This window comes from Rhizobium sp. WSM409 (genome assembly GCF_057653825.1).
The window spans coordinates 3,505,001-3,562,671 of the sequence record NZ_CM172794.1 but is presented as its reverse complement, the minus strand read 5'-3'; the positions used below and the strand labels follow the sequence as shown (position 1 = coordinate 3,562,671).

The window sequence follows — 57,671 nt, the reverse complement described above, 5'->3', positions numbered from 1 at the left end:
AGGTCAGTGACTTGCCAGCTTGGCTTCCGGTAGGGAGCGAGCCTCGGCAGCCGCAGCATCTCGGCGCGCAGTGAGCACTGAGACGGCATCCACGGAAATTTGCCGATGCCTCGGTGACAGCGCTGTCAACCTCCACACGCGGATGCTACACGGCGGCGTTTGCATTCAAAGGAAATATCATGAAAAAATTGGTGCGCCTGCTGCTGACGATCGCTCTCGCATCCGTCGTCTTTACCGGTTTCCGCTGGTATCGCTACATTACGAATACCGACAGCCCTTACGATGAAGTCGGCATCACGCTCAACAATGCCATGCCAGGCCCGATCAATGCCTGGGGCTGCGCCAAGCTCAAAACGACCTTTGGCACTTCCTTGCCACCGTACGGCTGCGCCGCCGAAAACGCGACGCAATGGAAGTAACGGCAGGATTCGCCGAGTGAAGCCGACCGACTTGATGGCGAAGGAAACCGACTTGGCGATTTGACGGGGCGGGGTTGTTGGCGTTGCGGCTGGCGGTCTTCGGCAATTCCGGGGCTGCCAGCCTTTGGCCGAGCTTCACTATATCGAGGAACTTGCCGCCAATCTCTCTCTTAACGTTTCTTCCTATTTATAGTTAAGCAGCTTTTAACGTTTCCAATTCATTATCCATACGAAGCGTACCAGATTGGCGGCGATTGAGCCTGCCGACGCAACGAGATTTTGGAGTGGGATCCATGAAAAGAAGCTTGTCCGGCATCTTCGCCGCATTGTTGATCGCGACAAACGCCTATTCCGCGGACCTCGCCCCTGCCGAGCCTATCCCGGAGCAGCCGCCTGAGGTGACGGTCACCGAAGCGACCGGCTGGTACCTGCGCGGCGATGTCGGCTATGCCTTCACCGATCTGCGCGGCGCCCGCTATTTCCAGGGCAGCAACGCCACGGAAGTCGATTTCGACGACGCCGACCTGGACGACGCATGGACAGTCGGCGGCGGTGTCGGTTATCAGATCAACAGCTATCTGCGCACCGATCTGACCTTCGACTATCTTACCCAGGCGGATTTCAAGGGCTCGACAGTCGGGCAGTGCGGCTTCCCGCTGGTGGATTGCACCTCGAGCGACCGCTCCTCGCTGACCGCCTATACGCTGCTCGCCAACGCCTATGTCGATCTCGGCACCTACGGCTACGTCACGCCTTATGTCGGCGCCGGTATCGGCGGTTCCTACGTCAAGTGGAAGAACCTGCGCAACGTCGCCTGCGCCGATGACGGCAGCTTCTGCGACGACCAGGTCACCCATGGCGGCAAGGGCAACTGGCGCTTCACTTACGCCCTGATGGCCGGCGCCTCAATCGACGTGACCTGCAACATCAAGGCCGATGTCGGCTACCGCTACCTGCATATCGATGGCGGCAACATGTTCGGCTATGCCGAAAATGGCGGCCCGGGCCGCGACAAGGGTCTCACCGCCCACGAAGCCCGAGTCGGCGCCCGCTATCTCTTCGGCGGCTGCGCCCAGGCGAGCTACGAACCGCCGCCGGAAATCCCGCTGCAGCAGCCGATCTACAAGTAAGTCCGATCTCACTTACATCAGAAGCCGCCCTCCACAGGGCGGCTTTTCGTATTGCGGCCCTACCGCCCTGCGTCAAAATATGTTCCCCCCGCGACACTTCGATCTTGACTATGACGCGCCGGATCCATACACACGGCGGCGGGACACCCTTCCCCAACGAAGGGCTTTCTATCTGAGAGGATAGCATCATGGCGAAGACCGCAAAGCCGGACATCCGTCCGCACAATACCCATTTTTCTTCTGGCCCCTGCTCGAAGCGCCCCGGTTGGTCGCTCGAAGCCCTTTCCGACGCGGCCCTTGGCCGTTCGCACCGCGCGAAGGTCGGCAAGGCCAAGCTCAAGCAGGCCATCGACCTTACCCGTGAAATTCTCGAAGTGCCGGCGGATTACCGAATCGGCATCGTTCCGGCATCCGACACCGGCGCCGTCGAAATGGCGCTCTGGTCGCTGCTCGGCGAACGCGGCGTCGATATGCTCGCCTGGGAAAGCTTCGGCGCCGGCTGGGTCACCGATGTCGTCAAGCAGCTGAAGCTCAAGGATGTGCGCAAGCTCGAAGCCGGTTACGGCGAGCTTCCCGATCTCTCCGCCGTCGATTTCGACCGTGATGTCGTCTTCACCTGGAACGGCACCACCTCGGGCGTGCGCGTGCCGAACGCCGATTTCATCCCTGATAACCGCAAGGGCCTGACGATCTGCGACGCCACCTCGGCCGCTTTCGCACAGGAACTCGATTTCGCCAAGCTCGACGTCGTCACCTTCTCCTGGCAGAAGGTTCTGGGCGGCGAGGGTGCCCACGGTGTCATCATTCTTTCGCCGCGCGCCGTCGAGCGTCTGGTCACCTACACCCCGGCCTGGCCGCTGCCGAAGATCTTCCGCATGACCTCGGGCGGCAAGCTGACGGAAGGCATCTTCCAGGGCGAGACGATCAACACGCCGTCGATGCTCTGCGTCGAAGACTATATCGATGCGCTTGTCTGGGCCAAGCAACTCGGCGGCCTCAAGGGGCTGATCGCGCGTGCCGATGCCAATGCCAAGGTCATCCACGATTTCGTTGCGGCAAACGACTGGATCGCCAATCTCGCCGTCAAGGCGGAGACGGCCTCCAACACCTCCGTCTGCCTGAAGATCGTCGACAAGGACATCGCAGCGCTTGACGACGACGGCCAGGCGAATTTCGCCAAGGGTCTGGTCGGCCTGCTGGAAAAGGAAGGTGTCGCCTATGACGTCGGCCATTACCGCGACGCGCCATCCGGCCTGCGCATCTGGGCCGGCGCCACGATCGAGGCATCCGACATGCAGAAGCTGATGCCCTGGCTTTCCTGGGCCTTCGAAACGCAGAAGGCGCAGTTGACCCAGGCTGCTGCCTGAGGCGATCGCATCCGGCTCCGCCACAGGGCGGAGCCCAGCATTCCCGATTTTATTCATCGCTGAACACTTTTGAAGGAGGCCCTCATGGCACCTCGCGTTCTCGTATCCGACGAATTGTCGGAAACCGCCGTCCAGATTTTTCGCGACCGCGGCGTCGAAGTCGATTTCGAACCGCAGCTCGGCAAGGACAAAGACCGTCTGCTCGAAGTCATCGGCAAGTATGATGGCCTGGCCATCCGCTCCGCCACCAAGGTGACGGAAAAGATCATCGAGGGGGCGACGAACCTCAAGGTCGTCGGCCGTGCCGGCATAGGCGTCGACAATGTCGATATCCCGGCCGCCTCGCGCCGCGGCATCATCGTCATGAACACGCCCTTCGGCAACTCGATCACTACGGCCGAACACGCGATCGCGCTGATGTTCGCCGTCGCCCGCCAGCTACCGGCAGCCGATACCTCGACGCAGGCCGGCAAGTGGGAGAAGTCGAAGTTCATGGGTGTCGAGATCACGGGCAAGACGCTCGGCGTCATCGGCGCCGGCAATATCGGCTCGATCGTCTGCGCCCGCGCCATCGGCCTGAAGATGCACGTCGTCGCCTACGATCCGTTCCTCTCCAAGGAGCGCGCCGAGGAGATGGGCGTCACCAAGGTCGAGCTGGAAGAGCTTTTCGCCCGCGCCGACTTCATCACGCTGCATGTGCCGATGACCGACAAGACGCGGGGCATCCTCAACAAGGAAGCGCTGGCAAAGACCAAGCCCGGCGTGCGCATCATCAACTGCGCCCGCGGCGGCCTGGTCGATGAGGCAGCGCTTGCCGAAGCGATCAAGTCCGGCCATGTCGCGGGTGCCGCCTTCGACGTGTTCGAGGTCGAGCCCGCCAAGGAAAGCCCGCTCTTCGGCCTGCCGAACGTCGTCTGCACGCCGCATCTCGGCGCCTCGACGACCGAGGCGCAGGAGAACGTCGCTTTGCAGGTGGCCGAACAGATGGCGGATTACCTCGTCAATGGTGCGGTTTCCAACGCCATCAACATGCCGTCGATCACGGCTGAGGAAGCGCCGATCCTGAAGCCCTTCATCCGTCTTGCCGACGTTCTCGGCGCCTTCGTCGGCCAAGTCACCGAAGAGCCGATCAAGGAAATCGAAATCCTCTATGACGGCATCACCGCCAACATGAACACCCGGGCGCTGACGAGCGCCGCGCTCGCCGGCCTCATCCGCCCGCAGGTCGCCGACGTCAACATGGTTTCGGCGCCGATCATGATCAAGGAAAAGGGCATCGTGCTTTCCGAGGTCAAGCGCGACAAGACAGGCGTCTTCGACGGCTATATCAAGCTGACGGTGACCACCGAAAGCATGACACGCTCGGTCGCCGGCACGGTGTTTTCGGACGGCAAGCCGCGCTTCATCCAGATCAAGGGTATCAACCTTGATGCCGATGTCGGCTCGCACATGATCTACATCACCAATACCGATGTTCCCGGCATGATCGGCTTCATCGGCACGACGCTTGGTGCTGCCGGCGTCAACATCGCCAACTTCCAGCTCGGCCGTGACAAGCAGGGCGGCGACGCCATCGCGCTGCTCTATGTCGATGGTAAGGTTGATGACGCCGTGCTTGCTGAGTTGACCGCCCACCAGGCGGTTCGCCAGGCAAAGCCGCTGACCTTCAATATCGACTGAGTTTCCTTCTCTGGATCTCGATCAAGGAAGAACGAAAAACCCGGCGCGGGAAACGGCGCCGGGTTTTTTCCGTGTCAGGAACCAATGAATTTAATGGTGCCGTCGTTTCCGGCGGAGGATTTTGCCGAAACGGGCGACATCGTCTTCAGCCTTCGTGCGGTGAAGGAAGGCGAGCCTGCTGCCGTCGAGACCCTGGAAGAATTCGTCCCAGGAAATCTCTTCCTGCGTTTCAGAGGAAAAATCGACGCGGACGGTTTCGCTGTCCGGTGCGTTCTTGATCCGGGCGGGATGGCCGCCGCGCTCCTCGATCCAGTGTCTGATCCTGCTGTAATCCGTCGTCGTGCCGAACCTGCCCATGAAACCCTCCTCAGCAATTCGATTGCGACTTCGATGCCCAAGAACGTACGATCGAGCGAATTGTTCCATGGTGCCTCAAATATTTTATCGAGGACCGAGATCGCGATGGCAAACCGCCGCTTTTGCACATTCTGAAGGCGAAAGCCTAAAGTTTAACCCTGAGTATGATTCTGATTTTATTCAACTTTTCCCAGTATATCCCTGTCATCGGCATCAACCGCACGCGAATTTCCATGGCCCCCTTGCAGAAGACCGAGCAGACCGAAGCACCGAATGACGACTTCCGGTCATTGTTTGCAACGCATCCGTCGCCGATGTGGGTCTATGATCCGGTATCGCTGCGCTTTCTCATCGTCAACGAAGCGGCGGCAGCACTTTACGGCTATGGCGCGGACGAGTACCGGCGCATGACGGTTCTGGATATCCGCCCTGAGCATGAGCGGGAACGGATGAGTGACGCCGTCAGCGGCCGTACCGACATGGAAAAGGCGGAACGCTGGGTTCACCTCAAGGCAAGCGGCGAGACCTTCGAAGTGCTGACCTATGGCCGAGAAGTGCGTTTCGAGGGCCGGGCCGCAATCCTGGCGATCGTGCAGGATCGCAGCGAGGTCAACGCCGCCAGACGCCAGATGAGCGATACGCGCTCGCTTCTCGACAGCATCGTCGACAACCTGCCGGTCGGCGTCTTCGTCAAGGACATGGAAGCGGACGGGCTTTACGTTCTCTTCAACGAGGCCTGCGGCGACATCGTCGGCATGAGGGCGGAACACGTGGTCGGCCGAACCGATCGGTCGCTGTTTCCCCCCAGTCAGACAGACGCCTTTCGCGAGCAGGACCGCCGGGCCTTCGAAGCCAATGCGGCGATCAGCTTCGAGGAGACGATGCAGCGCGCCGATGGCGTGCCGCGCATCCTGCGCACCGTCAAACGCGCCCTGCCGACGCCGGAGGGCCATGCGCCGCGTTATCTGCTCGGCATCTCGCAGGACGTGACGGAGGAGCGCGCCGTCGAGGCAAAGCTTGCCCATCTCGCCACGCGTGATCCGCTCACCGGCCTGCCGAACCGGGCGGCATTTTCCGAACATATCAACCAGCGGGCGGTCGAAGCGACCGCCGACAGCGCGATCGCGCTGCTCTATATCGACGTCGATCACTTCAAGCATATCAACGACAGCAAGGGACATGCCGCCGGCGACGCGCTGCTTTGTCAGGTGTCGGAGCGGCTGCTTCAGCTGGCGGGGGAGGGTGATCTCGTCGCCCGCCTCGGCGGCGACGAATTCGCCGTCGTACTGGAGCTCGACGAACCGGAGCGGGCAGGGCGTTTTGCGCAGCGGCTGCTGCAAACTCTTAGCCATGCCTTCGATCTCGACGGTGCCCGGGAGCATGTCACCTGTAGCGTCGGCATTGCCTTGGCGCCCGACCATGCCGGCGACGCGGATGTGCTGATGCGGCATGCGGATCTGGCGCTCTATGCCGCCAAGGAGAGCGGACGCTCGATTTACCGTTTCTACGAGACGGAGATGCGGCTTGCCGCCCAACGCCGGCACGTCATGACCGCCGAGCTGTGGGAAGCGCTGGAGAAGCGCCAGTTCGAGCTGCACTATCAGCCGATCGTGCAGCTCGACAATGACGGCATCGGCGGCTTCGAGGCGTTGATCCGCTGGCGCCATCCCGAGCGCGGGCTGGTGGCGCCGATGGAATTCATTCCGCTCGCCGAGGAAACCGGCCTTATCGTGCCGATCGGCGACTGGGTGATCCGGGAAGCCTGCCGCGCGGCGGGCGGCTGGCCCGTGCATCTGAGGATCGCCGTCAATCTCTCCGTCAGCCAGTTTCGGCATGCGAGCCTGCTTTCGACAGTGGTCGCGGCGCTCGACGAGACGGGTCTCACTGCCGACCGCCTTGAAATCGAAATCACCGAGTCCGTATTCTTGACTGATGCCGACCAAAGCTTGCCGCGGCTCCGCGCATTGAAGGCGCTCGGCGTCCGCATCGCCATCGATGATTTCGGCACCGGTTATTCGTCGCTGAGTTATCTCAGGTCCTTCCCCTTCGACAAGATCAAGCTCGACCGCAGTTTCGTTTCGGGCATCGAGACTGATGCCGGCAATCTCGCCATCGTGCGCGCCGTCGTCGGCATCGGCTCCGGCTTTAACGCGACGACGCTGGCCGAAGGGATCGAGACGGAAGAGCAGTTGCAGAAGCTGCGCGCGGAGGGCTTCAGTGAGGTGCAGGGTTATCTGCTCGGCCGGCCGATGCCGCAGCACGAGGCGGAGGCGCTGATCGACGGCCGTGCGCTGAAGGCCGCTTCGTCTCGCAGATAGAAGCGCTTAAGCGACAGCTGGGAGTGGCGTCCGAGGAAAGGCATGCCGCCGGATGCCATCAAGCATTCGTCATTTTGAGAAAGGCGGGCGAAGCCGCATAATTGTCGTGGGCTGGAAAGGAGGATGTTTTATGAAACGCTTTTCATTCTCGATGATCGGACTGGCGCTCGTAACCGCCATCATCGCCAATCCGGGCATTGCATTCGCCTGCAACAAGCTGATCGGCACCTGAGCCGCACCCCCGCTCGAGGGCGCGGCCTCGGCTGCGCCTTCTCTTCACGCGGGAATGCGAAATATTGCTGCCTGAATGCTGCCCCTTGCGCCCAAGGGCAATCCTTTCTATATCGGTGCCTCATCGAGAGACGGCGGCCGATCCCGCCGGAGATCAGCAATCCGCCGCAATTGCAGCGCAAGGGCGGATCGTGACCGCGCAGAATTGGCACCATCGTTGAACACACTGGATTTTGACAAGAAGCCGGAAGAGACCCGCGTCGTCGTCGCCATGTCGGGCGGCGTCGATTCATCCGTCGTCGCCGGCCTTCTCAAACAGCAGGGTTATGATGTGCTCGGCATTACGCTGCAGCTTTACGATCATGGCGCCGCCGTTCACCGTGCCGGCTCCTGCTGCGCCGGCCAGGATATCGACGATGCGCGCCGCGTCTGTGAAACGCTCGGCATCCCGCATTACGTGCTCGATTACGAAAAGCGTTTCCGCGAGACGGTGATCAACCCCTTCGCCGAAAGCTATGTGGCGGGCGAAACGCCGATCCCTTGCGTTTCCTGCAACCAGACCGTCAAATTCGCCGATCTTCTGGCGACCGCCAAGGAGCTTGGCGCCGATGCGCTGGCGACCGGCCACTATATCCGCTCGGGACGGAATCCTTCGCCGGACAATCCCGGCCGCCGCGCGCTTTTTCGCCCGGCCGATGCCGACCGCGACCAGAGCTATTTCCTCTTTGCCACGACACAGGAACAGATCGATTATCTCCGCTTTCCTCTGGGCGGTCTGCCGAAGGCCGAGACCCGCAGGCTCGCCGAAGAGATGGGCCTCGTCGTTGCCAAGAAGGCCGACAGCCAGGACATCTGCTTCGTGCCGCAGGGCAAATATTCCGACGTCATCACCAAGCTGAAGCCGAATGCGGCGCTTGCCGGTGAGATCGTCCATCTCGATGGCCGCGTGCTCGGTAGCCATGAAGGCATCCTGCACTTTACGATTGGCCAGCGTCGCGGCATCGGCATCGCCACCGGCGAGCCGCTCTACGTCGTCTTTCTCGACGCCCGCTCGCGCCGCGTCATCGTCGGGCCGAAAGAGGCGCTGGAAACGCACCGCGTCTACCTGCGTGATGTCAACTGGCTGGGCGACGAGACGCTTGCGGAAGCCGCCGCCGGCAAGGGCTTTGCCTGCTACGCCAAGGTCCGCTCGACACGGGCGCCGGCGCCCGCCGTCCTGCATATTGATGCAATAGGCACCTATGTCGACCTGACGGTCGGCGAGGCGGGTATCGCGCCCGGCCAGGCCTGCGCGCTTTATTCGGCGCCCGGCGACAACGCCCGCGTCTTCGGCGGCGGTTTCATCGAACGCTCCGAGCGTGAACCTTCGGCGGAAGCCTGCCTGAAGGCCCTTTTGGCCAGCCCCGTCGCCGCCTGAAACCCATAGGTAACGACGGCCGGCAAAGCCCACCGTTTTTCTCGATTCATGCGCTTGACACAAAGCCGAAGCGCACCTTATAAGCCGCTCATCCCACGAACCGGCATCGCTTCGCGAGCGGGTATCGTTGACCAGTGGCGGAGTAGCTCAGTAGGTCAGAGCAGAGGAATCATAATCCTTGTGTCGGGGGTTCAAATCCCTCCTCCGCTACCATCTTCTCATTGCAGAATTGGCGATTTTTCCGGCTCGATTTTGAGCTGGTCCCGACGACCGTGATAGCACATTGGTGGCAGCGCCAAACGTCGCGGCGAGGGGACAAAACCAGTTCGTCCCTGATCTGCGGCATTTCCGCCAACGCCGAGGACAGGCCTATCTGTAGAGCGTCAGGAGCAACAGAGGCATCTTCGTCGCCCAAAGGTGGGATGCGACAGCGATAATAATAGCCCATACGGCGAGCGAGAACATGACCGCCGCTAACCTCATCCCGACTGGCTGCATCATTTCCTCCATCCCAGCATAACCGTGCCTCCTCGCACGATCCAATGCTAGCAAGATCCAGGCCCGTCAGCTATCGCAAGAAATTGGTACCCAGATAGGCGCCGCAGAGCGCAGTCGGTGAAGGCGCACAGATTTCGGTGATGCGGCGCCCTTTCCCCATCCATCAAACGATGAAATGAAAGTTGTCGTATTGCGCGCCGTAATAATCCGGGCCGCTCGTTTCGTTGATGACGGGTTCGGTGTCGAGCACGAGAGAGTCGATTTCGCCGTAGGCGCTGAGATCGATCACTTGCGGGTCATGAATGCTGTCGGCGGTGACGTTGACCGTGACCAAGAATACGGTATCGCCGTCCAGCTTACCTTCGATCGTCAGAACGTTGTCATAGTCCGATGTGCCGTTTGCGACACTGAATTGCTCGATCTGAAAGTTGCCGCCATCGGCGGCTTGGATGGGTGTCCAGAACACGCCTCCTCCCAGATAGTGGTTGCCATCCGCTTCCTCCCGCACAGAAGCGTCGTCACCATCGTACCAGGCGCCCCAATCGAAGCCTTTGTAACCAGTTGGGAAGTCACTTTGGCCAACATCCTCGAAGTTGGCGAACACATCGTCGCGTTCCGGCAGATCTATTGCGATACTGAACGCGCCGACGTCGGTGGCGCCTTTGCCGTCTGATATCTTGAAGGTGAATTTTTCGACCAGCTCATCTCCCGGTCCGAGCGCTGCGACCACCGGGTTGGAGTGATCGAGCGCGTAGGTGTAGCTGCCGTCGGAGTAAACGGTGAGCGTACCATACTCTCCTTCGATCGTCGTGCTTGTGGCCGGGGATCCATTGGCCGGTTGCGGAATGCGCTGTCCATTCACGAAATTGAGGCGTACTGCATCTCCGTCGATATCGGTGGAACTGGTATTTTCGAGGATGTCACCGCTAATCGGGTCGTTGATATCGAAAACAGGCAAGTATACGTCACCTGCGACCGGCTTGTGGTTTGCCATTTCTACCTCCCGTGTGATGTTCAATTCGACTATGCAACCCTATCGGGTATCTGGCAACCGAAATTGATGCAGCGGTAGAGCAATTCCGCCCGTCAATCCAACAGATTTCGATCGGGTACACCTCAAGCATTCAAGTAAAGAAAGCGGCTCGGACGTCGATCCTGTTTATGAACCAGGATTTGCGTCTGGTCTTACGTTGCTGCCGCTTCATCGATCATGGTGTTTCTCGCCTTTTCAGGCGATCCATCAATTCGGCCAGCGGAAAACTTTCGGGCATGATAATAATGACCGCTCAATCATGACGTCGTCATGACGATATACTGCATGAATTGCTCGGCGCGCCAAGAGCAACCTTGAAGACGGAATGGGACCGATCAGCAGAGCCTGAGCTTCTGCCGACCATCCCATCAATGCAGGCCGCCGACCCCGAGCAGGCTTTCGACAGCCTCGTGATCCCTGGTGAGATTTTCCGGCGTTCCGGTCCAGGCCAGTCTGCCGCGTTCGAGAATGACGACTTGATCGGCGAAATCGAGCGCGCTCTGGATGCGCTGCTCGACCAGCAGGATGGTCATGTCTCCCGTCTTGGCGAGGTCGGTGAAGGCCGCCATCAGTTCCTCGCAGATAACGGGTGCCAGGCCCTCCAGCGGTTCGTCGAGCAGCAGGACGGAGGGGCGACCGAGAATGGTGCGAGCCGTGGAGAGCATCTGCTGCTCGCCGCCGGAAAGCTGGCTGCTGAGGTTGCGGCGGCGCTCCTTCAGGCGCGGGAACATCGAATAGGCTTCCTCCAGCGCCGTCTTCGGTCGCGCCTTCAAGCCGACGAAGAGATTTTCTTCGACCGTCAGCGTCGGGAAGACGCAGCGTGCCTGCGGCACATATCCGAGGCCTTTATGCGCGCGTGCAGCGCTCGGTGCCGTCGTGACATCCGAATCGCCGAGGCGGATGCTGCCCTCGTATCGCCTGGTCTGCCCGGCAAGCGTCGCGAGCAGCGTGGTCTTGCCCATGCCATTGCGGCCGAGCACGGCAAGCCGGGCGCCTGCCGGCACGGAGAAGGAAATGCCTTCGAGCACTCTCGTCGGCCCATATCCGGCCGACAGATTCTCGACCTCAAGCGACAGGGCTGGCATTGGCATAGCTCCCGAGATAGGCCTCGCGCACGCGCGCATCCTTGGTGACGTCTTCCGGCAGGCCATCGAAGATGATCGTGCCTGATGCAAGCACGATGACGCGTTTGGCAAAACGGAAGACGAGATCCATGTCGTGTTCGATCATCAGCACAGCGAGATCGGCGGGCAGATCGGCGAGCGCCTGCTCGATGCGGCCGGTATCGCTCTGCGGCACGCCGGCTGCCGGCTCGTCGAGCAACAGCACTTTCGGCTTCAGCGCCAGCGCCACGGCGATCTCGAGAAGTCGCTGCTGGCCATAGGCGATTTCGCTGACCTTGCGATGCATCAGGAAAGCCAGTCCGAGTTTTCCAAGGAGATCATCGACCTCGGCCATGACATCGGGCATGCGCAGGAAATTGCCGAACATGTGCCCGGTCTTTCCATCGCGCTGAAGGACGGCAAGTCCCACATGTTCGGCCGGCGTCATGTCCTGGAAGAGCCGCGTCACCTGAAAGGAGCGGACAAGGCCGCGTCTGACCCTGCCGATCGCATCGACCTTCGTCACCACCTCGCCGCCGAGACGAACCTCGCCGGAATCGGGCGATAGATTGCCGGTCACGAGGTTGACGAAGGTGGTCTTGCCGGCGCCGTTCGGGCCGATCAGCGCGATGCGATCGCCAGGCGACATCGTGAGCGAGACATTATTGGTGACGGCCAGGCCGCCGAAGGCTTTCTTGAGATTGGCGACTTCGAAGACCGGGCTCATCAGCGCTGCTCCCTGCGGCGGCCAACGAAGGCTGCGGCCGTGCCATAGAGACCTTTCGGCGCAAAGAGCACGACGGCGATCAGCAGCGCGCCGACCATGGTCAGCCAATGGAAGGGATTGGCGGCGGAGACATAGTCCTCGAAGAGCATGAAGATGAGAGTGCCGGAAAGTGCTCCGAAGAGAGAACCGGTGCCGCCGAGCACTAGCATGACCAGCGCTTCGGCCGACTGCGTGAAAGACAGGCTGTCGAGGCCGACGACCTGTGTCGAAATCGCGTTCAAGGCGCCGCCGACACCGGCAACGGCGCCGGAGATCGCGTACATCCTGATGAGAGCTGCCTTCGGCGAGGCGCCCATGGCGCGGATGCGCAGCGGGTCCTGCTTGATGGCGCGGCAGAGCATGCCGAAGGGCGAGCGAACCAGGACCCTCAGCAGCACGAAGACGATCAGCAGCAGCGCCATTCCGAAGAAGAAGGCGGTGTGACCGTAGAGATCGAATTCGAAGAGACCGAAGACCGGGTCCGGCGCGATGCCGGAAAGTCCGTCGCTGCCGCCTGTCCATGACGAGGCCTTGTTGGCGAATTCATGGAAGAGGTTGATCAGCGCAATCGACAGCACCAGCTGCGGCAGTCCATGCGCACGCAGGATGATGGCGCCGCAGAGCAACCCGGCAACCGCGCCACCGGCAATGCCGGCCAGCATCATCAACAGCGGGTCATTGATGCCGTAATGCGCCGACAGGATCCCGGCGGCATAGGCGCCGGAGCCGAAAAGTGCTGCATGGCCGAGCGTTGCGACGCCGCAATAACCGGTCACGAGATCGAGAGACAGGACGAGCAGCGCGATCGTGATCATCCGGGTCAAAAGTGCGAGATTATCGGGGAAGGCGAAATAGCCGATCGCGGCAACGGCTAAGATGACCGCTATTCCGATAAGATCGCGGCCGATAAACCCGCGCCGATGTTGGAAACCTTCGTTTTCGTTGTTCATGACAAGCGCCATCTTATTTCGCCCTTCCGGCAAGGCCGCGCGGGAAGACGCAGATGATTGCGATCACGGCGAGATAGAAGAAGAATTCGCCGAATTCAGGCATCAGATACCGTCCTGTGGTATCGATCGCGCCCAGCAGCAGACAGGCGATCAGTGCACCTGGAATGGAGCCCGCGCCGCCGACGGAGACGACGACCAGGAAGGTCACCATGTAGCGCAGCGCGTAATAGGGTTCGACGGGCAGGAGTTCGGCGCCGACCACGCCACCGAAGGCGGCAAGCCCGACGGCAACGGCAAAGCTCACCGCATAGATGATCTCGGTGCGCACACCGAGTGCCGCAGCCATTGCCGCATCATCGACGGAGGCGCGCAGCTTGACGCCGAAGCTGGTCCTGTCGATCGCAAACCAGAGGGCGAGCGCCACGACCAAGCCGCAGAGGATGACGAAAAGCCGGTGAACGGGAATGGTGCGGAAGCCGAGATCGGCTGACCCCTGCAGTGCACCGGCAAGCGGTATGGTCTTCAGCGTCGGCCCCATGACATAATTGGCGATGCCGATGACGCAGAAGGTGATGCCGATGGTCATCAGCACCTGGGTCAGTTCCGGCGCGCCATAGATCCGGCGGTAGAGAAAACGCTCGATCGGAATGGCGACGATGATGGTGATGACAACGGCGGCGATGACCGCCGCGGCATAACCAAGGCCAAGGTCGCGGGCGACATAGGAGGCGATATAGCCGCCGATCATCGCGAAAGCGCCATGGGCGAGGTTGACGACACGCATCAGCCCCATGGTCACCGAAAGGCCAATCGAGATCACGAACAGCACCATGCCATAGGCAAGAGCGTCGACGGCTATGCTGAAGACTGTCTGCATGGAAATACCTTGCTTCCAAGCGACGGGCTCGGCCTGATCGCAGGCCAAGCCCGTCACCTGTCTTGACACTCGATGTTACTTGACGGCCGCCAGGCCCGGATCGCCCTGCTTCTCGAAAGTCTGGATCTCCTTGTTGATGTAGGTCCCGTCATCGGCTTTCGTCACTTCGCGCAGATAGATGTTCTGCGTGATGTGACGGCTTTCCGGATCGATCGAAACCGGGCCGCGCGGGCTCGTCCAGGCAAGGCCCTTGACCGCATCGACGGCCTTCTCAGCATCCTGTTTGCCGCCCGTCGCCTCGATCATCTTGTAGATGACATACATGCCGTCATAGGCGCTGACTGAGGGGAAGGAAAGTTCGGCCTTGTTGCCGATCGCTTTGGTCGCCGCCTCGACGAAAGCCTTGTTCTCAGGAGAATCGTGCGACACGGCATAGTGGAAGGTCGTCTGGATGCCGAGTGCGGCATCGCCGAGCGCCGGCAGATCGGATTCCTGCGTCAGGTCACCCGGCGCGAAGAACTTGATGCCGGCAGCCTTCAGGCCATTGTCGTTGTAAGCCTTGACGAAGCCGAGCGTCGTCGGACCGGAGGGCAGGAAGGCGAACACGCCCTCCGCTCCGGAATCCATGATGCGCTGCATGATCGGGCTGAAGTCGTTGGTCGCAAGCGGCATGCGGATCGCCTCGACCACCTGGCCGCCGGCCTTTTCGAAGCCGGCCTTGAAAGCGTTCTCGGCGTCGATGCCGGGGCCGTAATCGCTGACGACGGAAATCACCTTCTTGACGCCGGCGTCGAAGGCGACCTTGGCAATCGGCGTCGAAGTTTGCCAGGTGGTAAACGAGGTGCGGACGACGAGCGGGCTCTTGGTGACGATCGCCGAGGTGGCGGCGTTCATGATGACCATCGGCACATTGCCCTGTTTCAGGATCGGCGTGACCGCCATGGCATCGGGCGTGAAGTAGAAGCCGGCAAGATACTGGACCTTTTCCTTGACGATCAGTTCCTGCGCCAGCGCCTTGGATTGGGCGGGGTCGGCCTGCGGCACGTCGCGATAGACGATCTCGACCGTATCGCTGCCGACCGTGTTGCCGTTGACCGCCATATAGGCGTCGATGCCGGCCTTGAAGTTCTTGCCCTGCAGCGCGAACGGACCGGAGAACGGGCCGATGACGCCGACCTTGATGGTGTCTGCATAGGCCGTGCCGCTGAGCACGACGGCCGCAACGGCGGCCAGAAATAGCTTCTTCATTCTCTCTCTCCCTTTTTGGCGCACTCCCGCGCCGTATTCGCTAGCCGCTCAAAATTGAGCGTTAGCTTGTCATGCGAAATGGTGATGTAAAATGAAATAAATGCCGTAATCCATGGCCAAACGATTATGAGTGTGGGATGCGGAACTATCCTCGTCTCAGAATGGCAATCCCACATAATTCTCCGCGAGCGCTGTCGAGGCGGCGCGGGAATGGGTGAGATAGTCGAGTTCCGCCTCCTGGATCTTCTGGTCGAAATCACCGGTATCCGGAAAACGATGCATCATCGTCGTCATCCACCAGGAAAACCGCACGGCTTTCCATACACGGGCGAGCGCCTTCTGCGAGTAAGCGTCGATGCCACTATTCGAGCCTTCACGGTAATGCTCGATCAGCCCGGAGAAAAGATAATGGACGTCGCTGGCGGCGAGGTTCAATCCCTTGGCGCCGGTCGGCGGGACGATATGGGCGGCGTCGCCGACCAGGAAAAGCCGGCCGAAACGCATCGGTTCGGCGACGAAGGAGCGCAGCGGCGCAATCGATTTCTCGAAGGACGGCGCGGTCGCCAATGCTTCGGCATGATGCGTCGGCAGCCGCCGTCTCAACTCGTCCCAGAAACGGTCGTCGCTCCAGTCCCCGATCTTCTCGTCGAGCGCACATTGGATGTAGTAGCGGCTGCGGGTGGCCGAGCGCATCGAACAAAGCGCAAAGCCCCTTGGATGGTTGGCGTAGATCAGCTCATGGCTGACAGGCGCCACGTCGGCAAGGACCCCCAGCCAGCCGAAGGGATAGACCTTCTCGAAACTCCTGATCGCCCGCTCCGGAACGGTCTTGCGGCTGGCGCCGTGAAACCCGTCGCAGCCGGCGATGAAGTCACAATCGATGCGCTTGGCAACGCCGTCTTTCACATAGGTGACGAAAGGAGAATGGCCGTCGAAGTCATGCGGCGCGACATCGACGGCATCGTAGATCGACGGGGAGCCGCTTTCTTCGCGCCGCTCCATGAGATCGCGCGTCACTTCGGTCTGTCCGTAGACGGTGACACGCCTGCCGCCGGTCAATTCGTGAAGGTCGATGCGATGGTCGCGTCCGTCGAAGGTCAGTGAGAAGCCGTCATGCGGCAGGCCTTCGGAATGCAGCCTCGCGCCTGATTTGGCCTGATCCAGCAGCCCGACGGTGCCTTCCTCCAGAACGCCGGCGCGAACCCGGCTGAGGATGTAATCCTTGTTCACACGATCGAGAATGACATTGTCGACGCCGGCTTCGGTCAGAAGCTGGCCGAGCAGCAGGCCGGATGGTCCCGAACCGATGATGGCGACCTGAGTTCGCAAATGCTTCCTCCCTGCATTTTTGCGTTTTGCCAGATTCTGCCTTGCCGCGCTTGCCGCAGCAATGGACATTCCAACCTAAAAATTGCACTAATCGAACATTGGATCGGGAGAATTCTCACGGAGCCCCATGAGCAAACATATCCCTACCTATGAACTCTACGGCGAAAAGACCGGGCGAGAGCCGGATTTTTGGGTGCATTGCGAAACTATTCGCTCCCGCAGCAGTTTGCATCAATGGGAGATTAGCCCGCATCGTCACGAGAGTTTCTTTCAGATATTGTACATCGAAAGCGGTTCGGGCGATGCGATCTTCGGCGAAAAGAGCCATGCCATCCTTCCGCCGGCGATCATCACCGTGCCGCCCGGGCTCAATCACGGCTTTCGTTTTTCACGCGATATCGACGGCCTGGTGATCACCCTGTTGAGATCCCATCTCAGCCATCCGCCCGGCGATCGAAGCCAGCTCGGCGAATGGCTGGCGGGGCCGCATCTGACGCCGCTCGATCCCGATCATGCCGAGGCCGTCTATGTGATGCAGACGTTGAAGCGGCTGGGCGACGAATTCGAAAATCGCCGCAGCGGCCGCAACGAGGCCTTGGCCGCCTATGTCGCCCTGGCGCTGCGGCTGACGGCGAGGATTTCCCATGAGGGGAATGCGCACGAACTTCCGCCCAACGAGAACGAGCGGCGGATGGACATGCTGAGCGAGCTCATTCAGCAACATTTCCGATCACACAAACCCGCGTCCTTCTACGCCAGGGAGCTTGGGCTTTCGCCGACGCATCTCACCCGCATCGTCCGGACGATGACCGGCAACACGCCGCATGAATTGATCGCCGGCAAACTCGTCGAAGAGGCGAAACGCCAACTGGTTTTTACACTGGGCAGCGTTCAGGAGATCGGATTTCGACTCGGCTTTGCCGACCCAGGCTATTTCTCGCGCTTCTTCGTTAAATACACCGGAGAAACGCCGCGGGTCTGGCGCATGAAGGAAAAAGTCCGGCTCGAACGTGCATAGGGTTCCGGCACTCCAGGTGCGACACGTTCGCGGACAGGCATCCGCGAGGACGCCCGGAGGGCATCGTCTTACCAGGCTTCGACGCCGTCTTCCGTGTTACGGGCGCGTTCGCCGGCGCGGGTCTCGTATGCGTCTCGTTGCTCAGCTGATTTGACGGCATCGTCTGAGCCATCGCGCTGGGCTTCGGGCGTCATGTAGAAGGCGAGCGCCTTTTCCAGCCGGGCGGCGGTAAGCGTGGCAGCGAAACTTTTCATGTCGTTTCCTCGGTCGACGGCCTTGAAGCTTGCCCGAGACACATAGCCTACGATGCGGTCTTGCAGGAACAGTGCGCCGAGGGTTTTCACCAACTTTAGACTTCGCTTGACCATCGCTTCCGCCGGATGATCTCCGCCGACCAGTTCCGTGCGATTCCGTTTGGTTTTCGCTTCACGCCATCGGCCATGTCCAGTTCCGTACCTCCGGCATGTCCTCACCATATTCGCGGACATAGTCGTGATGTTCCGCAAGCTTGCCACGGAAGGCGGCGAGCGCTTCTCCTGCTTTTTCCTTCAGGCCCGGCACGCGCTCGATCGCTTCGATGGCGAGGTGGAAGCGGTCGAGTTCGTTGAGGACGGTCATGTCGAAGGGTGTGGTCGTCGTGCCTTCCTCGATGAAGCCGCGGACGTGGAAGTTGCGGTGGTTGGTGCGTTTATAAGTCAGGCGGTGGATGAGATAGGGATAGCCGTGATAGGCGAAAATGACTGGCTTGTCGGCGGTGAAGATCGCATCGAATGCCTCGTCGGTCAGGCCGTGCGGATGCTGATCCCTGGATTGCAGTGCGAGGAGATCGACGACGTTGACGGCGCGGATCTTCAGTTCCGGAATTGCCTTACGCAGCAGGTCGACGGCAGCAAGCGTCTCCATGGTCGGCACGTCGCCGGCGCAGGCCATGACGAGATCAGGCAGGATGGTGTCGTCCTCGTTGCTCGCCCAGTGCCAGATGCCGATGCCGGCCTCGCAATGTTTCACCGCCTCGTCCATCGATAGCCATTGCGGCTCCGGCTGCTTGCCGGCGACGATGACATTGATGCGGTCATAGGTGCGCAGGCAATGGTCGCCGACCCAAAGCAGGGTGTTGGCATCCGGCGGCAGGTAGATGCGGACGATATCGGCCTTCTTGTTGGCGACGAGGTCGACGAAACCGGGGTCCTGATGGCTGAAGCCGTTGTGGTCCTGACGCCAGACATGCGAGGTCAGCAGGTAATTCAGCGACGAGATCGGCTTTCTCCACTCAAGTTCCCGCGTCACCTTCAGCCATTTGGCGTGCTGGTTGAACATGGAATCGATGATGTGGATGAAGGCCTCGTAGCAGGAGAACAGGCCGTGCCGGCCAGTCAGCAGGTAGCCTTCCAGCCAGCCCTGGCAAAGATGTTCGCTCAGCACCTCCATCACACGTCCATCCCGGGACAAGTGGACGTCGTAGGGTTCGATACCCTCCATCCAGACACGGTCGGTGACTTCGAAGACGCTGCCGAGGCGGTTCGATTCCGTCTCGTCGGGGCCGAAGATGCGGAAGTTGGCGGCATCGGCGTTGCGCTTCATCGTGTCGCGCAAGTAGTGACCGAGGATTTCCGTCGACTGCACCATGGCGCTACCGTGCTTGCCGATATCGACCGCATAGTCGCGGATATCGGGAACATCGAGTTCCTTGCGCAGCAAACCGCCATTGGCGTGCGGATTGGCGCCCATGCGGCGCTCGCCGACAGGGGCGAGCGCCCGCAGCTCGGGTTTCAGCCGGCCGTCGCTGCCGAACAGGTCTTTCGGATCATAGCTGCGCATCCAGTCCTCGAGGATCTTGCGATGCCCTTCATTCTCGCGGCAGTTGGAGACCGGCACCTGGTGGGCGCGCCAGAAGCCTTCGACCTTCTTGCCGTCGACTTCCTTCGGTCCTGTCCAGCCCTTCGGGCTGCGTAGCACGATCATCGGCCAGCGCGGGCAGATATCGGGCGCCTTGCCATTGCGGGCTTCCTCCTGGATTTCGCGAATGCGGTCGAAGACCCTGTCGAAGGTTGCGGCCATCTGCTGGTGCATATCGCGTGGCTCGTGACCCTCGACGAAGAAGGGCTCATAGCCGTAGCCTTCAAAGAGGCTCTGCAAATCCTCGTGACTGGCGCGGCCAAGAATGGTCGGATTGGCGATCTTGTAGCCGTTCAGATGCAGGATCGGCAGCACGGCGCCATCGCGGGCAGGGTTCAGAAACTTGTTGGAATGCCAGCTCGCAGCCAGTGGCCCGGTTTCGGCTTCGCCGTCGCCGATGACGCAGGCAACGATCAGATCGGGATTGTCGAAGGCGGCGCCATAGGCATGGACGAGGGCGTAACCGAGTTCGCCGCCCTCGTGGATCGAGCCCGGTGTCTCGGGTGCCGCGTGGCTCGGAATGCCGCCGGGGAAGGAGAATTGCCGGAAGAGCTTGCGCATGCCCTCTGCATCCTCGGAAATATCGGGATAGATCTCGCTGTAGATGCCTTCGAGATAGGTGTTGGCGACCATGCCCGGCCCGCCATGGCCGGGGCCGCACATATAGATGATGTCGAGATCGCGGGCGCGGATGAGACGGTTCAGATGTGCATAGATAAAGTTGAGGCCGGGTGTCGTGCCCCAATGGCCGAGCAGGCGGGGCTTGATGTGCTCTGGTTTCAGCGGCTCGCGCAACAGCGGATTGGTCAGCAGATAGATTTGGCCGATGGAGAGATAATTGGCGGCGCGCCAATAGCGGTCGATCAGGGTGAGTTCGGCATCGGTAAGGGCAGCGGTCGAGACATGCTTTTCCATGGGTTTCTCCCGTTCGAGAACGTCTTCAACGTCAATTCTACCGGCGGATGCCGGAATGCTGTTGATCTGGATCAGTCACTGCGAAGAACGGACAGCGCCTCCTCGGCGATGGTCTGTTCCTCATCGGTGGCGATGACATGGGCGGCGATGCGGCTTTCCCGCGTGCTGATGGTGAAATCATTGGCAGCATTGGCCTTTTCGTCGGTTGCAAGGCCAAGCCAGGACAGCCGCTTGGTCACACCTGCGCGGATCTCCGGTTGATGCTCGCCGATGCCGGCGGTGAAGACGATGGCGTCAAGGCCACCAAGCGTTGCCGCCATGCGGCCGATTTCGCCGGCAATGCGCAGCGTGAATAGCTCGATCGCCTGGCGCGCCTCCGGCCGGCTGTCCTTCAACAGCTCGCGCGTATCGGCAGTGATGCCGGAGACGCCGAGCAGGCCGCTGCGATGATAGAGCAGGTCTTCGATCTCCTCGAAGGACTGCTTCCTCTGACCGGCCAGATGCAGGATGACGCCGGGATCGAGCCAGCCCGGACGCGTCGCCATCGGGATGCCATCCAGCGTCGAAAAGCCCATGCTGCAATCGCGGCTGACGCCGTTATCCAATGCGCAGAGGCTGGCGCCGCTGCCGAGATGGGCGACGACCACCTTTGCCGGGTGCGGCGCCTTGCGGCGAAGCTCGCCGGCGATGAATTTGTAGGAGAGGCCGTGGAAGCCGTAGCGCTTGATGCCCTCGTCATGCAGCGCGCGGGGAATGGCGAAGCGGCGAACGAGATCGTCCTGCGTGGCATGGAAGGCGGTATCGAAGGAGGCGATATGGGCAAGATGCGGTTTCAGATGCTTGAGGGCGCGGATGAAACGCAGCGCCCGCGGCTGGTGCAAGGGCGCAAGCGGGGTCAGCGCATCGATGGCATCGATTGCGGCGGCGTCGAGCGCGATCGCTTTGGTAAACCGGTCGCCGCCATGGACGACGCGGTGGCCGGCGGCGCGCGCGGCGGTCATGTCGAAATGATCGGCGAGAAGCGCGAAGGTCTCATCGATGACGCCGTGCAGATCTTCGGTCACCGCGGCCTTCAACGGCATCTCGACTATCTGCGATGCTTTCGTCAGGCCGAGCGACAGCGGTTCGGCGCGGAAATCGATCACGCCCTTGCCGATGCGCCGCGCCTTGGGGCCGTCTATCGCGAAGATGCCGATCTTAACGGTCGAGGAGCCGGTGTTGAAGGTCAGCAGCAGGTCGGTCGATGACATGTCTTCCAAGACTCCGCGCGGGTGTGAGATGACCGAACTTAGCGTCGGATGTCCAGGCGGGAAGGATTTATTCGCTCGGGGCGCGCTTTTGTCATTGCGTAGACAACCATCGTCAGCCGCTTGGGATCGCAACGCGGCATCTATTATGGAGGCGACGGTACCAGGCGCATCACCGTCAATATCGCCCAGCATCAGTGGCTTACGGGCGGTTCAGTCGGGGCGTCATGAGAGCTTCACGCGGCGGATTTATTAACAAAAGGCAAATTTGCAAAACGGAATAAGGAACTATGCCATGGCCGATATTGCCCCCAGCCAGGTTCATAGCGACGCTTCCCACCCGCTCCACAGTTCGAATTCGGCCAACAAGTGGTTCTTGCCGCTGTTCGCGCTCGTTCTGGTCTGCGGCCTTGGATATGTCGCTTATGCACTCGGCCGCGACCTGACAACCGCAGTCGCCGTTCCCTGGATTCTCCTAGGCCTTGCACTGCTCATCGCGCTCGGCTTCGAGTTCGTCAACGGTTTCCATGATACGGCCAATGCCGTCGCCACGGTGATCTACACCCGTTCCATGCCGGCGGAATTCGCCGTTATCTGGTCCGGCTTCTTCAACTTCCTCGGCGTGCTGACCTCGAGCGGCGCCGTCGCCTTTGGTATTCTGGCGCTGCTGCCGGTGGAATTGATCCTGCAGGTCGGTTCCGGCTCCGGCCTTGCCATGGTCTTCGCGCTGCTGATTGCCGCGATCGTCTGGAATCTCGGCACCTGGTATCTCGGCCTGCCGTCGTCGAGTTCGCATACGCTGGTCGGCTCGATCATCGGCGTCGGCCTTGCCAACCAGTTCCTGGCGCCGGCAGGCACAGCGACCAGCGGTGTCGACTGGTCGCAAGCGACCAATATCGGCCTGTCGCTTTTGATCTCGCCGCTCATCGGCTTCGGTCTTTCCGCTGTCCTCCTGCTGGTCATGAAGCTTCTGGTGCGCAACAAGGCGCTCTACGCAGAGCCGAAGGGCAACCAGCCGCCGCCGCCCTGGATCCGTGCGATCCTGATCTTCACCTGCACCGGCGTCAGCTTCGCCCACGGCTCCAACGACGGGCAGAAGGGCATGGGCCTCATCATGCTGATCCTGATCGGCCTGGTGCCGACGGCTTTCGCGCTGAACCGCACGCCGGATGTCAACTATCTCGAAGCCTACAAGTCAGCATCAGCCCATGTGGAAACCGCACTCGGCAAATATGTGAAGCCGGGCGTTACGGTTGCGGACTACAAGGCCGAAGTCGGCAACGCCGTCAAGAACAAGACCTGGACGGATACGACGACGCCGGCCCTGCAGCAATATATCCACCAGACAAGTGCTGAAGTCGCCGGCTTCCCGACGCTCGAAGCGGTGCCGACCAATCTCGTCGGCAACGTCCGCAACGACATCTATCTGATCGGCGAGGCGCTGAAGTTGATCGACAAGCAGAAGCTGCTGCCGATGGATGCCGGCGACCTCAGCGCGGTGACGAGCTACCACAAGGCGGTCGACAACGCGACGAAGTTCATCCCGCTCTGGGTGAAAGTGGCGGTCGCGATCGCGCTCGGCCTCGGTACGATGGTGGGCTGGAAGCGCATCGTCGTCACCGTCGGCGAAAAGATCGGCAAGACGCATCTGACCTATGGTCAGGGCGCGGCAGCCGAAGTCGTGGCGATGGTCACTATCGCCTCGGCCGACCATCTCGGCCTGCCGGTCTCGACCACCCATGTGCTGTCATCAGGCGTTGCCGGCACTATGGCGGCCAACGGTTCCGGCCTGCAATGGTCGACCGTGCGTAACATGCTGATGGCCTGGGTGCTGACGCTGCCGGCCTCGATCGCGATCGCCTTCGTGCTGTTCGTGATCATGCGCCAGGTTTTTTAAAGCAAATTCCCGGCAAAGCGCGAAGCGGTTTTGCCGGGAATTGCGTCAAAACAAAAGGTAGAGCGTTCCGTCAGCCCGTCGAGGCCAATTTGGTATTGCGATCGCTGATGAAGATGCCCGCCTCGGCGGCGGGCATCGCCTTGCCGAAAAGATAGCCCTGGCCGATGTCGCAGCCAAGCTGCAGCAGGAAGGCGAGCTGGCCGTGCTCCTCGATACCTTCCGCCGTCGTCTTGATGTTGAGGCTCCTGCCGAGGCCGAGCATGGCGCGGACGATCTTTTCCTGCCGCTCGTCGTCGCGATAGGTGGCGATGAAGCTTTTGTCGATCTTGATCTTGTCGAAACGATAGCGGGAAAGCTGGGCGAGGCTCGAATAGCCCGTGCCGAAATCGTCGAGTGCGATCTGGATGCCGGCGGCGTGCAGCTCGTCGAGAATGAGGGCGGCGATGGCGGGATCCTGGATCAGCGCGTTTTCGGTGATCTCCACTTCCAGGCGCTGCGGCGGCAGCCGGCTTGCCGAAAGGACCTTGAGAATACGCGATGTCAGCAATCTGTCTTCCATCTGCACCGGCGAGACGTTGAAGGACAACGTCACATGATCCGGCCAGGCGAGTGCGTCGCTGCAGGCCTGGGTGAGGAGATCCTCGAATAATGCCGTGATCATGCCGGTTTCCTCGGCGATATCGATGAAGACCGGCGGCGGGATGTTGACGCCGTCGTCGCCGATCCAGCGCGCTAAGGCCTCGAAGCCGCAGAGCTGGCCGGTCTTGAGGTCGATCAGCGGCTGATAGAAGGGCTTGATCGCCTTGTTGGAGATCGCGGCGCGCAGCCTGGTTTCCAGCGCGGCGCGTTCCGTTACCTTGTCCTGCATCGAAGGTTCGAAGACGAAATAGTGGTTGGGTCCGCGTGATTTCGCCTCGTACATGGCGAGGTCGGCACGGTGGGCGGCATCTTCCAGCGGCTCGGCTCCCTCGGCCCAGCGGTCATAGCCGACGCTGGCGCCGACTTCGACGGCAAAGCCATCGATATGGATCGGCCGGGTGACGGCCTGGATCAGCAGCTTGGCAAAACGCTCCTCGCGCTGCGCCGTCAGGGCGAAGGCGACGATGATGAATTCGTCGCCGCCGAAGCGATAGACGCAATCGGCATTGCCGAGCGCGCAGATGCGTCTGGCAACCTCGATCAACAGGATGTCGCCGCCCTTGTGGCCGACGAGGTCATTGACCTTCTTGAAGCCGTCGAGGTCAACGGAGAAGATGGTGACGTTGCGGTCCCACTCCTCGATCTCGGCCTCGTCGTCCTTGATCGGCCGGGAGAGGATCTTGCGCTCGAAGGCGTAGCGGTTCGGCAGCTTGGTGAGATGGTCGTGGGTTGCGGTCCAATCGGCTTTTGCCTGGGCGGCCGCGCGCAGTTCCATTTCCTTACGCAGGTCGGCGATGCGCAGCACCGAATAGACGAAGCTCATGGCGCCGGCGATGCCGAGCGCCAGAACGAGCTTGTCGGCGCCGTACTCGCCGAAGCCGGTCATGAAGGCGACCAGGCTGTCGTCGAGCTGTAGCAGCGTGCCGAGAAGCCAGAGGGTCACTCCAGACACCACGATCGACACGCATTGCCGTCCGGCCCTGCTTTGGAAAAACACCGGCATTATGCCTTCTCCATCTCTACCTTCGCGGAAATATCACGAAAGTCTGAAATGTTTGTTGAAACCAGAAGGCGAATTATCAGAGGCGGCAGCCTGTTGCTGTGCCGCAGAGAGACCCGACGGGGCCTGTGGGGAACCAGGGCGTCGTTATCAGCGCGATCGCCTTCGTGGTTCGGGAGACCGGCTGATGCGGGAAAAGAACGAAGGCGAGCGTGCTAATGCATCGCTCGCCCTTTCTCGTGCTTCAGGCGGTGACGATCAGCAGCGGAACGCTGAAGATGAGACCGACCAGAACCGTGACTGTGGCGACACGCATAAAACGCAGGCGTCGCGTGCGCTCGCCACTCCAATCATATGTCATTCTTCCATCTCCTTGGGACAAGGAAGTAGTCCCCGCAAAGCCGGGTTCAACATAGATGACGCGATTTGCTTGTGCAAAGCTGGATAAGATCAGCAGTCTCTAATGCTGGAAGCGCAGAGACCAGCGCTGTCCGTTGCTGGTCATGCGGATGACGGAAAGCGGCTCGACGTCGCTCAGCCAGAAGGAGGAGAGCGGCGCCTGCAGTACATGCACGATCGCTGCCCGGATGACGGCCGCGTGGCTAACGGCGATCACATGGCCGCCGAGGCTCGATTGCTCATCCATCCAGCCGGCGATGCGCGTGCGCAGATCAACAAGGCTCTCGCCGCCATGCGGGGCCCCTTCCGGATCGCTCATCCAGCCCATGAGGTTTTCCGGCTCTTCGGTCCCGATCGTCGTGATCGACCTGCCGGCCCAGCGGCCATGGTCGCAGTCGCGAAGTGCGAGGTCTATGCGGGCTTCGAGGCGGAGCGCTTCCGCGGTCTGGCGGGCACGCAAAGCCGGGCTCATGGCAATTCGATCGGCGCGGGGCGGGGGGATCATCCTGCCGGCCTCCTCCACTGCCTTATCCTCGAGCGGTTCGTCGAGCGGGAACAGGGCCTTGCGGCTTGCTGCCGTCGCGCCGTGGCAGATCCAGGTGAGGCGCGTGTTCACGGTCGTTCTTGTCTCCCGGAATGCGGCGACAGCGTCCTTCGCCGGCTTGTGAAGTTTCGTTGACAGTCTCTTCGGCGTGCAGATATAACCGTGCAGTTGCGGGTTTGGAAGCCGGTGTAAGTCCGGCGCGGTCGCGCCACTGTGACCAGCGTGTCGAAAGCTCTTCGCGCTGGAAGTCAGACCCTACTGCACAAGCACTCTTTCGACTGAACGCGTCATTCCCGGAGGAATACATGTCTGACACCACTTTCGCGCCCGTTGCGGTACCGGCGCCGATCCCTGTAGGCGAGATCCTGCCCTGGGCGATCTTCGGCGGCCTGCTGATGCTCATCGTCCTCTATTTCGTCGGCACCGAGGAAGGCGCAATGGCGCTGTTCAACGGCATGTATGTGCACGAATTCGTGCATGACGGCCGCCATCTCCTCGGCTTTCCCTGCCACTAAAGCGCGTCGCGATCTTTCAGATTCGCTCATCGCGCTATAGGTTTTTGTTTTACGCATGTCTTTATCGCAAAACCGCGGCACACTTTTGCGCGACGTGCCTTAAGGGAGTTCCGGACATGGTTGGAAACCTCTTGCTTCGCGGCATGCTCGCGGGCCTGATTGCTGGCATCCTGGTTTTCGCTTTCGCCCATACGTTCGGCGAGCCGCTGGTCGATGCGGCGATCGCCTTCGAGGAGGCGAGCGCCCAGGCGGCCGGCGAAGCTGCCGAACCCGAAATCGTCAGCCGCGCCACACAGGCCGGTCTCGGCCTTTTCACCGGCGTCATGGCCTACAGCGCCGCCGTCGGCGGGCTCTTCGCGCTCGCTTTCGCTTTCGTGCACGGCCGCTTCAGCAGCCTTTCGCCGCGCGGCACCTCGGCCGTCATCGCCATTGCCGCCTTCGTGGCGGTCGTCCTCGTTCCCGGGATCAAGTATCCGGCCAACCCGCCGGCAGTCGGCAATCCCGATACGATCGGCGCCAGGACCGAGCTGTTCTTCCTGATGATCGTCGTCTCGCTTGCGGCGCTGATTGCCGCAGTGGCGCTGTCGCGCCGCCTGTCCGAGCGTTTCGGTCTCTGGAACGGCGCGATCATCGCCGGCATCGCCTATCTCGTCTTCATCGGCGTGGTGCTCTATCTGCTGCCGCCGATCAACGAGGTGCCGGAGAACTTCTCGGCGATGGTGCTCTGGCGTTTCCGCACCACTTCGCTCGGAATGCATGTGATCCTCTGGGCAACGCTCGGCCTCGGCTTCGGAGCGCTGGCGGAAAAGCGGCTTGCGGTCGGGGGCGGGGAACGCGGCCGGCCGGCCACGGCATTGCACTGAACGCATCGAAGGACGCCGCTTTGCCGGCGCCCTGAACTTTTCGGGCGAGTATGAAAAACGACAGAGCCAGACCACTGCTGTTGACGGCGTTCTCTGCCGTCGCGTTTTTTTGTGTGGTCGCTGGAAGCGCTTTTGCCCATAGCCGCAGCGACGGCGGCAGCCATGCGGGTCTGGATATCCCGCAAATTTCCCACGGCGAGATGGCTGTCATGTCTGACTATCGCAGTGGGATTGTCGATCTTGCATCCCGTGCTGTCGATACGAACGAGCCGTTCCGCCGCGTGCTGAACTATGCAGAGATCCAGTATTCCTACTGTCTGTGGGGCCGGATGCCGGGCAGCGTGACGGATGAGGAAAGCCCGTTCAACGAATGCGCTCATGCCTATCTCGCCGCGACCAAGGCGGTCTTGCTTTCGATGCGCGAGATGCCGCGGGAGGCTGCCGCGGCGGGTGAAATCATTTCCGCGGTCGACGCCGACATGGTGCGGCGCGGGCTTGCGCTGATCAGCTGCCGGTTCAGCGACGAAGCCTTCAACACCGCCGATATCGTCAAGCCGCGCTGGAGCGAGATCCCATTCCATGCCGCCAGCATGGCGTCGCTGACGGGGCTTGCCGCGTTGTTCGGACTTGGCGTGTTTGCGCTTCGTCGCTTCTCGCGACCGAAAGCTCAGTCGTCGGAATAGCGCTGCTCGCGCCACGGATCGCCGTAGATGTGGTAGCCGTTCTTTTCCCAGAAGCCGGCCTGGTCGGCAGGCATCAGCTCGATGCGGCGCAGCCATTTGGCGCTTTTCCAGAAATAGAGATGCGGCACGACGAGGCGCATCGGGCCGCCGTGCTCCGGTGTCAGCGGCAGGCCTTCCCAGGCGGTGGCGAGGATCGCATCCTCGGCAGCGAAATCGGAGAGCGGCAGGTTGGTGGTATAGCCGTCATAACTCGTCAGCATGACGTAAGCGGCTTCAGGCTTCGGCATGGCGAGGTCGAGCAGATTGCGCGTCGAAACGCCCTTCCATTTGTTGTCGTAGCGCGACCAGGTGGTGACGCAGTGGATATCGCTCACCCCCGTGCTCTGTTCGATCGCCTGGAAGTCGGCCCAGGTGAGGGTGCGCGTCGTTTCGACGAGGCCGCGCACCTCGAGCCGCCAGGTCTCGGTCGAGATGACAGGCTGCTGGCCGAGATCGAGCACCGGCCAGTTCTTGACGAGGTGCTGGCCGGGCGGCAGGCGCTCGGCTTCGGGACGGCTGATACGGCCGGTCAGGAACTTGCCCTCTGCCGCCCAGCGGCGCTTGGATGTGGTGAGTTTGTTATCGGCGGGCGTCTGGTCGTCGCTCATGGGCGGGGGCCTCCTTGCGGTGCAGCAATAGGACATCCACCCCTGCCGGGTGTCAAGTTTCGACGGCCCCTTGGAAATCCCTACCCACCCCTCTAAACTCGGTCCGTCGGGTATGCCTCGCTGGGGAGTGGAGGCAGAAAGGGGAGGAGCCGGTTCTGTCTTCGAAATATCGTGCGATAGCGGCGTTGCTGGTGGTGCCGCTGATCATCTTCTCCTTCTTCACCTATGGGAGCGCGATTGCGACGCGCGCCTATATGGAGGAAGCCTCGGCGCAGGCAGGAACGGCGTTGCGCCTTGCCGTTTCGGCACTCAGCGGCCATCTCAACCGCTACGAGGCGCTGCCGGCGCTGATCGCCGATCACGACGACATCAAGGAACTGGTGAGCGCGCCTGAGGATGTGGCGCTGCGCGATGCGGCCAATCTCTATCTCAAGGAGATCAACGGACTGCTGAAATCCTCCGATATCTATGTGGTCAAGCCAGACGGAGAGACGATCGCGGCCAGCAATTACGATGGGCCTGCAAGCTTCGTCGGACAAAATTTCAGCTACAGGCCCTATTTCCAGGATGCAATCGAAGGCCGGCAGGCACGGTTTTACGCGCTCGGCACCACCTCGCTGAAGCGCGGCTACTATTTTGCCGCACCGATCCGGACCGGCGCGGATATTCGTGGCGTCATCGTCTTCAAGGTCGATATCGATATGATCGAGTCCTCCTGGGGCGGCGGCGAATACAGGATTTTCGTCTCCGATCCGGAGGGCATCATCTTCATGTCCGGCAGCCCGGAATGGCTCTATGGCGCGATCCTGCCGCTGACGGCCGACCGCGTCGCCCGCACCGAGGCGTCGCGACGCTATGCCAATGCCAGGCTGGCGGCGCTGCCGGTGACGCGTCACCACTTCGAGCAGCATGAGCTGATGACGCTGGCCAGCGAGCGCGGTTCGAGCGAATATCTGGTGCTCTCGCATTACATGCCGGCCGAGGACTGGACGGTGAACGTGCTGATGGAGACGAGTTCCATCCGCGCCCAGGCACGCACGGCGCTTGCTGCCGTGTTTCTCATTCTTTGCATTGCCGGGCTTACGGTGGCCGTCCTTCGCCAGCGGCGGGCGCGGCTTGCCGAGCGCATGCAGATGCAGGCCGAGGCCCGCAACGAGCTGGAGCGGCGCGTCGAGGAGCGCACGGCCGATCTTGCCCGCGTCAACAGCCGCATCGAAGAGGAGATTGCCGAGCGGCGGCTGACCGAGCAACAACTCCGACAGACGCAGGCCGATCTGATCCAGGCGGGCAAGCTTGCCGGGCTGGGGCAGATGTCGGCTGCGCTTTCGCACGAATTCAACCAGCCGCTCGCCGCCGCCAAGACCTACACGGACAGCGCCTCCGTTCTCATCGACCGCGGTCGGACGGAGGAGGCGCGGGACAATATCCGGCGTATCGGCGGGCTGATCGACCGTATGGCTGCGATCAGCCGGCACCTGCGCAACTTCGCCCGCAAGCCGAACGAGAAGCTCGGCCTCGTTTCCCTCGACGAGGCGATGCGCGATACGCTGGAGATCGTCGCCTGGCGGTTGAAGGCGGCGGATGCCGAACTGCTGCTCGCTCTCGGCCCGCGTCCGCCGGTGGTGCGCGCCGGTTCGGTGCGTCTGCAGCAGGTGCTGGTGAACGTGATCTCGAATGCGGCCGATGCGGTGGAAGGGCTGGATGATCGGCGCATCGAGGTTTCGGCCTTCGAGGAGGCCGGAAAGGTGGTGCTGACGGTGCGGGATCATGGACCGGGCGTGCCGGCGGCGATCGCCGAGCGTATCTTCGATCCGTTCTTCACGACGAAGGGCGTCGGCAAGGGGCTCGGCCTCGGGCTTTCGATTTCCTACAACATCATCAAGGATTTCGGCGGCAGCCTGACTGCTGCCAATCATCCCGAAGGAGGCGCGGTGTTCCGCATCGAGCTGCAATCGGCGGCAGGGCTGATGCCGGAGGCAGCGGAATGAACGATGCAAAGATCCTGCTGGTCGACGACGAGGAGGAACTGCGCCGCTCGACGGCGCAGGCGCTGGAGCTCTCCGGCTTCAGCGTCGAGACCTATTCGAACGGCGACCACGTGCTGGAGCTGATCGGCTACAGCTTTCCCGGCGTCGTTGTCAGCGATATTCGCATGCCCGGCATCGACGGCATGACGCTGATGCAGAAGATCCGCGAGCTCGACCCGGAGGTACCGGTCATTCTCGTCACCGGCCACGGCGACGTTCAGCTTGCGGTGAAGGCGATGCGCGAAGGCGCCTATGATTTCATCGAGAAGCCGTTCACGCCGGAGATGCTTGCCGGCGTCATCCGCCGGGCGATGGAGCGGCGCGGCCTGGTGCTCGAAAACCGGCTGCTGAAGGCGGTCGCCGGCAAGCGCGACGATATCGAGGCGCGGCTGCCGGGGCGCACGCAGGTGATGGTGGATCTGCGCTACCGCATCCGGGCGATCGGGGCGAGCGATGCCGATACGCTGATCGTCGGCGAGACCGGGGCCGGCAAGGAGGTGGTGGCGCGGGCGCTCCACGACATCAGCGCCCGGGCGAGCCGGCCGTTCATCGCGATCAATTGTGCCGCACTGCCGGCGAACCTGATCGAGAGCGAGCTCTTCGGCCATGAGGTGGGGGCATTTCCGGGTGCGGTAAGGCCGCGTTATGGAAAGTTCGAACACGGGCGCGGCGGCACGATCCTGCTCGACGAGATCGGCTCCATGCCCTTCGACCTGCAGGCGAAGTTCCTGCGGGTGCTGCAGGAGCGGGTGATCTCCAGGCTCGGATCGAACGAGGTCGTGGCGCTCGACGTGCGCTTCATCGCGACAAGCAAGGTCGATCTGGAAGCGGAGGTGGCGGCCGGGCGTTTCCGCGCCGACCTCTTCTATCGGCTGAACGTCGCGACGCTGCACGTGCCGTCTCTGTCGCAGCGGCGGGCGGATGTTCCGCTGCTTTTCCTGCAGCTGGTGCGGGAAGCGGCTGCTCGCTACGGCCGCGACGAGATGGTCGTTCCGCCGGACGTGACTTCCGACATCGCTCAGCGCGACTGGCCCGGCAATGTGCGTGAATTGAGGAATGCCGCCGATCGTCTGGTCCTCGGGCTCGACAATGGCGGGCGCCAAGCCGAGGAAGCGACCGGGCTTGCTGAGCGTGTCGCCGAATTCGAACGAGGGGTCATTGCCAGCGCGCTGGTGGCGCATGGCGGCAGCCTCAGACCGGTCTATGAGTCGCTCGGCATTTCCCGGAAGACACTCTACGAAAAGATGCAGAAATACGGTCTCGACAAGCGGATGCTGACCACCGAAGGCTAGCTCGGAGCTGGGGCGGCGCTGCAATCTCGCGGTGCGATGGGTGGATTTCCACCCACCGCCAGAGCCGTTTGTTTCCGAATCGACCCATGCTGCATCGCACTCTGGCAAAATCGTCTTTCGAAAGCGGCTGCAATGATTGCGGGTCGATTTTTCCCGGCGGCAAATAGGTGATCCGAACCGGCGCGGAGGATGTGTCGGCGGGCTTGCTTATTTCATCAGGGAGGAAACGATGAAAATTCTAAAGGCCATGCTCGGCCTGACCGCGGCTGCTGCGGTCTCACTTCTCGCCAGCGTCGCTTCGGCGCAGACCTATCCCGAACGCACCATCACCATGGTCGTGCCGTTTGCGGCCGGCGGCCCGACGGATACCGTTGCGCGCCTGGTCGCCGAATCCATGTCAAAGGATCTCGGCCAGCAGATCGTCGTCGAAAATGTCGGCGGCGCCGGCGGCACGCTCGGCGCCGGCCGCGTGGCGAGTGCCGATCCCGACGGCTACACCATCCTGCTGCACCATATCGGCATGGCGACCAGCGCCACGCTCTACCGCAAGCTCGCCTACGACACGCTCGGCGCCTTCGATTATGTCGGCCTCGTCACCGAGGTGCCGATGACGATCGTTGCCCGCAAGGACATGGAGCCGACCGACCTCAAGGGGCTGATCGACTACATCAAGGCCAACAAGGACAAGGTGACGGTCGCCAATGCCGGCATCGGTGCGGCTTCGCACCTCTGCGGCATGATGTTCATGAGCGCCATCCAGACGCCGCTGACGACCGTTCCCTATAAGGGCACCGGCCCTGCCATGACCGATCTGCTCGGCGGTCAGGTCGACGTCATGTGCGACCAGACGACCAACACGACGAAGCAGATCCAGGGCGGCACGATCAAGGCCTATGCCGTGACCTCGCCCAAACGGCTCGACGTTATGAAGGACATTCCGACGGCCGTCGAAGCCGGGCTGCCGGGTTTTGAAGTCGGAATCTGGCACGGCATCTATACGCCGAAGGGCACGCCGCCTGAGATCAACGAACGTCTGTCGAAGTCGCTGCAGGTGGCGCTGAAGGATCCGAATGTCGGCGCCCGCTTCGCCGAGCTCGGTACGGCGCCATCCTCTGACGCCGATGCGACGCCGGCGGCGCTGAAGGCCAAGCTCGAAAGCGAGATCACCCGCTGGAAAACGGTGATCGAGGCCGCCGGCGAATATGCTGACTGAGGCTTGTCCTCGTCCAGGATATGCCGAAAGAGCCCCTCACCCCAACCCTCTCCCCGTGAACGGGAGAGGGGACTTGCGTCACCCAACGGCGGCAAGGGGCGAAGGGCTTGCAGCATTTTCCCTTCTGCCCGTTTATGGGGAGAAGGTGCCGGCAGGCGGATGAGGGGCTAGCTCCTTTGTGACGGCGTTACACGAACAATCTCCAACCCCAGGAGACACCATGAAGTCCATCAGTTTCGATACGACCAATGCGATCTGCGGCGCGCTTTTCGTCGCGACCGGTGCTTTCTTCGCCATCCAGTCGCTGGGGCTCGACCTCGGCACGGCAGTGCGCATGGGCCCCGGTTATTTTCCGCTGGTGCTTGCCGGCGTGCTCGTGCTTCTCGGCGCGATCATCTTCATTCAGGCGCTGCGGGTCGAGGGCGAGCCGATCGACCCGTTTGCCTGGCGCGGCATGCTCTTCATCCTGCCGGCACCGGTATTCTTCGGGCTGACGGTGCGCGGTCTCGGATTTGCACCGTCACTGTTCCTCACCGCCTTCATCGCCTGCTTCGCATCGCAAAAGATGAACGTGTTCCTCGCGATCGTGCTGTCGCTGCTGCTGACGATCTTTTCGGTTGGGGTCTTCAGCTACGGGCTCGGCCTGCCTTTCGAGCGCTTCGGCCCCTGGGTCCGGTTCTAGGAGACGATGATGGATCTTTTCAGCAATCTCGCGCTCGGCTTTGCAACAGCCGGCACTCCGGAAAACCTGTTCTTCTGCCTGATCGGCGTGCTGCTCGGCACGCTGATCGGCGTGCTGCCCGGGATCGGCGCCACGGCGACGATCGCCATGCTTTTGCCGATCACCTTCCAGCTTGAACCGGTCTCCTCGCTGATCATGCTCGCCGGCATCTATTATGGCGCCCAGTATGGCGGCTCGACGACGGCGATCCTGATCAACATGCCGGGCGAATCCTCCTCTGCCGTCACCGCGATCGACGGCTACCAGATGGCCCGCAAGGGCAGGGCAGGCGCAGCGCTTGCCATCGCAGCATTGGGTTCGTTCTTTGCCGGCACTGTGTCAACCTTTCTCGTGGCGATCTTCGCACCGCCGCTGACCGCAATCGCGCTGCAATTTGGTTCGGCGGAATATTTCTCGCTGATGATCGTCGGTCTCGTTTCCTCGATCGCTCTCGCGCACGGTTCTGTCGTGAAGGCGCTGGCGATGGTGGCGCTGGGGCTGCTGCTCGGTCTCGTCGGCACCGACATCTATACCGGCACGCCGCGCTTCACGCTCGGCATCCGCGAATATGCTGACGGGCTGAACTTCGTGGCGCTTGCCGTCGGCGTGTTCGGAGTGGCGGAAATCCTGCGCAACCTCGAAGGCGAGTCGACACGCACGGTGCTGATGGCCAAGGTCACCGGCCTTTTGCCGTCCCGCCAGGAATTCAAGGAGATGATCGCACCGGTCATTCGCGGTACGGCGATCGGTTCGGCGCTTGGCATCCTGCCGGGCGGTGGCGCCATCCTTGCCTCCTTCGCCTCCTATACGGTGGAAAAGCGGATGTCGAAGACGCCGGAGGAGTTCGGAAAGGGCGCGGTTGCCGGCGTCGCAGGACCGGAATCGGCCAACAATGCCGGTGCGCAGACCTCGTTCATTCCGCTCTTGACGCTCGGCATTCCCGCCAACCCCGTCATGGCGCTGATGGTCGGGGCGATGATCATCCAGGGTATCGTGCCCGGTCCGAACGTCGCCACCGAGCAGCCGGCGCTGTTCTGGGGCATCATCGCCTCCATGTGGATCGGCAACCTGATGCTGGTCATCCTCAACCTGCCGCTGATCGGGCTCTGGGTGAAACTCCTGACCGTGCCTTACTACGTACTCTTCCCGATCATCATGGCCTTCTGCTCGATCGGGGTCTACAGCGTCAACGCCAACGTCTACGATCTCTACGCCGTCGCCTTCTTCGGGCTCATCGGCTATGTGCTGGCAAAGCTTCGTTGCGAGCCGGCGCCGCTTCTGCTCGGTTTCGTGCTCGGGCCGCTGCTCGAGGAAAACCTCCGGCGCGCCATGATCCTGTCGCGCGGCGATCCGACGACCTTCGTCACGCGGCCGATCAGCGCCACTCTTCTCGCCATTGCTGTCGCCGTGCTGATCGTCGTCTTCCTGCCGAGCGTCAAGAAGAAGCGCGAGGAGGTGTTCGTCGAAGAAACCTAGAGCATGATGCCGAAAAGTGTGCGCGGTTTTCGGACGACATCATGCTCTAACTCCTTAATTGAGAACAGGATTCAGATTTTAGTCCTAGCCAAAAATCATCCTGTTCCGGGGGTTGAACTTACGGTCTGGTTGATGAACAACAGATAATCTGACGCGGGCGCCAGTTGGGCGCCCGTTTCGCTTGACAGGATATCCAGGCCCCAGGAGCATTGCCCAATGAGCATTCCCGCCCGGATCAGCGACGATCTGCCGTTTCTCACTGCCCTGCGCCGCGACCTGCACGCCTATCCCGAACTCGGTTTCGAGGAGGAGCGCACCGCCGGTATCGTCGCGACGCTTCTCGAAGAGGCTGGTATTGCGGTGCATCGCGGGCTTGGCGGCAGCGGCGTGGTCGGTACGCTGCAGATCGGCAACGGCACGCGCAGGATCGGGCTGCGCGCCGACATGGATGCGCTCGCCATGCCTGAAACGGCGGAGCGATCCTATAAATCGACCGTGCCCGGAAAGATGCATGCCTGCGGCCATGACGGCCATACGGCGATGCTGCTTGGCGCCGCGCGACATCTTGCGGCAACGCGGGATTTTTCCGGCACGGTGCATTTCATCTTCCAGCCGGCCGAAGAAGGGCGAGGCGGAGCAAGGCGCATGGTCGAGGAGGGGCTGTTCACGCTTTTTCCCTGCGATGCCGTCTACGGGCTGCATAACATGCCTGGGCTTGCGGTGGATGAGATCGCCGTGGTCGAGGGACCGCAGCTTGCCTCCTCCGACAGCTGGCGCATGACCTTCCGCGGGGCCGGCACGCATGGCGCCAAGCCGCATCTCGGCCGCGATCCGATCACAGCCGCCGGCACCTTCCTGTCATCGCTGCAGACGATCGTCGGACGGGTGGTCGATCCGCTGCAGCCGGCCGTCGTCAGCGCCTGTTTCCTGCAGGCGGGCGACCCGAAGGCTCTGAACGTCATTCCTGACATCGTCGAGATCGGTGGCACGGCGCGGGCCTATTCGCCCGATGTGCGCGACCAGTTGGAGACCGAGATCGGACGATTGGCGCATGGCACGGCGGCCATGTACAGTATCGCTGTGGACTATGCATTCGAACGGCGGATTCCGCCTGTCATCAACGACGCGGATGCGACCGCACGGGCGTTGGCAGTGGCCGGCTCGGTCTTCGGCGGGAAGGTGCAGACAAGCTTTCCGCCGTCGATGGCAGGCGACGATTTTGCCTTCTTCGCCCAGAATGCGCCGGGTTGCTACGTCTGGCTCGGCAACGGTCCGGCGGTGGATGGGGCGCTGCATCACAACACGGCCTATGACTTCAACGATGAAGCGCTTGGATATGGGGCGGCCTATTGGGTGGCGTTGGTCGAGCGGGAGTTGAAGGTTTGATTATCTGCTGCCTAATTGCCCAAACCGGAATCGATTTTAGGAATTAGGCAGCAATTCAAAAGCGCCCGTTGCGCGCCTCTCTGCATTCTGCGTTGGTCAACAACTGCCTTCCGTGCAGCGACATTCGCCAATGTCCATCAGTCTACCGGCGATTCTTCAACCCGGGCCGTCCCGCGCGTGGCATGGATGAAGGCGAGCACGAAGCCGATCGCCAGCACAAGCACGATGGTCGGCGCCGGCGCGCTGTCGATGAAGAAGGACAGGTAGACGCCGACAAAGGAACCGATCACGGCGATGGCGACGGAGAGGAGCAGCATCGTGCTGAACTTGCGGGTGAGCAGGAAGGCGATGGCTCCCGGCGCAATCAGCATGGCGATCGAAAGGATGATGCCTACCGCCTGCAAAGCACCGACGATCGTCAGCGAGATGAGGGCGAGAAGGCCGTAATGCAGTAGGTTGATCCTGAGGCCCACCGCTCTCGCCTGGGCGGGGTCGAAGGCGTGCAGCAGGAAGTCCTTCCATTTCACACCAAGAATGGCGGCCGTGATCGCAGCGATGACGGCCGATTGCCCGATGTCGCGCCAGGAGACACCGAGCATGTCGCCGAACAGGATGTGGTCGAGATGCACGTCGGACTGGATCCTGACATAAAGAACCAGGCCGAGCCCGAACATGCCGGAGAAAACGATGCCCATCACCGTATCCTGTTTGATACGGCTGTTATCTTTCAGGAAACCGGTGGCGACAGCGCAAAACATGCCGGCCGCGAAGGCGCCGACCGCGAAGGGTATGCCGACGATATAGGCGATGACCACGCCGGGGAAGACGGCGTGGCTGATGGCGTCTCCCATCAGAGACCAGCCTTTCAGAACCAGGAAGCAGGACAACAGCGCCATCGGAATTGCGACCAGCACCGAGATCACTAGCGCATTGACCATGAAGCCGAACTGGAAAGGCAAAAGAAGCGTCTCGACCATGTTCATGGCGCTGCCTCCAGCGCCTGCGCAGCGCGTCTACGTGCCGCCAGCATGCCGTGTTTGGGTGCGAAGAAGAACGCGATCAGGAAGATTGCCGTCTGCAGCACGACGATGATGCCGCCGGTTGCGCCATCGAGGAAGTAACTTGCATAAGCGCCGACGAAACTGGTCATCGATCCGATGATGACCGCGATCACAAGCAGCCGCGGGAAGCGGTCGGTCAGCAGATAGGCAGTTGCCCCGGGCGTTACCACCATGCAGATGACGAGGAATGCACCGACGGTCTGCAGCGCCGCGACGGTTGAGGCAGACAGCAGCGTGAAGAAAATGACCTTGAGAACGGTCGGATTGAGACCGATCGATCGGGCATGGCTCTCATCGAAGAAAGTGACCATCAGGTCCTTCCATTTGACGAGCAGGACGGCGAGCGACACGAAGCCGATGATGGCGAGTTGCAGCGTATCCTCGGGCGTGATGGCGAGAATGTTGCCGAGTACGATCGTCTGGATGTTGACCGCCATAGGCTTGAGCGAAACCATGAACAGGCCCAGCCCGAAGAAGGAGGAGAAGATCAGGCCGATGATGGCATCTTCCTTCAGCTTGGTGCGCTGGTTGAGGAAAAGCATCGCTGCGGCAGCGAGCCCTCCGGAAAAGAAGGCTCCGATCGAAAAGGGAAGTCCGAGCATATAGGCGCCGGCAACGCCGGGAACGATCGCGTGCGAGAGCGCGTCGCCGATCAGCGACCAGCCTTTCAGCATCAGATAACAGGAGAGGAAAGCGCAGACGCCGCCGACAAGGGCGGACACCCACATGGCATTGAGCATGTATTCATAGGTGAAGGGCTGCAGGAGGTCGTCTATCATTCCCGGCCCCCGTTGCCACTATCGGGCCTCCGGGCAGTCGCTCTGCCACCCTGCAGAATCAGGGGGCGCTCATCATCAGTTATGACGCCGATCGACGTTGGCCTGCCGTTCTGCGCTTCGCTCAACACGAAATGTCGCAGCACGCCGCCAAATGCCTTTTCCAGATTTTCCTGCGTAAAAGTCTCGACGGTCGGGCCGTAGGCGAGCACCGTGCCCTTGATCAGGATGGTCCGGTCGCAGAACTCCGGCACGGAGCCGAGATTGTGGGTGGAGACCAGCATGACGCGGCCTTCATCCCGCAGTTCGCGCAGGAGCTTGATGATCTGGTCCTCGGTCTTTACGTCGACGCCGGTAAAGGGTTCATCGAGCAGAATGACCCGGCCGTCCTGCGCCAGTGCTCGCGCCAAGAAGACCCGCTTCCGCTGGCCGCCGGAGAGTTCGCCGATCTGGCGCTTGCGGAACTCGCTCATGGCGACGCGGGCGAGCGCGGCCGCCACTGCCTCGTGGTCTGCGGCCTTCGGGATGCGCATCATGCCCATGTGGCCGTAGCGGCCCATCATCACAACATCCTCGACCAGCACCGGGAAGTTCCAGTCGACTTCTTCCGATTGCGGCACATAAGCGACGAGGTTCTTGCGCAGCGCCTCTTCGACCGGGATGCCAAGCACGCGAATGTGGCCCCTGGCGAGACGCACGAAACCCATGATCGACTTGAAGAGCGTCGACTTGCCGGAACCGTTGACACCGACCAGCGCGGCGATCGTGCCCGTGGGGATCTGGAAACTCGCGTCCCTCAGGGCTGTATGTCCGTTGCGGTAAGTGACGGTTGCGTCCTTCACCGTGATCCCCGATCCCGCATCCGAGGATGCGGGCCGGACAAGATTGCTAAGCTCAATCATTGCGACAACCCATCGGCAAGACCCTTCGCAACGGTATCGGAGGTCACGCGCAGAAGATCGATATAGGTTGGCACCGGGCCGTCGGCTTCGCTCAACGAGTCGACATAGAGGACGCCGCCATAATGCGCGCCGGTTTCGCGCGCCACCTGCCGGGCCGGTTTATCGGAAACGGTGCTTTCGCTGAAGACGGTTGGAATCTTGTTTTCCTCGACCGCATCGATCACCTTGCGGACCTGCTGGGGCGTGCCCTGCTGGTCGGCGTTGATCGGCCAGAGATAGAGTTCCTTCAGCCCGAAATCGCGTGCAAGATAGGAAAAGGCGCCCTCGCTCGAGACCAGCCAGCGCTTGTCCTCGGGAATTTTGTCGAGGGTGGCGCGGATCGGAGTGATCGTCGCTTCGATCTTCTGCTTGTAGGCCTCGGCGTTAGCGTTGTAGGTCTCCGCATTCGCCGGATCATATTTTGCGAAAGCATCGCGGATATTGTCGACGTAAATCAGGGCGTTCTTCGGCGACATCCAGGCGTGGGGATTGGGCTTGCCTTGGTAGGGGCCTTCCGAGATGCCCATCGGTTCGATGCCATCGGAGACGACGGCACCGGGGACGTCGTGCAGGTTCTGGAAGAACTTTTCGAACCAGCGCTCCAGATTGAGGCCGTTCCAGAGAATGAGCTGTGCACCTTGGGCCCGCTGGATGTCACCCGGCGTTGGCGCATAGTTGTGGATCTCCGCGCCCGGCTTGGTGATCGATTCCACGATCGCGGCATCACCGGCCACGTTTTTTACCATGTCGGCAATCACCGTGAAGGTCGTCACCACCTTGAACTTCGAATTGGTTGTCTGTTGGGCAGCGGCGGGAAAGGCAACCAGCACGGCCGCGAATGCCACCCCTATCATTCCGGCCAGGACCGACCGTCTTTCCCTATAGAGCATATATTTCTCCTCTTGCTGCTATTACGACCGAATTGCAAAAGCTGTTGAGGGTCGAACAAGTTGCGATTCAGAATGATTTGCAAAAAATGCTTGACGACCCTTGCTTCGACTATTGTGCAATTAAGAATGATTTGCAACAATCATCCGAACCGGGGGCCGAAAATGCCGGTAGCAGGACCCGACGGGCTGGCTGCGATCAACCTCATCGAACACCCATACCGGGATTTGCCGTAACGGTGCATGGTTCGATCGGTTAGGCGTTTGGGGGCACACGGCACGCTTGCTGGCGGAGCCGCGCTTTCCTCGGCTTACAAGATCTCAGAGCATGATGCCGAAAGGGAAAGCGGTTTTCGGACGGCATATGCTCTCACTATCTAACTTAGAACAGGATTTTCCAGCACCTTGCCGGTCACCACATCGGCAATCCCACGATCGGTCTGGTGCGGGCCGATATTGCAGGCGAGTGTTGCGCCGAAACAGGCCTTGAAGACCCGATAGGGCGGCTTCCAGTTGACGATTTTTTCCATCGCCTTGCGGATGCCGGCGAAGGCCAGGGCGGTGTCCTGCAGCGATGCATCCGTCACCAGGCCGGAGAGCGGCAGCGGCAGGAGTGCCTCGATCCTACCGTCCTTGGCGACCGCCATGCCGCCGCCGGCTGATATGACGGCGTTGGCGGCGAGCGCCATGTCGTGCGCATTGTCGCCGAAGACGGTGAGGTTGTGGCTGTCATGCGAAACGGTAGTACAGAAGGCGCCGCGCCATTCACCCCAGCCGGTGAGGAAGCCGATGCGCGGGGTACCATCTGCTTTGCCGTGGCGATGGACGACTGAAATCATGGCGCTGCCGGCCGGCGGCACGACGAAGCCGTCCCTGACCTCGGTTTCGGCCTCGCCCCATTGCGTGAAGCGCGGGCGGTCGATGGTGGCGACGCGGACGCGCTCGCCCTGCGCCGGAATGCGGAAATCATTCTCGGTCAGCCGCGGCAGCTTCACCGAATTGACAAGCGGCGCCGTATCAATCTGCTTGACGGCCACCTGCATGCTGCCGTTGCGGGCGACGAGGCGGCCGCCTGATATCACCTGCCGCGCCCGGAATTCCGCGAGGTCTTCGAAGAGCACGATATCGGCGCGGCGGCCGGCAGCGAGGAGGCCGAGATCGGAGCGCTTCAGACGTTGTGCAGCGTTGAAGGTCGCGGCACGGATGGCCCATTCCGGCTTCATGCCGTAGCGCACCAGGCGCCTGACGACGTCGTCGAGGCCGCCGCCTTCCTGGAGTTCGTCCGGAAAGACGTCGTCGGTGCAGAGCGTGACGGTCGGAGGCAGGTGGCCGAGACCGTTCAGCACCTCGACGAACTCCCGCAGCAGATGGTCGTGAGAGCCGCGCAGCTCGATCGCCAGGCCGGCGAAAAGCTTGGCGAGGAGATCGGCGCCGGAGGTAAGTTCGTGGTCGGAGGTGATACCCGATGCCATGAAGGCGTTGAGATCGGCGCCTTCGAGGCCGCGGGCATGGCCGCAGACGAGCTTGCCGGCGGCAAGGCCGGCATTGACGATGGCAGTCATGCGCGGATCGCCGTCGATGACGCCGCGCATGTTCATGACTTCGGCGACGCCGCCGATGGCGGAGGAGTGCAGCATCTCGGTGATCATGGAGGCATCGAAATCGGCGCCGGCAAGTTCCAGGCCTGGCGCGGAGGGCACGCAGGAGGGCGCGAGAAGGATCATCCGCAGAGGCAGAGAGCGTGCCGCCTCGATCGCCCAGCGCACGCCGTCGAGCCCATGGACGTTGCCGAATTCATGCGGATCCCAGACGATCGTGGTGACGCCGCGTGGCAAGACAGCGCTCGCATATTCGGCCGGTGTCACCATCGAACTTTCGATGTGCATGTGCGTGTCGATCAGGCCGGGCGTCAGGATGCTGCCCGCCGCATCGATGATCTCGACGGCATCCGTGCGGCTTGCCGGCGCATGAACGCTTGATATCAGCGCGCCGACGAGGCCGATATCGGCTTGCCGGATCAGGCCCGTCACCGCATCGAGCAGCCGGCCGCCGGTGATCAGCATGTCGAAAGGGGCGTCGCCGCGCGCAGCGGTGACGGCGCGGGCCCGCAAGGCAGGATCGTTGAGATCGGCGGGTTCTTGGCGAGCGGGGACGTTCATTTGCGGGCCTCGTTGACCAGGGCAGCGAGAATGATGACACGCGCCATGTCGGCATCGATGTCGGCGGCGAATTGCGCATTGAAGGTCGCATGCGTGGCGCGGGTCTCGACGACGGTACGGCCGCGGGTCAAGGCGCCCTGCAGCTCGACGTCGATACGGGCGGGGCGGAAGTTGACGATATCCGGAGCGACGAAGGCGACGGCGGCGCAAGGATCGTAAATCGCCATGGCCGGGCGGCCGCGACTGGTGCCGATGCGGATATAGCCCGAAAACATATCGGCGATCAGCTCGGCATTGGCGCCGCCGGCATTGCGCACCGGCTCGGCGTCTTCGGGCCTGGCCAGTACCTTGCGGCATAGGTCGAGATCGACCATGCGCAGCGGCAGGCCATGGGCGATGATGATCGACAGGGCCTCGGGATCGGCGAGCGCGTTGAACTCGGCGGAGGCCGTATGGTTGCCTGACGTGACACCGCCACCCATCCAGACGAGTTCGGTGATGCGGGCAGCAAGATCCGGCCGGGCAAGCGCCACAGCGGCGATGTTGGTCAGCGGGCCAAGCGCCAGGATGCGGTGCTCGCCTTGGCGCTCCAGCCAGCGGCAGAGTGCCGCGAAGGCATCGCTTTCGGCAAGGGCGGGAGCCTTGGGCAGGCTCCTACCTAATGTCGGGATGCCGGTTTCGCCGAGGATCGCCTGAGCAGTTTCGAGCTTGCCGAGCACGGGCGTGGCGCGGCCAGTGTGAATGGGGAATTTCCAGCCGAAGGCGCTGGCGGCGCCGGCGGCGTTTATCCTCACCTGCGCCAGCGGCGTATTGCCGAAGACCAGCGATAAGCCGTCGATCTCGAATTCAGACTGTGCCACCACCATAATGGCGGCGATGTCGTCGAAGCCCATGTCCGTGTCGATCCAGACGCCCATGATTTCACCCGAACTGTTTGAGGCTTGCCGCGCCGGCAACCGGCAGATCGAAGGCGAGCGCCGTATCGAGGAGGGGGGCTGCCCAGGCAATGAAAGCTTTTTTCATCTTACATGTTCTCCATCTCTGAAGTCTTTTGTGCCGGTTTCGCAGGCCCGGATGATTGGCGGACGACTAGCTGCATGGCGACGCGTTCGATCTTCGCGGTAACGAGCACGCCCTCCCGGATGCTGCTTGTTCTTATGGTATCCACCAGCGCGGACACCGCAATTTCGGCAATTCTATCCATGTCCATCCGGACCGTCGTCAGCGACGGCGTAACAACAGGCGACCAGATGAGGTCATCGAAGCCGGCGACACTGACGTCAGTGGGAATGTTGATGCCCGCCTGCTGCAACTCCGTCAGCGCCCGCAGCGCCTGCAGGTCGGAGAGGGCTGCGAAGGCGGTGAAACCTTGGCCGACTTTTTCGGCGAGGCCGAGCGGGCAGCCGCTGCCGTTCTCCTGCTCCAACCTGTCGATCCACAGCGTTTCCGAATGCATGCCCGGGCGCATGCCGGAGCGAATGCCGCCGGCACGGTCGTTCTGGACGTTGGATTCCTGATTGTTGCCGATGATGAGGATACGGCGATGGCCGAGGCCTGCGAGATGGCCGGCGATTTCATGGCCGCCCTGCCAATGGTCGGCGGCAACGGTGTTGCCGGGCGTCGAGGGAGTGTCGATGACGGCGACCGGACAGGCGGCGGACGAAATGCGGGTGGCGCGGCGGGGAATGACGACCATGCCATCGACGCCGCGCTCGACCAGCCGGTTGATAGCCTCGGTCTGGGCGGCGACATCACCGCGGGAATCGGCGATCAGCACGCCGTAACCTGCGGCGGAGGCAGCGAATTCGATCGCCTGCGCAATCTTCGGGAACAGCGGATTGGCGATATCGGGCAGCACCAGGCCGAGAACGCCGCTGCGGCCGGTCCGCAGCGCCCGCCCGGCCTGGCTCGGGACGTAACCGAGCTCGGCTGCATGCTCGCGGATTCTTTCAACCAGTTGGCCGGAAACCCGGCCCTTGCCGGAAAGCGCATTGGAGACGGTGGCGACGGAGACGCCGAGCGACGTTGCTATCCTGCTGAGGTTCGGTCCCGGGCGCGGTGCTGCCATGATTGACGATCACCTTGATTAATCGTTTAATCAAAGTGATAGCTCAGCTTATCCCGCCTGTCGAATCCGAATTCATCTTATCCGCAGTTATTCGGCTACGGCACGCGGCGGATAAGAAAAAGCCCCGCGAGACAATCGCGAGGCCTTGTACTTTCAGATCGATTGAAGAAGTTGTCAGCCCTTGACAGCCACAACCTTCACCGCCGGTGCGGTGGTCTTGCCGCCGGGGGCGAAGCCGCCGCCGACTGCGATGTTCAGCGACACGTAGTCCTTGGCCATCTGCTGGACGGCTGCGGCAAGGCTTGCCTGGGCGAGCGAAACCTGGCGCTGGGCGTCTAGAACGTCGAGCAGCGAAGAAGCGCCGTCCTTGTAGGATGCGGTCGAAAGTTCGAGCGTTTCCTGTGTGGTCTTCACCTGGGCTTGAAGCGCCGAAACCGTGCGGGCGTCGCGCCGGACAGCCGAAAGTGCATTCTCGACCTGTTCGATCGCGGTCAGTACCGTCGACTTCCAGTTGAGATAGGCCGCTGCGGCATTGGACTGCGCCGTCTTGACGCCGGCGCGCAGGGTACCGCCATCGAAGATCGGCAGGTTGAGGGTGGGGCCGAAGGACCAGGGCGTCAGGCCGCCGTGGATGCCACGCTGGTTGATGTAGGCCGGCGAGATCGAGCCGCTGAGCGAGATGCTCGGATAGAGCTGCGCCTGGGCGACGCCGATCTGGGCCGTTGCAGCTGCGAGGTCGCGTTCCGCCACACGGATGTCGGGACGGTTGCGGATCAGGTCGGCCGGGATGCCGGAGGTGATGCCGCCGCGGAATACCGGCTGGCCATAGCCCTTCAGCAGATCATCGACAAGGGTTGCAGCCGGCAGGCCGAGCAGCGTGGCGATGTGATGGGCCGAAATGCGGATGTTGGTTTCGAGGCCGGGAATTTCGGCGAGCGTCGACTGCACCAGGCCCTCGGCCTGAACGACGTCGAGCCGCGAGGCGGCGCCGGCTTCCAGCTGGAACTTGGTCAGTTCGTAGGTTTCCTGACGGGACTTCAGGTTGGCCTTCGAAAGCGCCAGGCGCTGCTGATAATAACGAACGTCGATATAGCTGGAGACGAGGTCCTGCACGAGGGTCAGCTTGGCAACGTCTGCCGATGCGTAAGCAGAATCGAGCGAAGCGAGAGCGCTCTCGGTGTTGCGCTTGTAGAGGCCGAAAATATCGAGCAGCCAGGTCAGCTGTGCTTCGCCGCCGCTGGTGTTGCGCGTGTCGAACTGCGTGCGCAGCTCGCCCTTCTGGCCGCTGACCGTGTGCGAGGCGCCGACGGTCAGGTTCGGCAGGGCGCCGGCTCCTGCGACGGTGACGTTGGCGGAAGCCGCATTGATGCGTTCGATCGCCTGCTGGACTGACAGGTTCTGGTCGAGGCCGGACTGGACGAGGCCGTCCAGCTTGCGGTCTCTGAAGGCGCTCCACCAGGCTACGGTGGTAACATCGCCATCACTCTTGGTTCCACCCTCTCCGAATTTGGCGGGCAGCGGCATCTCAGGAGGAACATGATCCGGGCCCACAACGCAGCCCGACAACAATAACAATAATGCCGGTGTGGCAAAACGAAGAGATACCATTCATTTCATCCTGTACTCGAGCAAGTCAATTCTTGTCCAAAGCTTCATGCTTCACTATCGGCCGCCGCGCCTCGTTCTACCAAAAACACCATTCCGAAGCAGTCGGGCGCAATGTAGCAACGGCAACAGCATTATCACAGTGCATTTATATCACAGTCCTGCCGCATTTTTGCCGCGTGTGGCAAAGATGCGTCGGATGACGACGAAAAACGACGGCACGAAGAAAATTCCGAGCATTGTCGCCGCCAGCATGCCGCCGAGAACGCCGATGCCGATGGCATTCTGTGCCGCCGAGCCCGCGCCTGTCGCGATCGCCAGCGGCACGACGCCGAGAATGAAGGCAAGCGAGGTCATAATGATCGGCCGCAGGCGCAATCTCGCCGCTTCCAATGTCGCCTCGTAGAGCCCCATGCCGCTTTCCATGCGGTCCTTGGCGAATTCGACGATCAGGATGGCGTTCTTCGCCGCCAGCCCGATAGTGGTCAGCAAGCCGACCTTGAAATAGACGTCGTTCGCCTGGCCGAAGAGGGTTGCCGCCGTCAGCGCCCCGAGGATGCCGACAGGCACCGCCATGATCACCGAGAAGGGGATCGACCAGCTTTCGTAAAGCGCTGCCAGGCAGAGGAAGACGACCAGTACCGAGATCGCGTAGAGCATCGGCGCCTGCGAACCGGACAGCCGCTCCTGATAGGAGATGCCCTGCCAGGCGACCGTATAACCGCCGCCGAGCTGATTGGTCAGTGCTTCCATTTCGTTCATCGCATCGCCGGAAGAAACCCCGGGTGCGGAAGCGCCGTCGAGCGGAATGGCGCTGACGGCGTTGAAGCGGGCAAGCGAGGGCGCGCCCTTCACCCATTCCGTGCGGGTAAAGGCGGAGAAGGGCACCATTTCGCCGTCATTGTTGCGGGCGTACCAGTGGTTGAGGTCGCTCGGCTGCATGCGGAAGGGCGCATCGCCCTCGACGTAGACCGGCTTGATCTCGCCGTTCAGCGTGAAGTCGTTGACGTCACGGCCGGTGAAGATGATCGACAGCATCGAATTGACCGAGGCGATGTCGACGCCCATGGCGCCGATCTTTTCCTGATCGAGCACGATGCGCATCTGCGGCTCGACTTCCTTGTTGCTGCTGCGCAGCGCCACGATCTTGCCTGAGCTATTGCCCATCTGGATCAGCCGCTTGGAGGCGGCCGTCAGGGCGTCATTGCCGTGGCCGCCGGTGTCGACGAGATACATGGAGAAGCCGCTCGACACCCCGAGACCCTGGATCGCCGGCGGCAGCAACGCGAAGACCTGCGCCTCGCGGATCGCAAAGAAATTGCCAAGCGCACGGTTGACGACTGACTGGGCGCTCAGCGTCGGATCGGTGCGCAGCGAGAAATCCTTGAGTTTGGTGAAGACGATGGCGCTGTTCTGGCCGGAACCGCTGAAGCCGAAGCCGAGCGCGCCGAACACGGAATCGACGGCGTCCTTCTCGTTTTCACGATAGTATTTCTCGACCTTTTCGACGACTGCCTGGGTCTGCTGCGTGGTCGAGCCCGGCGGCGTGGTGACGATGGTCAGCAGCACGCCCTGGTCTTCCTGCGGCAGGAAGGAGCTCGGCAGGCGGGTGAAGAGATAGGCGCAGCCGGCGCCGACCAGAAGGAAGACCAGCATGACGCGGATCGGACGCTTCAGCAGATAGCCGATGGTGGTGATATAGCCGTTGGTCGAGCGCGTGAAGTTGCGGTTGAACCAGTCGCCGACGCGGTGCTTCCTGTGTTCGCCGACCGGCTTCAGCATCGTGGCGCAAAGTGCGGGCGTCAGCACGAGGGCGACGAGCGCCGACAGCAGCATGGCCGAGACGATGGTGATCGAGAACTGGCGATAGATGATGCCGGTCGAACCGCCGAAGAAGGCCATCGGAATGAAGACGGCGGTGAGGACGAGCGCGATGCCGACGATGGCGCCGGTGATCTCGCCCATCGATTTTTCCGTTGCCTCGAGCGGCGAAAGCTTTTCTTCGGACATGATGCGTTCGACGTTTTCGACGACGACGATGGCATCGTCGACGAGAAGGCCGATCGCCAGCACCATGGCGAACATCGTCAAGGTATTGATCGAATAGCCGGTGACCGCCAGCACCCCGAAGGTGCCGAGCAGCACCACGGGAACCGCAATCGTCGGGATCAGCGTCGCCCGGAGATTCTGCAGGAAGACGAGCAGCACCACGAAGACGAGCACGATCGCCTCGATCAGCGTGTGCACGACCTTCTCGATCGACAGTTCCACGAAGGGCGTGGTGTCGTAGGGATAGGTGATCTCGACACCTGCCGGCAGGCCGCGGCCGATAACCTCGAGCGCGGAGCGCACACGGGCGGCGGTATCGATGGCGTTGGCGCCAATTGCAAGATTGACGGCGAAACCGGTCGACGGCTGGCCGTTGTAGCGCGAACTGCCGCCGTAGCTTTCCTGCCCGATCTCGATGCGCGAGACGTCGCTCAAGCGCACCGTCGCGCCGTCCTTTTCGACCTTCAGGATGATGTGCTCGAAATCGGCGACGGTGGTCAGCTGGCTTTGGGCGGTGATGGTGACGTTGATCTGCTGGCCGGGGATCGTCGGCTGGGCACCGAGCGAACCGACGGAGACCTGGGTGTTCTGCGCCTGGATGGCTGACGTCACGTCGCTCGGCGTCAACTGGTATTTCAGCAGCTTGAACGGATCGAGCCAGACGCGCATGGCGTATCCTGAACCGAAGACATTGATGCTGCCGACGCCTTCCAGGCGCTGGATCTGATCCTCGATCGAGGTCGACATGATATTGCCGAGGTCGACAGAATTGCGCTTGCCGTCGGTCGAAACGAGCGAGCCGACGAGAAGGATGCTCGAGGTCGAGCGGGTGACGCTGATGCCGGCATCGATGACGTCGCTTGGAAGCTGCGACTGAACCAGCTGCAGCTTGTTCTGCACCTGCACCTGGGCGATATCGGGGTCGGCGCTCGTTCCGAAGGTGAGCTGGATGCTGGCCGAACCCGTCGATGAGGTCGAGGTCATGTAGGTGAGGTCGTCGAGGCCGGTCATGCCGTCCTCGATGATCGTCGTCACCGATTTCTCGACAGTCTCGGCGCTGGCGCCGCGATAGGTGGCGTTGATGCGAACCGTCGTCGGGGCGATGTCGGGATATTGCGAGATCGACAGCGTGAAAATCGCCAGCAGGCCGGCGAGCATGATGGTGATCGCAATGACCCAAGCGAAAATCGGACGTCGGATGAAAAACTTGGCCATCGGTTATTCCTGTGCGGCTGAGACGGTGACGATGCGGGCCTGCAGCGATTACTTCGCTGCCGGCTTCTGCGCGTCACCGGCCGCGGGCTGCTCGGCAGGCATGACCACGCCGGTGTCGTTGATCTTCATCGGGACCGGCTTCACCGGCATGCCTGAAGTGATCGATTGCAGGCCGCTGACGATCAGCTGATCGCCGTCCTTGATGCCTTCGGTCACGAGCCAGGAATTGTTGGAGGGCGAGCTGTTCTCGAAGGCGCGGGTTTCGACCTTGCCGTCGGCGGAAACGAATTGTGCCGTCAGCCGGCCGTTGGCGTCACGGCTCGTCGCCAGCTGCGGCAGCGCATAACCGGCCTCGGCGCCGAGCTCGACGGTTGCGCGGACATACATACCGGGCAGCACGATACGGTCGGGATTGGGAAAGAGCACGCGGATGATGAAGGTGCCTGTGGTCTCACTGACCACCTGCTTCGACATGTCGAGCTTGCCCTGCTGGTTGTATTCCTTGCCGTTTTCGAGGATCAGATGGAAGACGACATTGGCTTCACCCTTGATGTCGCCGGCGGCCATCGCATCGCGCAGCTTCAAGAGGTTGGTGCTCGATTCCGTCAGCGAGATGTAGATCGGATCGAGCTGGCGGATCGTCGTCAGCGCCGTCGTCTGGTTGGCAGAGACGACATTGCCGACATTAACGGCCGTCTGGTCGATGATGCCATCGAAAGGGGCGACGATCCTGGTGTGGTCGAGGTCGATCTGTGCAGCGGACAGCGCGGCCTTCGCCGACTCGACTTCGGCCTTGGCCTGGAGCAGCGTCGTCTTGGCCGTTTCGAATTCGATCTGGGTGGCGCCGCTGCCGACGAGGCGCTGGTAGCGGTCGAGATTGCTTTCAGCGCTCGGCACGCTCGCCTGCGCCTTGGAAATCGCCGCCTTGGCCTGCTCGACGGCAGCGATATAGGGAGCATCCTCGATCTGGTAGAGAAGATCGCCCTTCTTGATTTCGCCGCCTTCCTTAAAGGCGATCTCGCGGATCAGGCCGCTCACCTGCGGCCGAATATCGGCGGTCTGAAAGGTCTCGGCGCGGCCGGGCAGGATCGTGGTGATCGGGAAGGTGCCCTTCGTCAGCGCGATGACGCCGACGGGGGCAGCCTGCTGCGCCGCGCCTGCACCCGCATTGCCGGCGGGCTTGGAGCCACTGTCGCTGCAGGCGGCGAGAAGGGCTGCGAATGCCAGGGCCGAGGAGATGAGGAGGGCACGCCGTATCATGCTGAATTCCTGTGCGGTGGCAATCGCCGTTCAATCCACGAGCTCGGCCCACGGGCTCGGCTTGATCGAGCGCAGGCTTTTATAAGCGTCAGGATTGGGTTGGCTTCAAATGCCGTTATCCGAATTTAAGAAAAGCTTTACGAAGTGACGTAATTCAGCAATCATCACTTAGCAAGCGCTATTTTGCAGTGCGGCATGGACGAAACACACGATTTTTTCGGCGCGGTGCACGAGCGTCTCCTTGTCGTCGCGAGCGATCAGGACAGGGTGCAGCACGCAGGCCAGGACATCTGCCACCGTATGCGCCGCGCTTTCGGGATCGCGGCAATGATAACTTCCCTCCGCCATGCCTTCGCGGATGATCTCGCCGAGCTTTGCCTCGATGCGGGCGCGATAACGATTGCCGGCCTCGAGTTTGGCTTCGATCGTCGAAAGCACCATTTCGAAGATATAAGGGTTCTTCTGGATGTCCTGCAGGTGGCTTTCCAGCAGGCGCAGGATGAAGCGGAGCAGTTGTTCCTTCGGCGGCAGCTTCTCATCGAAGGCGGCGAAGCGCTCGGCAGCATCGTCGAGATGGCGTCCTGCGATCGCATCGACGAGCGCCACCTTGGAACGGAAATGCTTGAAGACATTGGCGGGCGACATGTGGAGCGCACCGGCGATATCGGCGATCGACACCGCAACGAAGCCGCGCTCGCGAAACAGCATCTCCGCCATGGAGAGAATGTCTTCCCGCGTTTCCTCGGCCTTGCGTCTTGGCCTTCTTACCATCTGTTCCCCGCCGGGCTGAGCCCGATACCCCTTTTTTTCGATGCTAGCGCATAACCCCGAAAATCGGAATCGATTTTCGGAAAGGATTATGCGCCAATTCAAAGTGATAGAGCGTCCTTAGCGCGTCCTGTTGGACGCTCGGCGCTCTAGCGCGATTGGGCGAAACGCCGCAAGCCGGTGAACAGCTTGGCGGCCTTCGCGTTCGCCTTTTCAAGGAAAATAGCGGGCGAGGTTGCTTCGGACACGGGCAAGCGGCGTCTCGCCGCTATCATCGGGAACGAAGCGCTCGCCGGTGATCGACTCGTAGGCTTTGATGTAGACGGCCGAGGTCTGGTCGATCAGTTCGGCGGGGATTTCCGGGATTTCGTCCTTATAGGGATCGCAGCGCTCCGCCACCCAGGCGCGGACGAAATCCTTGTCGAAACTTTCCGGGCGTTTTCCGGCGGCAAAGCTTGCCGGATAGCTTTCGGCAAGCCAGTAGCGGCTGCTGTCCGGCGTGTGGATCTCGTCGGCGAGGATAATGTTGCCGTCACCATCGGTGCCGAACTCGTATTTGGTATCGACCAGGATCAGCCCGTTTTTCGCCGCCATCTCCTGGCCACGGGCAAAGAGGGCGAGCGCATATGTCGACAGCGTCTGCCATTGTTCATTCGTGAGAAGGCCACGCGTGACGATTTCGGCCGGGGTCAGCGGCTCATCGTGGCCGCCGTCGAATTCCTTGCTGGTCGGCGTGATGACGGGTTCCGGCAGGATCTGATTGTCGCGCATGCCGTCGGCCAGACGCATGCCGTACATCTCGCGTTCGCCCTTCTTATAAAGCGTCAGGATCGAGGTGCCGGTGGTGCCGGCGAGATAACCGCGCACAACGATCTCGACCGGCAGGATGTCGAGCCGCTTGCCGATGACGACATTCGGATCGGGATAGTCGAGAACGTGGTTCGGGCAGATGTCCTTCGTCGCCTCGAACCAGTAGCGGGCCGTCTGCGTCAGTACCTCGCCCTTATAGGGGATGCAGGTCAGGATGCGGTCGAAAGCGCTGAGCCGGTCGGTGCTGATGATGATGCGGCGTCCGTCCGGAAGATCGTAATTCTCGCGCACCTTGCCGCGATAATAGTTCGGCAATTCCGGGAAATGGGCTTCGGAGAGAATTCGCACGGCGCTCGACTGTCCTTAATTATTGGGTGAAGACTTCCTGCTCTAGTTTCATTGCTGGGGAAGTCAAGCCGATCGGGTATCGCATCACAGCCAGAACAGACCGGTAAGAAGCAGGGCGAGGCCGTAACTTGCGACGGCAAGCGGCCAGCCGGCGCGCAGGAAATCGCCGAAGCGGTAACCGCCGATGCCCATTGCCAGCGTGTTGTTGTGATGGCCGAAGGGCGTCAGGAAATCGAGCGACGCACCGGCGGCGACCGCGATCAGATAGGCGTCCGGCGCATGCCTGCCGGCTCTTGCGAATTCCAGTGCGATCGGGGTCAGGACGATTGCGACCGTCGCGTTGTTGACAAAAGGCGTCAATGCCATGGCCAGGAAAAGGATGAGGGCGATGCCGAAGAGCGGATGGGTGATCGGCACGACGAGGCTGAGCCAGCCGGCAATGGTTTCGGCCGCTCCGGTGGTCGCCACCGCTTGGCCGATCGGGATCATCGCCGCCAGCATGATGATGATCGGCCAGTTGAGATCGGCCATCGCCTGACGGATGTTGAGGTGATTGAGCAGAGCGAGCACGAGCACGACGCCGGCAAAAGCGACGTCGGGACGCAGGCCGGACGCCGAGGCGGCGACGCCGCAGGCAAAGAGCGCGAAGGGCCGCCAGGATAGGAGCGGCGCCGGTTCGCTCGGTGCTGTCGAGGCGAGCGGCAGGCACTCGCTTTCCTCTAACGCTTCGCCGACTGCAATGCGCGGCCCCTCCAGCGTCAATATATCGCCGATCGACAATTGCAGGTCGAGGAAGCGGCCCTCGATGCGTAGCGCGCGCATGGAAAGGGCGGCGACCGCGATGCCGCGATGGTGGAAGACTTCGAGCGAGCCGACGCGCGAACCGACCAACGTGCTCTCCGGCATCACGACGGCTTCGACACGGGTGAAATCCGGCTGCAGGCCATGCGGATGGGCATCGGCGATCAGCGCCTGCGTGGCGGCAAGGCCGGCAAAGACCGCATCGGCGCCTTCGGCAAGCAGCACGTCGCCGGGTTCGATCACCGACTGGTCGAGCGGACCGAAGACGAAACTGTCGCCGCGGATCAGCGCATGCGGCTTGATGCCGAAACGCACCGGGCAATCGGAAAGTCGCACACCGATCAGCGGCGAGACGTCAGGGATGCGACGCTCGACGACGATGCGGCGCGCGGCCGGAGAGATTTTTACCGGTGTTTCGTCGGGTTCCGGAAACAGGCGCTGCACGCGAAAGGCGATGAGCAGAATGCCGGCGATGGCGATCGGCAGGCCGACATAGGCGAAATCGAAGAAGTGAAAGCCGGTTCCGGTCGCCTTGGCGAGCGCATCGCTGACGAGCAGGTTGGCCGGCGTGCCGATCAGCGAAACGAGGCCGCCGAGCAGGGCCGCGAACGAGACCGGCATGACGAGCTGGCGGCGGGGGATCGTCAGGACCGTGCCGAGACGTAGCGCGACCGGTAAGGTGATCGCAAAGGCGCCGATATTGTTCATGAAGATCGACATGAAGCCGGCAAGCGCGGACGTGCAGGCGATGACGGTGAAGTCCCTGGGTCTTGCTGCCGCGAAACGGGCAGCGAGACTGTCGAAGAGCTTGGCGCGCGCCAGCACCTGGACGATCAGCAGGATCTCGACGACGGTGATGACGACGGGACTGGCGAAGCCCGTGAAGATCTGATCGGCGGGATAAAGGCCGAGCGCATAACCGCCAAGCAGGCCGGCGATCGAGACGACTTCGATGCGGATGCGATTGAGCGAGAAGAGAATGAGCATCGCCAGCAGAAGGATCAGCAGGGATGCTTGCTCGAACGACATGGGCAGATCCGTTGTTTCATCGATCAGGCGGGACTGTAATCGTTCCTCATGCGCTGTACAGAGGCGCCTTCAGGCAAAGATTGAACAATCCTCATATCTCGCGTCAGGCTGGTGGTGCCTGCCATCGGCCCTTGGCGTTCCGCTCCAGAATGGGGGTTGCGAAGACGCCGACGGTGCGCGCGCTCCATTGCGGCCCGGCGGCTGCGAGGCTTTCGCGCCAGCGCTCCGATTGCAGCATGGCTGCACCAATGACGACGGGTTCGATGCCGCAGCCTGTCAGTAGATGAAGACCGGCAACGATCGAGGCGCCGCTGGAAATGACGTCATCGATGAGGGCGACACGCCGTCCCTGAAGCAGCGGCAGCATGCGCGGATCGATATAGAGGCGTTTCTGCTGTGTCGGCGTGGTGATCGAAGACAGGGCGACGGAGAGCTCGTCGCGATACCAGAATTTGCGCGAGGTGCCGAGCGGAACATAGCGGCCATGGCCGAGCTTCTGCGCCACGGCGGCGGCCAGCGTCAGGCCGAGCGTCGGCAGGCCGGCGACGACGTCGATGCGCATGGGCCTGATCTTTTCGGCGAGGCTTTCGGCGAGCGCATCGAGCACGGCGAAGCTCGCCTGGTTGACGATCAGCGAGGCGAGGGCGCGGTCGCCATCCGCCAGCTCACGGATCGGCAGGCGAAGCTGGCGGCCGTCTTCGAGCGTGGCGACATAGAAGGAGGTGAATTCACCATTGCCGGCAAAGGTGCCGGGCGGGTGAAGCTCCTGCCAGAAATCATGCGGCGCCATCTCCGTCACAGCGGTCAATTGCGTCTCGTCCTTTCCATGCCGGTTTTCCGGCGCAGTGCCTGCAATTCCGGTTCGGTCAGCGCACGCACGGCGCCTTTCGGCAATTCGCCGAGTTCGAGCCCGCCGATTGCGACGCGCACGAGGCGCAGGCATTCGGTTCCGAGCGCCTCCAGCATGCGGCGGATCTGGCGGTTGCGGCCCTCGTCGAGCTCGACCTCGATCCATGAATTCCTGTCGCCCTGGCGCAGGCGCCGCGCGGCGGTCGCCGTCAGCAGCTCGCCGTCGTGGCGGATGCCCGCTGTCATCGCGGCAATGTCCTCGTCGTCCATGATGCGGTCGATCTGGACATGATAGGTCTTCGTCACATGCGTGACCGGATCGAGCAGGATCTGGGCGAATTCGGTGTCGTTGGTGAAAAGCAGCAGGCCCTCGCTCGCCTTGTCGAGCCGGCCGACCGGAGAGAGATGCGGGATGTCGAAATCCCTGAGGCAATCATAGACCGTCGGCCTGCCTTCCGGATCGTGGCGGGTGGTGACGAGACCGCGGGGCTTGTTGAGCATCAGATAGATTTTCGCTTCGGCAGCGATGACAAGGCCGTCGATGCTGATGCTTGCCGTGGCAAGATCGACCCATGCGGAGGCATCGCTGACGGTTCGGCCGTCAACCGCAACACGATTTTCGGCGATCAGGCGTTCGGCCTGCGTGCGGGAGCAATAACCGAGCTTGGAAAGGGCACGGGGAAGGGTGACCCGTTTGGCCGCGGCGTTATCGGCGGGCTTTGTCCGTTCACGCGTCTTGTGCGGTGGGCGCCGCTCCCTCATCTGCCATCCTTATCCTGCTTTTGATGCCGTTTTCTTGGCATGAACGACAGAAGGATGCCAGCAGCGTGAATAAAAAACGAGGGGAATAACAGGCGCTGCAAAAAGGGCTCAGCGCTTTGGATAAAGCGCCGTCGCGGCTTTGTTAGGGTGGCGCTGCCTCAGCGGCAGACCATGAAGCCGGCCAGTTCCTTGCGGCTGACGACGATACCGGCGGCGGCCTTGACCGGGTCCGGATGTGTGTAGGACAGACTAGGCATTTCCGGCAGATCGAGTGCCTGGCGCATATTCATAATGCCGACCGCATAGCGGCCATCGGCGCTGTCGACACTGACTTCGATAATGCAGTTGGCCCTCTTGTTTTCCATGGTAGTCCTCCCTTCGTTTTTTATGTTCCCATAGCTGGCATTAAAAATTGGTTTTTCTAAGACATAAGCATTTACGCACCCTGCCGAAAAACGGATCGGCGGGTGCGCAAAAGACTGGTTTATGGGTGGATATGGCGTGTTCAGCGCCACCAATGGCGAGGCTGCGGCTGCGGACTGCCGGAAAGCAGGTATCCGGCAAGGAAGCCAATGGCGCCTGCAAGCACCAGGGCAGTGGTCGTTGCAGTTGGATGCTCGCGGGCAGCGTCGGCGGCAGCCACACCTTCGGCCCGGATCTGGGCGACGGCGTTCTTTGCCCGGGGCAGGGCTTCGTCATAGACCTTGCCGGCGCGGCCACGCACTTCGTAATAGGCTTCAGCGCCCTGAGCGGAAATCATCTTCTGCAGGCGCGAGACTTCCTGTTGGAGTGCGGCGATGTCCTTACTGACAGATGCTCTGATATCATCGGTATTGGCAGCCATGTCGGTCTCCTTCCTTCAATGGGAAAGACAACACCCAACTCGGTGATAGGTTCCGAAATCTCAGCCGCTGATTTGTGACGGAAATTTAAAGCTTGCCGGTCGGAGGCGCTTTAATCCTCCGTTAACCATAATTTCGCGCAAGATCCTGTTTTCTTATGATCTTTCGGGGGTCGAGAACGACTTGCCGATGGATTTTTGACCAACTGATAAAGGAATTTTCGGGAATGCGTCCCGAAAGGGCGCCCTGTGGATAATATCGACCGGCAAAAATGCCAGCCGAATCAACCTGTTACAAAAATGTCAAAAAACTTTGGTTGGGTGTGTTGACTGTTCTCCTG

Annotated in this window: 48 protein-coding genes, 1 tRNA gene and 1 riboswitch; of the genes, 18 read left to right on the top strand and 31 right to left on the bottom strand. The window is 61.7% G+C overall.

Translation table 11 applies throughout. The features are described 5' to 3' along the window. Window positions 1-179: 179 nt before the first annotated feature. From AC25BC_RS17670 to serA, 4 genes are all read left to right on the top strand, one after another. The gene (locus tag AC25BC_RS17670; RefSeq protein ID WP_012758845.1) at window positions 180-419 is read left to right on the top strand and encodes a hypothetical protein; all 240 of its coding nucleotides are present in this window, start codon (window positions 180-182) and stop codon (window positions 417-419) included. 293 nt (window positions 420-712) lie between these two features. Further along, window positions 713-1,549 (top strand): outer membrane protein, encoded by an 837-nt coding sequence (locus AC25BC_RS17665; protein ID WP_012758844.1) that lies wholly within the window; start codon window positions 713-715, stop codon window positions 1,547-1,549. Between the two features lie 188 nt (window positions 1,550-1,737). Beyond that, the gene (locus AC25BC_RS17660; protein WP_012758843.1) at window positions 1,738-2,916 is read left to right on the top strand and encodes a phosphoserine transaminase; all 1,179 of its coding nucleotides are present in this window, start codon (window positions 1,738-1,740) and stop codon (window positions 2,914-2,916) included. Window positions 2,917-3,000: 84 nt separating this feature from the next. Next, window positions 3,001-4,596, top strand: coding sequence for a phosphoglycerate dehydrogenase (gene serA / locus AC25BC_RS17655; protein ID WP_012758842.1), 1,596 nt, complete (start codon window positions 3,001-3,003; stop codon window positions 4,594-4,596). Between the two features lie 90 nt (window positions 4,597-4,686). Here serA and AC25BC_RS17650 read toward each other — a convergent pair whose 3' ends face one another. Then, window positions 4,687-4,953 (bottom strand): hypothetical protein, encoded by a 267-nt coding sequence (locus tag AC25BC_RS17650; RefSeq protein WP_011653392.1) that lies wholly within the window; start codon window positions 4,951-4,953, stop codon window positions 4,687-4,689. Window positions 4,954-5,117: 164 nt separating this feature from the next. On the opposite strand from AC25BC_RS17650, the gene AC25BC_RS17645 reads away from it, so the two are divergent. The 3 genes from AC25BC_RS17645 (at window position 5,118) to AC25BC_RS17635 (ending at window position 9,132) form a co-directional block, all read left to right on the top strand. Beyond that, window positions 5,118-7,271, top strand: a complete 2,154-nt coding sequence (locus tag AC25BC_RS17645; protein WP_012758841.1) for a putative bifunctional diguanylate cyclase/phosphodiesterase — start codon at window positions 5,118-5,120, stop codon at window positions 7,269-7,271. A 448-nt stretch (window positions 7,272-7,719) separates the two neighbouring features. Continuing rightward, window positions 7,720-8,919 (top strand): tRNA 2-thiouridine(34) synthase MnmA, encoded by a 1,200-nt coding sequence (gene mnmA, locus AC25BC_RS17640; RefSeq protein ID WP_041935691.1) that lies wholly within the window; start codon window positions 7,720-7,722, stop codon window positions 8,917-8,919. Between the two features lie 136 nt (window positions 8,920-9,055). After that, window positions 9,056-9,132, top strand: a tRNA-Met gene (locus AC25BC_RS17635). Window positions 9,133-9,580: 448 nt separating this feature from the next. Here AC25BC_RS17635 and AC25BC_RS17630 read toward each other — a convergent pair. The 7 genes from AC25BC_RS17630 to pobA all read right to left on the bottom strand — a co-directional run bounded on the left by AC25BC_RS17630 (window position 9,581) and on the right by pobA (window position 16,723). Beyond that, a complete protein-coding gene (locus AC25BC_RS17630) occupies window positions 9,581-10,411 on the bottom strand; it encodes a VCBS domain-containing protein (protein WP_012758837.1) in 831 nt (276 codons plus the stop codon). A gap of 407 nt (window positions 10,412-10,818) precedes the next feature. Continuing rightward, window positions 10,819-11,535: an ABC transporter ATP-binding protein gene (locus AC25BC_RS17625; RefSeq protein WP_012758836.1), complete on the bottom strand. Its 717-nt coding sequence runs from the start codon at window positions 11,533-11,535 to the stop codon at window positions 10,819-10,821. Then, window positions 11,516-12,280 (bottom strand): ABC transporter ATP-binding protein, encoded by a 765-nt coding sequence (locus AC25BC_RS17620; RefSeq protein ID WP_012758835.1) that lies wholly within the window; start codon window positions 12,278-12,280, stop codon window positions 11,516-11,518. The genes AC25BC_RS17625 and AC25BC_RS17620 overlap by 20 nt, the downstream gene beginning before the upstream one ends. Beyond that, entirely contained in the window at window positions 12,280-13,281 is a 1,002-nt protein-coding gene (locus tag AC25BC_RS17615; protein WP_012758834.1) for a branched-chain amino acid ABC transporter permease, read from the bottom strand. The genes AC25BC_RS17620 and AC25BC_RS17615 overlap by 1 nt, the downstream gene beginning before the upstream one ends. A 1-nt stretch (window position 13,282) precedes the next feature. Beyond that, window positions 13,283-14,146: a branched-chain amino acid ABC transporter permease gene (locus tag AC25BC_RS17610; RefSeq protein WP_012758833.1), complete on the bottom strand. Its 864-nt coding sequence runs from the start codon at window positions 14,144-14,146 to the stop codon at window positions 13,283-13,285. A 75-nt stretch (window positions 14,147-14,221) separates the two neighbouring features. Beyond that, a complete protein-coding gene (locus tag AC25BC_RS17605; RefSeq protein WP_012758832.1) occupies window positions 14,222-15,394 on the bottom strand; it encodes an ABC transporter substrate-binding protein in 1,173 nt (390 codons plus the stop codon). Between the two features lie 156 nt (window positions 15,395-15,550). After that, window positions 15,551-16,723, bottom strand: coding sequence for a 4-hydroxybenzoate 3-monooxygenase (gene pobA, locus AC25BC_RS17600; RefSeq protein ID WP_012758831.1), 1,173 nt, complete (start codon window positions 16,721-16,723; stop codon window positions 15,551-15,553). Window positions 16,724-16,850: 127 nt separating this feature from the next. Here pobA and AC25BC_RS17595 point away from each other — a divergent pair, with 127 nt between their 5' ends. Beyond that, window positions 16,851-17,741 carry a helix-turn-helix domain-containing protein gene (locus tag AC25BC_RS17595; protein WP_012758830.1) on the top strand — a complete coding sequence of 297 codons (891 nt, stop codon included), beginning with the start codon at window positions 16,851-16,853 and terminating at the stop codon, window positions 17,739-17,741. Window positions 17,742-17,809: 68 nt separating this feature from the next. Here AC25BC_RS17595 and AC25BC_RS17590 read toward each other — a convergent pair whose 3' ends face one another. The 3 genes from AC25BC_RS17590 to AC25BC_RS17580 form a co-directional block, all read right to left on the bottom strand. Beyond that, window positions 17,810-18,109 carry a hypothetical protein gene (locus AC25BC_RS17590; protein WP_012758829.1) on the bottom strand — a complete coding sequence of 100 codons (300 nt, stop codon included), beginning with the start codon at window positions 18,107-18,109 and terminating at the stop codon, window positions 17,810-17,812. A gap of 58 nt (window positions 18,110-18,167) precedes the next feature. Further along, window positions 18,168-20,552 carry a phosphoketolase family protein gene (locus tag AC25BC_RS17585; RefSeq protein WP_012758828.1) on the bottom strand — a complete coding sequence of 795 codons (2,385 nt, stop codon included), beginning with the start codon at window positions 20,550-20,552 and terminating at the stop codon, window positions 18,168-18,170. Window positions 20,553-20,623: 71 nt separating this feature from the next. After that, on the bottom strand, window positions 20,624-21,802 hold the full coding sequence (locus tag AC25BC_RS17580) for an acetate/propionate family kinase (RefSeq protein ID WP_012758827.1): 1,179 nt from the start codon (window positions 21,800-21,802) through the stop codon (window positions 20,624-20,626). A 292-nt stretch (window positions 21,803-22,094) separates the two neighbouring features. Between AC25BC_RS17580 and AC25BC_RS17575 the strand changes: the two genes are divergently transcribed. Next, a complete protein-coding gene (locus tag AC25BC_RS17575; protein ID WP_128438523.1) occupies window positions 22,095-23,696 on the top strand; it encodes an inorganic phosphate transporter in 1,602 nt (533 codons plus the stop codon). Window positions 23,697-23,766: 70 nt separating this feature from the next. Here the strand turns inward: AC25BC_RS17575 and AC25BC_RS17570 are convergent, their stop codons facing one another. Together AC25BC_RS17570 and AC25BC_RS17565 are read right to left on the bottom strand one after the other, a co-directional pair. Further along, complete coding sequence (locus AC25BC_RS17570; protein WP_012758825.1) at window positions 23,767-25,338, bottom strand: putative bifunctional diguanylate cyclase/phosphodiesterase; 1,572 nt, start codon at window positions 25,336-25,338, stop codon at window positions 23,767-23,769. A gap of 457 nt (window positions 25,339-25,795) precedes the next feature. Further along, a complete protein-coding gene (locus tag AC25BC_RS17565) occupies window positions 25,796-26,350 on the bottom strand; it encodes a histidine phosphatase family protein (RefSeq protein WP_012758823.1) in 555 nt (184 codons plus the stop codon). A 77-nt stretch (window positions 26,351-26,427) separates the two neighbouring features. Then, window positions 26,428-26,582, top strand: a riboswitch (adenosylcobalamin (AdoCbl) riboswitch). Window position 26,583: 1 nt separating this feature from the next. Here AC25BC_RS17565 and AC25BC_RS17560 point away from each other — a divergent pair. From AC25BC_RS17560 to AC25BC_RS17550, 3 genes are all read left to right on the top strand, one after another. Beyond that, the gene (locus AC25BC_RS17560; RefSeq protein ID WP_003542661.1) at window positions 26,584-26,793 is read left to right on the top strand and encodes a CbtB domain-containing protein; all 210 of its coding nucleotides are present in this window, start codon (window positions 26,584-26,586) and stop codon (window positions 26,791-26,793) included. A gap of 116 nt (window positions 26,794-26,909) precedes the next feature. Beyond that, window positions 26,910-27,656 carry a CbtA family protein gene (locus AC25BC_RS17555; RefSeq protein WP_128438522.1) on the top strand — a complete coding sequence of 249 codons (747 nt, stop codon included), beginning with the start codon at window positions 26,910-26,912 and terminating at the stop codon, window positions 27,654-27,656. A gap of 50 nt (window positions 27,657-27,706) precedes the next feature. Next, complete coding sequence (locus tag AC25BC_RS17550; RefSeq protein ID WP_012758821.1) at window positions 27,707-28,339, top strand: hypothetical protein; 633 nt, start codon at window positions 27,707-27,709, stop codon at window positions 28,337-28,339. Here AC25BC_RS17550 and AC25BC_RS17545 read toward each other — a convergent pair. After that, on the bottom strand, window positions 28,324-28,986 hold the full coding sequence (locus AC25BC_RS17545) for a sulfite oxidase-like oxidoreductase (protein ID WP_012758820.1): 663 nt from the start codon (window positions 28,984-28,986) through the stop codon (window positions 28,324-28,326). The two genes, AC25BC_RS17550 and AC25BC_RS17545, sit on opposite strands and share 16 nt — an antisense overlap. 191 nt (window positions 28,987-29,177) lie before the next feature. Here AC25BC_RS17545 and AC25BC_RS17540 point away from each other — a divergent pair, with 191 nt between their 5' ends. The 6 genes from AC25BC_RS17540 to AC25BC_RS17515 all read left to right on the top strand — a co-directional run bounded on the left by AC25BC_RS17540 (window position 29,178) and on the right by AC25BC_RS17515 (window position 37,101). Then, window positions 29,178-30,974 (top strand): sensor histidine kinase, encoded by a 1,797-nt coding sequence (locus AC25BC_RS17540; RefSeq protein ID WP_348629770.1) that lies wholly within the window; start codon window positions 29,178-29,180, stop codon window positions 30,972-30,974. Further along, a complete protein-coding gene (locus tag AC25BC_RS17535) occupies window positions 30,971-32,305 on the top strand; it encodes a sigma-54-dependent transcriptional regulator (RefSeq protein WP_012758818.1) in 1,335 nt (444 codons plus the stop codon). Before AC25BC_RS17540 ends, AC25BC_RS17535 begins: the two co-directional genes overlap by 4 nt. A gap of 229 nt (window positions 32,306-32,534) precedes the next feature. Further along, window positions 32,535-33,518, top strand: coding sequence for a tripartite tricarboxylate transporter substrate-binding protein (locus tag AC25BC_RS17530; RefSeq protein WP_012758817.1), 984 nt, complete (start codon window positions 32,535-32,537; stop codon window positions 33,516-33,518). A gap of 220 nt (window positions 33,519-33,738) precedes the next feature. Continuing rightward, window positions 33,739-34,200 (top strand): tripartite tricarboxylate transporter TctB family protein, encoded by a 462-nt coding sequence (locus AC25BC_RS17525; RefSeq protein WP_012758816.1) that lies wholly within the window; start codon window positions 33,739-33,741, stop codon window positions 34,198-34,200. Between the two features lie 9 nt (window positions 34,201-34,209). Beyond that, entirely contained in the window at window positions 34,210-35,715 is a 1,506-nt protein-coding gene (locus AC25BC_RS17520) for a tripartite tricarboxylate transporter permease (RefSeq protein ID WP_012758815.1), read from the top strand. A 216-nt stretch (window positions 35,716-35,931) separates the two neighbouring features. Then, window positions 35,932-37,101: a M20 aminoacylase family protein gene (locus tag AC25BC_RS17515; protein ID WP_012758814.1), complete on the top strand. Its 1,170-nt coding sequence runs from the start codon at window positions 35,932-35,934 to the stop codon at window positions 37,099-37,101. 137 nt (window positions 37,102-37,238) lie between these two features. Here AC25BC_RS17515 and AC25BC_RS17510 read toward each other — a convergent pair whose 3' ends face one another. The 17 genes from AC25BC_RS17510 to AC25BC_RS17430 all read right to left on the bottom strand — a co-directional run bounded on the left by AC25BC_RS17510 (window position 37,239) and on the right by AC25BC_RS17430 (window position 57,333). Continuing rightward, window positions 37,239-38,084: a metal ABC transporter permease gene (locus AC25BC_RS17510; protein WP_012758813.1), complete on the bottom strand. Its 846-nt coding sequence runs from the start codon at window positions 38,082-38,084 to the stop codon at window positions 37,239-37,241. Next, window positions 38,081-38,941, bottom strand: a complete 861-nt coding sequence (gene sitC, locus AC25BC_RS17505) for an iron/manganese ABC transporter permease subunit SitC (RefSeq protein WP_012758812.1) — start codon at window positions 38,939-38,941, stop codon at window positions 38,081-38,083. Before sitC ends, AC25BC_RS17510 begins: the two co-directional genes overlap by 4 nt. Further along, complete coding sequence (locus AC25BC_RS17500; RefSeq protein WP_128438521.1) at window positions 38,938-39,840, bottom strand: manganese/iron ABC transporter ATP-binding protein; 903 nt, start codon at window positions 39,838-39,840, stop codon at window positions 38,938-38,940. The genes sitC and AC25BC_RS17500 overlap by 4 nt, the downstream gene beginning before the upstream one ends. Then, window positions 39,837-40,769 carry a metal ABC transporter substrate-binding protein gene (locus AC25BC_RS17495; RefSeq protein ID WP_012758810.1) on the bottom strand — a complete coding sequence of 311 codons (933 nt, stop codon included), beginning with the start codon at window positions 40,767-40,769 and terminating at the stop codon, window positions 39,837-39,839. The genes AC25BC_RS17500 and AC25BC_RS17495 overlap by 4 nt, the downstream gene beginning before the upstream one ends. Window positions 40,770-41,143: 374 nt before the next feature. Further along, entirely contained in the window at window positions 41,144-42,925 is a 1,782-nt protein-coding gene (locus AC25BC_RS17490; RefSeq protein ID WP_128438520.1) for an adenine deaminase, read from the bottom strand. Further along, window positions 42,922-43,842, bottom strand: a complete 921-nt coding sequence (locus AC25BC_RS17485) for a nucleoside hydrolase (RefSeq protein WP_012758808.1) — start codon at window positions 43,840-43,842, stop codon at window positions 42,922-42,924. Before AC25BC_RS17485 ends, AC25BC_RS17490 begins: the two co-directional genes overlap by 4 nt. 107 nt (window positions 43,843-43,949) lie before the next feature. Beyond that, complete coding sequence (locus AC25BC_RS17480) at window positions 43,950-44,993, bottom strand: LacI family DNA-binding transcriptional regulator (protein WP_012758806.1); 1,044 nt, start codon at window positions 44,991-44,993, stop codon at window positions 43,950-43,952. Between the two features lie 174 nt (window positions 44,994-45,167). After that, a complete protein-coding gene (locus AC25BC_RS17475) occupies window positions 45,168-46,601 on the bottom strand; it encodes an efflux transporter outer membrane subunit (RefSeq protein WP_012758805.1) in 1,434 nt (477 codons plus the stop codon). A 150-nt stretch (window positions 46,602-46,751) separates the two neighbouring features. Further along, the gene (locus AC25BC_RS17470; protein WP_012758804.1) at window positions 46,752-49,862 is read right to left on the bottom strand and encodes an efflux RND transporter permease subunit; all 3,111 of its coding nucleotides are present in this window, start codon (window positions 49,860-49,862) and stop codon (window positions 46,752-46,754) included. Window positions 49,863-49,910: 48 nt separating this feature from the next. Then, window positions 49,911-51,122, bottom strand: coding sequence for an efflux RND transporter periplasmic adaptor subunit (locus AC25BC_RS17465; RefSeq protein ID WP_012758803.1), 1,212 nt, complete (start codon window positions 51,120-51,122; stop codon window positions 49,911-49,913). A gap of 168 nt (window positions 51,123-51,290) precedes the next feature. Beyond that, a complete protein-coding gene (locus tag AC25BC_RS17460; protein WP_012758802.1) occupies window positions 51,291-51,893 on the bottom strand; it encodes a TetR/AcrR family transcriptional regulator in 603 nt (200 codons plus the stop codon). Window positions 51,894-52,103: 210 nt separating this feature from the next. After that, window positions 52,104-53,048, bottom strand: coding sequence for a phosphoribosylaminoimidazolesuccinocarboxamide synthase (locus AC25BC_RS17455; RefSeq protein WP_113548269.1), 945 nt, complete (start codon window positions 53,046-53,048; stop codon window positions 52,104-52,106). 84 nt (window positions 53,049-53,132) lie between these two features. Next, complete coding sequence (locus AC25BC_RS17450; protein ID WP_128438519.1) at window positions 53,133-54,878, bottom strand: SLC13 family permease; 1,746 nt, start codon at window positions 54,876-54,878, stop codon at window positions 53,133-53,135. 103 nt (window positions 54,879-54,981) lie between these two features. Next, window positions 54,982-55,668, bottom strand: a complete 687-nt coding sequence (locus AC25BC_RS17445; protein WP_128438564.1) for a phosphoribosyltransferase — start codon at window positions 55,666-55,668, stop codon at window positions 54,982-54,984. Window positions 55,669-55,682: 14 nt separating this feature from the next. Next, window positions 55,683-56,489: a pseudouridine synthase gene (locus AC25BC_RS17440; RefSeq protein ID WP_012758798.1), complete on the bottom strand. Its 807-nt coding sequence runs from the start codon at window positions 56,487-56,489 to the stop codon at window positions 55,683-55,685. Window positions 56,490-56,647: 158 nt separating this feature from the next. Then, entirely contained in the window at window positions 56,648-56,854 is a 207-nt protein-coding gene (locus tag AC25BC_RS17435; protein WP_012758797.1) for a hypothetical protein, read from the bottom strand. A gap of 140 nt (window positions 56,855-56,994) precedes the next feature. After that, window positions 56,995-57,333, bottom strand: a complete 339-nt coding sequence (locus AC25BC_RS17430; protein WP_011653302.1) for a hypothetical protein — start codon at window positions 57,331-57,333, stop codon at window positions 56,995-56,997. Window positions 57,334-57,671: the final 338 nt, after the last annotated feature.

Coding starts and splice junctions, on each gene's coding strand:
- AC25BC_RS17615 (WP_012758834.1), bottom strand. CDS start 13,281: ATGGCGCTTGTCATGAACAACGAAAACGAAGGTTTCCAACATCGGCGC.
- AC25BC_RS17465 (WP_012758803.1), bottom strand. CDS start 51,122: ATGATACGGCGTGCCCTCCTCATCTCCTCGGCCCTGGCATTCGCAGCC.
- AC25BC_RS17670 (WP_012758845.1), top strand. CDS start 180: ATGAAAAAATTGGTGCGCCTGCTGCTGACGATCGCTCTCGCATCCGTC.
- sitC (WP_012758812.1), bottom strand. CDS start 38,941: ATGATAGACGACCTCCTGCAGCCCTTCACCTATGAATACATGCTCAAT.
- AC25BC_RS17575 (WP_128438523.1), top strand. CDS start 22,095: ATGGCCGATATTGCCCCCAGCCAGGTTCATAGCGACGCTTCCCACCCG.
- AC25BC_RS17590 (WP_012758829.1), bottom strand. CDS start 18,109: ATGGTCAAGCGAAGTCTAAAGTTGGTGAAAACCCTCGGCGCACTGTTC.
- AC25BC_RS17585 (WP_012758828.1), bottom strand. CDS start 20,552: ATGGAAAAGCATGTCTCGACCGCTGCCCTTACCGATGCCGAACTCACC.
- AC25BC_RS17605 (WP_012758832.1), bottom strand. CDS start 15,394: ATGAAGAAGCTATTTCTGGCCGCCGTTGCGGCCGTCGTGCTCAGCGGC.
- AC25BC_RS17495 (WP_012758810.1), bottom strand. CDS start 40,769: ATGCTCTATAGGGAAAGACGGTCGGTCCTGGCCGGAATGATAGGGGTG.
- AC25BC_RS17525 (WP_012758816.1), top strand. CDS start 33,739: ATGAAGTCCATCAGTTTCGATACGACCAATGCGATCTGCGGCGCGCTT.
- AC25BC_RS17460 (WP_012758802.1), bottom strand. CDS start 51,893: ATGGTAAGAAGGCCAAGACGCAAGGCCGAGGAAACGCGGGAAGACATT.
- AC25BC_RS17650 (WP_011653392.1), bottom strand. CDS start 4,953: ATGGGCAGGTTCGGCACGACGACGGATTACAGCAGGATCAGACACTGG.
- AC25BC_RS17475 (WP_012758805.1), bottom strand. CDS start 46,601: ATGGTATCTCTTCGTTTTGCCACACCGGCATTATTGTTATTGTTGTCG.
- AC25BC_RS17485 (WP_012758808.1), bottom strand. CDS start 43,842: ATGGGCGTCTGGATCGACACGGACATGGGCTTCGACGACATCGCCGCC.
- AC25BC_RS17560 (WP_003542661.1), top strand. CDS start 26,584: ATGTCTGACACCACTTTCGCGCCCGTTGCGGTACCGGCGCCGATCCCT.
- AC25BC_RS17625 (WP_012758836.1), bottom strand. CDS start 11,535: ATGCCAGCCCTGTCGCTTGAGGTCGAGAATCTGTCGGCCGGATATGGG.
- AC25BC_RS17530 (WP_012758817.1), top strand. CDS start 32,535: ATGAAAATTCTAAAGGCCATGCTCGGCCTGACCGCGGCTGCTGCGGTC.
- AC25BC_RS17430 (WP_011653302.1), bottom strand. CDS start 57,333: ATGGCTGCCAATACCGATGATATCAGAGCATCTGTCAGTAAGGACATC.
- AC25BC_RS17665 (WP_012758844.1), top strand. CDS start 713: ATGAAAAGAAGCTTGTCCGGCATCTTCGCCGCATTGTTGATCGCGACA.
- AC25BC_RS17445 (WP_128438564.1), bottom strand. CDS start 55,668: ATGGCGCCGCATGATTTCTGGCAGGAGCTTCACCCGCCCGGCACCTTT.
- AC25BC_RS17500 (WP_128438521.1), bottom strand. CDS start 39,840: ATGATTGAGCTTAGCAATCTTGTCCGGCCCGCATCCTCGGATGCGGGA.
- AC25BC_RS17630 (WP_012758837.1), bottom strand. CDS start 10,411: ATGGCAAACCACAAGCCGGTCGCAGGTGACGTATACTTGCCTGTTTTC.
- AC25BC_RS17580 (WP_012758827.1), bottom strand. CDS start 21,802: ATGTCATCGACCGACCTGCTGCTGACCTTCAACACCGGCTCCTCGACC.
- AC25BC_RS17520 (WP_012758815.1), top strand. CDS start 34,210: ATGGATCTTTTCAGCAATCTCGCGCTCGGCTTTGCAACAGCCGGCACT.
- AC25BC_RS17550 (WP_012758821.1), top strand. CDS start 27,707: ATGAAAAACGACAGAGCCAGACCACTGCTGTTGACGGCGTTCTCTGCC.
- AC25BC_RS17450 (WP_128438519.1), bottom strand. CDS start 54,878: ATGTCGTTCGAGCAAGCATCCCTGCTGATCCTTCTGCTGGCGATGCTC.
- AC25BC_RS17595 (WP_012758830.1), top strand. CDS start 16,851: ATGAGCAAACATATCCCTACCTATGAACTCTACGGCGAAAAGACCGGG.
- AC25BC_RS17555 (WP_128438522.1), top strand. CDS start 26,910: ATGGTTGGAAACCTCTTGCTTCGCGGCATGCTCGCGGGCCTGATTGCT.
- AC25BC_RS17545 (WP_012758820.1), bottom strand. CDS start 28,986: ATGAGCGACGACCAGACGCCCGCCGATAACAAACTCACCACATCCAAG.
- AC25BC_RS17620 (WP_012758835.1), bottom strand. CDS start 12,280: ATGAGCCCGGTCTTCGAAGTCGCCAATCTCAAGAAAGCCTTCGGCGGC.
- AC25BC_RS17490 (WP_128438520.1), bottom strand. CDS start 42,925: ATGAACGTCCCCGCTCGCCAAGAACCCGCCGATCTCAACGATCCTGCC.
- AC25BC_RS17570 (WP_012758825.1), bottom strand. CDS start 25,338: ATGCCGGTGTTTTTCCAAAGCAGGGCCGGACGGCAATGCGTGTCGATC.
- AC25BC_RS17515 (WP_012758814.1), top strand. CDS start 35,932: ATGAGCATTCCCGCCCGGATCAGCGACGATCTGCCGTTTCTCACTGCC.
- AC25BC_RS17470 (WP_012758804.1), bottom strand. CDS start 49,862: ATGGCCAAGTTTTTCATCCGACGTCCGATTTTCGCTTGGGTCATTGCG.
- AC25BC_RS17435 (WP_012758797.1), bottom strand. CDS start 56,854: ATGGAAAACAAGAGGGCCAACTGCATTATCGAAGTCAGTGTCGACAGC.
- AC25BC_RS17610 (WP_012758833.1), bottom strand. CDS start 14,146: ATGCAGACAGTCTTCAGCATAGCCGTCGACGCTCTTGCCTATGGCATG.
- AC25BC_RS17645 (WP_012758841.1), top strand. CDS start 5,118: ATGATTCTGATTTTATTCAACTTTTCCCAGTATATCCCTGTCATCGGC.
- AC25BC_RS17660 (WP_012758843.1), top strand. CDS start 1,738: ATGGCGAAGACCGCAAAGCCGGACATCCGTCCGCACAATACCCATTTT.
- AC25BC_RS17440 (WP_012758798.1), bottom strand. CDS start 56,489: ATGAGGGAGCGGCGCCCACCGCACAAGACGCGTGAACGGACAAAGCCC.
- serA (WP_012758842.1), top strand. CDS start 3,001: ATGGCACCTCGCGTTCTCGTATCCGACGAATTGTCGGAAACCGCCGTC.
- AC25BC_RS17535 (WP_012758818.1), top strand. CDS start 30,971: ATGAACGATGCAAAGATCCTGCTGGTCGACGACGAGGAGGAACTGCGC.
- AC25BC_RS17480 (WP_012758806.1), bottom strand. CDS start 44,993: ATGGCAGCACCGCGCCCGGGACCGAACCTCAGCAGGATAGCAACGTCG.
- AC25BC_RS17510 (WP_012758813.1), bottom strand. CDS start 38,084: ATGAACATGGTCGAGACGCTTCTTTTGCCTTTCCAGTTCGGCTTCATG.